The organism is Rhizobium sp. GR12 (assembly GCF_036596185.1).
In the GTDB taxonomy this organism is placed as follows: domain Bacteria; phylum Pseudomonadota; class Alphaproteobacteria; order Rhizobiales; family Rhizobiaceae; genus Agrobacterium; species Agrobacterium nepotum.
Window position 1 is genome coordinate 173,014 of sequence record NZ_JASXTH010000004.1, and the last position, 57,671, is coordinate 230,684.

Below are 57,671 nucleotides of genomic sequence, written 5' to 3' on the forward strand. Positions count from 1 at the left end.
TTGCGCCATAGACAAGCGTCTGGATCGGATCGATGCGCGGCGCAATCATCCGGTCCGCCATGTCGAACACGGCGATGTCGGCCTTTGCGCCGGGAGCAAGACGTCCCAGATCAGGGCGCTTCAAGGCATCGGCACCGGCATGGGTTGCTGCGTCATAGAACTCGGCTGCCGATCCGGCGTCACCGCGCCCTTCCGCAATCCTGTTGGCCATCATGCCAATGGCCATGTTCAACACCATGTCCGGCGGTGCCGTATCGGTGCCCATGCCGATGCGAACGCCCATCGCTTTCAATCGGGAAAAGGATTGGAGCGACGAGCCATGTCGTGCCGAAACAAGCGGACAATGGGCGACGGTGACGCCGTTTGCCGCATAACGCAGCAGATCGTCGTCGGTCGCCACTGTCGCATGAGGTGCTATCAATCGAGGCGAGAGGAGGCCAAGACCATCCAGCCATTGCGGAGCGGTGGTGCCGTGCAGCCGCTGAACGGTCTGCAACTCCATCTCGCCCTGCGCCATGTGTAAACGCACCGGCATATCCAGTTCATCGGCTTGGGCAAATGTCTGGCGCAGTAGCTCCTCCGTGCAGGTCTCGACGCGGTCCGGGGAGAACATGCCGGAGATCAGGCCGTCGCCGGTGCCGTGTACCCTTTTGGCAAAGGCGGCGGCTTCGGAAAGCTCCCGAAGTCCGCGCGCCTCGTCGAAGACCGGTTGCATTGCTCCGGCTTCGTTGAGGATGACGCCACCCGTACGATAGGCGGGACCAAGCCAAATACGGATGCCAAGGTCCCTGGCGGCAACGGAGGCAGCCTCGAATTCACCTATCGTTTCACCCCATTCGCGATAAAACAGGGATGCTATCGGAAGTGCTGAAGTGATGCCGTTAAGGAGCAGCTGAGCAAATGCGTAACGCTTCTGGAAGGCAAGTTCCTCCGGCGTGTACATCTCATAGGCCCGTGCGGCGTAATCGGAAGGCCAAACGCGCCCCTTTTTCCAGCCCGGCTGGTTGTCCATGGCAAGCACGGTCGTGTCGAGATCGGACAGGGCATCGAGATCGACAAAGCCTGGGCCGATAAGGGCTTCACCCATGTCGTAACGTGCGGCCAATTCGCCTTCGAAGCGGGACCCGACCCAGATGATGTGGTCGTTCTCAATCACCACTTCGCCACCGTTGATGAGGCGTCTGCCTTCTGGCAGATCGGCAATCACGTAACGCGCTGCAAGCGCCCAGCGACCGGGCGGACGTTCGCCGAGAGGAAGTGTAGACCAGTCTGCCACCATCATGGTCGTGCTCTCAGGCTTGCGCCGTCGCGCGCAACGATATTACCGGCTGTGACAACCAGCTTGCGTGGCTGGTGCGTCACGATGGCTTCGCCGAGGCTTTCTCCTTCGACAAGCACGATATCGCCGCGACCGCCCACCTTGAGAGCGTGCGCGTGGCGATCCATCGCCAGAGCCCCGCCGGTCGTGCAGACATCGAGAGCCATTGCAAGCTCGTCATCGCGGCGCAGATTGTTTTTCATACCTAGCAGCATGGCCCGCTCGAGCATGTCGCCATTGCCATAGGGTCCCCATGTGTCGCGGAAGCCGTCGACACCGGCACCGAAGCGCACCCCGGCGACATGCAGGCGTTTCAGCGACGGAACTTCGCGCGATGGAGGGGCCGTCGTGAAAATAGGGACGTCCAGCTCTGCGCAGGTGTTGATGAGTGCTTGCGAGACGTTCCAGTCAGGAAGACCCAGGCAGAATGCATGACTGACCGCAACCTTGCCCTGCATGCCTGTGGCGCGAATGCGCTCGAAGATCATCTCCATCGAGAATGCGCCAAGCTCTCCGCCTTCATGGAGATGGATATCGATGCCTTTTCCGTGTTTTTCGGCAATCGCGAAGATCGTATCGAGATGCCCTTTCGGATCGCGATCCATACCACAGGGATCAAGCCCGCCAACCAGATCGGCGCCCATCGCCATGGCCTTGTCCAGCAGTTCGGCGGTGCCGGGTCTGCGCATCAGTCCCGATTGTGGAAAAGCGACAATTTCAATTTCGACGACGCCCACAAGCTGTCGCCGCGTTTCCATAACGCCTTCCAGTGCGACCAAACCCTGGTCGGTATCGATGTCGACATGGGTACGAATCAGCGTCGTGCCATAACCGACAGACTGCAACGACTGGCGCATGGATTGCACATGGGCGTCGAGACCGTATTCACGCTTTACATTGCGCTCATTGTCGATCTTGTCGATCAGGCGCGGGCCAACCGTGTTAACGTACCACGGATATCCCAGCAGCGACTTGTCGAGGTGGGTGTGGGCATCGACCAGACCGGGAATGGCAATGCGGCCAGCGGCATCCTCGACTGGTACGCCGTCGGCGGCCAGTTTCTCGCCGATTGCAGCGATACGGCCATCCTCGATCAGGATATCGGCCTTCATGCCACCCATGGGTCTTGCATTGGTAATCAGAAGATCGGTCATCAAAAAGCCTCAGCGTAATTTGGGGTTAAGGGCGTCGCGCAGCCAGTCGCCGAGCACGTTGATGGACACCACGAGCAGACAGAGCTGGAGGCCCGGGAAAAGCACGATCCACCACAGACCTGAAAACAGATACTGATTGCCGATGCGGATGAGCGTTCCGAGAGATGGCTGCTCTGGTGGCATGCCGACGCCAAGGAAAGACAGTGTCGCCTCGATCAGGATGCCAAGGCCAAAATTCAGTGTAGCGGTGACCAGCAGGGGTGTCGTGGTGTTCGGAAGAATGTGTTTTAGCATGATGCGCCGCGTCGGCACCCGTATCAGCCTGGCCGCCTGCACATATTCTTTGTTGCGTTCGACCATGGTCTGCGCCCGAACGGTCCGCGCATATTGTACCCAAGCAGACAGTGAAATCGCAAAAATGATAACGCCTGATGCGCCTGCCTCGCGCAGATAGGGCGGCAGGAGTTGACGGGCGAGCGCGGAGACGAGAATGGCGATAAGCATTGTCGGCATGGACAGCAGCACATCGCCCGCCCGCATCAGCAGACCGTCAGCCCATTTGCCATGGTAGCCGGCGATCAATCCGAGCGTAGAGCCAACGACCAGCGATACGGCCACGGAGGCGGCACCGATGATGATGGACGCCCGCGATCCGTAAAGGATTGCCGATAACAGATCGCGCCCCTGAACGTCGGTGCCGAGAATATACGGCCACTGGCCATCCGTCATCCAGATTGGCGGGATTTCGGCGTTCAGTAGATCGAGAGAGGCGAGATCATATGGATTCTGCACCGTAAACAACGGGGCCAGAAAAGCCGATGCGATCAGCATCAAAAGCATGATTGCGGCAATGATCGCGGACGGGTGATGGGTGAAGCTCCATCCCAGATCGGATTGCAGCAACCGTGCAAATCGCGATGGTGTCGGTCTGGTCGCGGCTGGTGTGGGCTCGATGGTGGTCATGGTGATGCTCCTGTCACGCGGCGCGCAGACGCGGGTCGATGACCGCATAGGCGATATCGACGAAGGTATTCAGCGTTACGAAGATGAAGGATACGATGCACAGATAGGCCGCCATGACGGGGATATCGACGAAGGTGACGGCCTGCATGAACAGCATTCCCATGCCTGGCCATTGGAAAACTGTTTCAGTGACGAGGGCAAAGGCAATCAGGTTGCCGACCTGCATCGCGGTCAATGTAACGACGGGCATCAGACAGTTCTTGAGTGCATGACGGAACCACAAAGCGCGCCGTCTTACGCCGCGTGCGCGGGCAAATTTGATGAAATCCGTCCGCAGCGTCTCCAGCATTTCTGCCCGTACCAGCCGCATGACAAGTGTGATCTGGAAAAGCGACAGTGACAGAGACGGCAGGATGACGGCGGCGCGGCCCGAAGGTGTCAGCAGCCCCGTGGACCACCAGCCGATGCGCACCACGTCGCCGCGCCCGTAACCCGGCAACCAGCCGAGCGTGACGGAAAATATCAGGATCAGGAGGATACCGACGAGAAAACTCGGCAGGGATACGCCGATGATCGAGCTGAACTGCAAGCTTTCCGCCCACCATTTTTCCCGACCAATGGCAGTGAAGACGCCCAGCGGTATGCCGATGGCGAGCGACAGGATGGTGGCGATGATGACCAGTTCGAAGGTGGCTGGAAATCGTTCGGCGATAAGGCCCAACACCGACTGCTGATTGCGCCACGACAGGCCGAATTCACCCTGCGCCGCATTGGCGACAAAGCGAACATATTGCACGAGGAAACCGTCGTTCAAGCCGAGGCGTCCCCGCAGTTCGTCGCGATCAACCTGGGTCGCGCTTTCGTTCACCATCATCTCGACGGGATCTCCCAGAAAACGGAAGATAAGAAAGGCAAAGAAAGCGACCGTCAGCATCACGAGAACGGCATTGCCGATCCGCTTGATGAGGAAAGCGAGCATGGTGATGTGTCCTTGATCTGGCCAACATGAAGGAACGGTCCCCCGCCAGGATATTGGCGGGGGCTCGGATTACATCTTCACCAGCCATAGACGGGGAAGATTGTCCGAAAACAGCGGGAAATCGGCAATCTTGGCGCTTGTAGCCCAAGCCAGCGGTTGCTGGTGGAGCGGGATCATCAGCGCATGATCCTTTGCGATCTTCAGCGATTGTGCCTCCAGTGCAAGGCGCTTGGTCGTATCGAGTTCAACTGCCGACGCTTCCGTTACCGCGTCGAATTCCTTGTCCGACCAGCCGCCCCAATTGAAAATCCCGAATGAGCCTTCTTTGGTGTGTAGAACCTGTGATGTGAGGCTGTAAGCATCCAGCATGGGCAAAGTGGCCCAGCCGAGAGTATAGACATCAACTTTGCCTGCAGAACGTTTCGGTGTCTGTACCGCGCGCGGGCCCTGGTCCAGTTTGGGCTTGAGGCCAATACGCGACCACATCGAAGCAACGGCCTGGCACACTTGCTCTTCGTTGACCAAAGTGTCTGCGCAGTTGAATTCAAATTCGAAACCTTCAGCACCAGCCTCTTTGAGAAGTGCCTTTGCCTTCTCCGGATCGGCTTTGGCCGGCTGGTCGAGGGCCGCATCGTACCCCGGTATTTCCGGCGCGACGAGGGCGCCGGCATTGCGGGACTTACCGCGCATTACGCGTTTCTGAATGAGATCGAGATCGATGGCGAGCTGCATTGCCTGACGGACGCGCAGATCCTTCATAGGATTTGGCGCTCCCGATAGTAGCTGGTCACGCTGGCTGAAGCCGATCATGACGGTGCGAAGATCGGTTCCCTCGAGAAGCTTGACCTGCGATGAGGCGGCTTCAAGTCGCGGCAGATCCTGCACCGGTGCCTGATCTGTAAAGTCGATATCCCCGGATAGAAGTGCGGCCACGCGGGTGGCGCTGGAGGCAATCGGCGCGAGCTCGATGCGATCGATATTGTGCTGGGGTTTGTCCCACCAGCCATCGTATTTCACGAAGACGGTTTTTGCATCCGGCTGGCGGCTTTCCACTTTGAAGGGGCCGGTGCCGTTTTCATTGTAGGTAGCGTAGCCCTCAACGCCAGAACCAACATCGGTCGGTGCTTCGGCATTGTTGTCCTTGAGCCAGCCCGCGTCGAAAATGTAGATTGTCGTCAGGTCGTTTAGCAATAGCGGGTAGTTGGCCGAGACGTCGATTTCAATGGTGTGGGCGTCGATGACGCGTGAGCCCTTATAGGCAGGAATGTTTCCACGAAGCGGTGATTTGGGGTTGGTCGCACGTAGAAGCGACGCCTGAACATCGTCTGCTGTGAAATCCGCTCCATTGTGGAATTTCACGCCCTCGCGAAGTCTGAAGCGCCATGTGGTGGGCGAGATGATCTCCCACGATGTTGCAAGTGCGGACTCGATCTTCAGGTTTCGGTCATACCGCATCAATCCTTCATACGAGTGATTGAGCACACCAAGAGCAAAGCTGTCGCCGTAGGAGTAGGGGTCGAGCGAACTGATGTCGCGAGAAGCGCCCCATTTTAGTGTTGTAGCGGAGGCTGGGAGGGCTAGCGCTATCAGTGCCGCACTCGCAACGAAAATTCTGGATAATTGCATTTATAGATCCCCTCGGATTGCATTCAATCTTATCGACACACTGTCGCTAACCGGAATGAGTGCTATTGAAACCCGTCGTCGCAAATGGCTTTTTGGCTCTTCCTTGCGAACTATGGCAAAAGCTAGATCAGAGTGAATGCAAACGCAATAGAATATTGCATGCAATTTAAGGGTATGGATTTTGTACGATACTCGTGCGATATAGAGGGAAATTGCATCCATATAACGAGCGCATGTTATGTCTACAAATCTCAGCAGAAGCGATGCGATCTATGCTTCTCTTCGCCGTGCCATCCTTGAACAGGCGTTGAAGCCCGGAACGAAATTGCCGGAAGATTCCATCGGTGACACATTCGGTGTCAGCCGAACGAGCGCCCGCAACGCCCTGTTGCGACTTGCTTCCGATGGCTTGGTGGAGATCAAGCCCAATCGCGGCGCGGCTGTTGCCATGCCGACGCTGGAGGAAGCGGAGGAGGTTTTTGCGCTGAGGCGTTGCCTTGAGCGCGAGGTGATAGGCCGCCTGTGCAGGCGTATGCCCAGAGACGGTATCGATGCCCTCATTAGTCATGTGCGCGAGGAAGAGCGAGCGCTACACGCATCGTCTCCCCGTTCGATTAGGCTTGCAGGCGAATTCCACATTCTTCTCGCGGAACTGACGGGTTCCAAACTGCTGATTGATTTCATCAGCCAGATCGTCTCGCGTTCGTCGCTCATTCTCGCCCGTTTCGGGCGACCTCATTCCGCGGAATGCGGTATCGATGAGCATATCCAGTTGATCGAGGCGTTGAAAAACCTCGATGCCGAAACAGCAAGCCGCATCATGGATCATCACCTGCACGCGGTCGAAGACAGGGCCAAGGTGGACGAGAAGGATGATGGTCCGGATATTACGGAGATTCTCAGCCGATATATTTCGATATCCGATTAGGAACACCCATGCGTCAATCGGAAAACAGTGCGGCACGCTCGAAGCAGGGCATGATCACCACGCCGCACCACACGGCGAGTGAAGCTGGTGCGAAGGTACTACGGCGTGGTGGCACGGCGATCGAGGCTGTCATTGCCGCCGGTGCAGCGCTCACCGTTCTCTATCCTCATTTTTGCGGGCTGGGAGGAGACGCGATATGGATCGTGGCAGACAGCTCCGGCCGTCGGCGAACGATCATGGGGATCGGTCAGGCTGCTGAACATTTACCCGTGCTTGATGCCATCCCGCAACGGGGGCCGCTATCGGCTCTGACAACGGCCGGGCTGGTCGATAGCTGGGGCGAGGCGTTGCGATATTCGTCTGAGAACTGGCGGGGAACAGAGAGCTTGGCAACGCTGCTGGCGGACGCGATTGCGTTGGCTGCAGAGGGTTTTCCGGCCAGCCGGTCGCAAAAGCACTGGCATGCATTTCGCGCGGATGAGATCGCCACCTGGCCGGGTTTTGAAGCCCACTTCGTTACCGAAGGTATTCAGCGTCAACCGCAACTAGCCTCCGTTCTGAAGCGGATCGCCCTATATGGTCACCGCGAATTTTACGAGGGCGAGCTTGCCCGGCGCATTGCAAACGGTCTGGAGGCTGCGGGCAGCCCAATCCGTGTTGCCGACATGCAAAAGACTGCCGCGCAGATCGTCGATCCCATTTCCATGGACTATCGAGGCATAGAACTGCTGGCACCACCGCCGCCATCCCAGGGCGTAACGACGCTTGGGATCATGGGCGTCCTGTCGAATTTCGACATGAAGAAGGTGGATCCTTCATCAGCCGAATTCTACCATCTTTGCGTGGAGGCGGTGAAGCAGGCTTTTCTCGACCGGGGCGCCATCGCCGATCCGGATTTTGTTGCGCAGGCATGTGGTGACTGGCTGAGCGACGTGGTTTTGTCGCGCAAGGCAGCCGCGATTGACCGGCTGGTCGCCCGCCCCTGGCCCGCTATCCATCAAACCGGCGATACGGTTTACCTTGCCGCAGTCGATCACGACGGGCGTTGCGCCAGCGTTCTGCAAAGCACCTACTATGACTGGGGAAGTGGTGTCTTGCTCGGCGATACTGGCATTCTCTGGCAAAATCGCGGAGCTGCTTTCAGCGTCGATCCGCTAAGCCCGAATGTTCTGGCGCCGGGGAAGAGACCATTCTACACGCTCAACCCCGGCATCGGCTTGAGAGACGGTAAACCGCATCTACTTTACGGCACGCAAGGTGCCGATGGGCAGCCGCAGACGCTTGCCCTGCTATTGAGCCGTCTGATCGACCACGGCTTCGATACGCTTTCGGCGCTGTCTGCGCCGAGGTTTCTGCTCGGCCGAACTTTTTCCGACACCCGCGATAATCTGAAGATCGAGGCTCCGGCTGGAGACGGGGTTATCGAGAAATTGCATGCGATGGGCCATGAAACGATTGCCATCCCGGCACTCAGCGCGCTGGCGGGGCAGGCGGGGGTGATCCGATTGAACAGTGACGGCTGGATCGACGGCGCACATGATCCCCGCAGCGATGGTTGCGCCATTGGTATTTGAGGCCTGATATGCTCGTTGATCTCGTTTTTCGAAATGCGCAACTGGCAGATCAGCCGGGGCCGGTGGATATTGCGGTCAAACATGGGCGCATCGTTGCTATTGGCGCGAACATTCGCTGCGATGCCATTACCGAAGAAGATGTGGAGGGCAACTTCACATTTCCCGGCTTCGTCGATAGCCATATTCATCTCGACAAAGCCGGCATTCTGGAGCGCTGCACGATCTGCGCCGGTACGCTGGAAGAAGCCGTGCGCGAAACGGCAAAAGCCAAGGCCGGATTTTCTGAAGAGGATGTTTTTGAGCGGGCTTCTGCCGTCGTCCGGCAAGCCATCTTTCACGGCACCACCCGCATGCGCACGTTTGTGGAGATTGATCCACGCGCAGGCATGCGCTCATTTCAAGCCATCAAGCGCGTTCGTGAGCAATTCGCCTTCGCGATAGACCTCCAGATTTGCGCCTTCGTGCAGGAAGGGCTGACGCAGGAGCCGGAAACGGAAGAGATGTTGGAGGAGGCGCTACGCACCGGTGCCGATCTCATAGGCGGTTGCCCCTATACCGATCCCCGACCGGAGGAGCATATCAGGCGGATTTTTGCGCTGGCCAAAAAACATGACGTCGATGTGGATTTCCATCTGGATTTCAGCCTCGATCCGGCAAAAACCGATTTGCCAGCCGTTATTGAGGCGACGCGTGAAAATGACTATGGCGGTCGGGTGACAATCGGACATGTGACCAACCTGTCTGTGCTCGATCCGACGGAGCGTTCGGCTCTCTCGCGCAAGATTGCTCAAGCCGGAATTGCCGTGACGGTTCTGCCTGCGACAGATCTTTTTTTGATGGGACGCGATCATCGATCAAACATCCCGCGGGGCGTCACACCGGCGCATCTCCTATTGGCCGACGGGGTGCAGGCAGCAATCGCCACGAACAACATTCTCAACCCCTTCACGCCGTTTGGTGATGCTTCACTTTCGCGTATGGCCAATCTATACGCCAACCTCGCTCAGCTTTGTCGAGACCAGGACCTGGATGAGGTCTTTGCCATGGTGAGCGCACGTGCCGCAGCAATCATGCGCGCAGACTACGGTTTAACGGTCGGCGCCCCCGCCGACATTGTCATCCTCGACGCACCCGACCAACAAACCGCCATCCGCTCCATCGCGCGCCCGTTGGCTGGTTGGAAGGCGGGTAAAAAGACCTTCGTCCGTTCACGTCCCCACATGTTCGGAAATCCCAGCGTTTAGTCAGGTGGTCTTTGGATTGTGGAACCATCGAAATGCTTCCTGGAAACGCGCTGCAGGCGGCGTCCGTGGTGGTTATCATCGCTCCTGCTTCAGGCAGAAAAACGAGAGCGCAGCGCCGAGAAACAACAGCACGACTGCGACGATCAGCGAGAGATGCATGCCGTGCATGAACAGGGCGGGGGCCGTGTCCCGCACGAAATAGCCGCACACCGCAACGCCGAGCATGCCACCCACCTGTCGCGCCGTGTTGAGAACACCCGATGCGATGCCCGCCCGTGATGGATCGACTGAGGAAAGGGTCACGTTCGTGATCGTCGGCACAATCAACGCCATACCGCTCGCTGCCATCAGCATAGGCACGGCCAGTTGCCAGTAGGAGCCGCTGAGACTGACCGGGATCAGCAGAAGATATCCGGTCGCTGCCAGAAGGAGGCCAAGCACCATCAGTCTGCGTGCGCCGAGGCGTGAGATCAGCCGGCTTGCGACGATGTTCGTGACCATAAGAATGATGGTCATCGGCAGGAAGGCGATGCCGGTCTCCTGGGGCGAAAGATGCTGCTCCAGTTGAAAGAACAGGCTGAAGACGAAGATCATGCCATAATAGGCGAAGTTGACGATGATGCCGGTAATCGAGGCAATCGAGAAGGCCGGGCTTGAGAAAAATGAAAGCGGCAACATGGGTGCGCGACTTCGTGTCTCGATCAAGATGAAGGTGATCGCGCAGAGTACGGCCAAAAGAACGGCCACGATCGTCCTTGGATGCGTCCATCCCAGATGCGACGCGTCCGTCAACGCCGTCGCAAGCGATGCAAGCGCAATGATGGCGGTGGCCTGCCCAGGCAGATCGAGCGAGCGCCCCTCGTTTCTGGGGCTCGGTTGCGTGTAGCGCAGGATCAGGGAGAGACCGAGCACCCCGATTGGGATATTGATCAGGAAAACGCTGCGCCAGCCGACATGGGTCACAAGGAAGCCGCCGACTATGGGGCCGGCCGCCAGTGCAATACCGCCCGCGGCGCCCCACCAGCCAACCGCGCGGTTGCGCTGTTCCTTGTCCGGGAAGGTCTGTTGGAGTAGCGACAGGGAGTTCGGAACCAGCAGCGCGGCGCCGACGCCTTGCGCGAACCGTGCCGCAACCAGTGTCGCCAGCGTCGGCGCCAACCCGCAGCAAAGCGAAGCGAGCGTGAAGACAACGAAGCCGGTGATGAAGATGGTGCGCGCGCCAAAACGGTCGCCCAGGGCTCCTGCCATGAGCAGTAGGGCGGCGAAGATCAGCGTGTAGGCATTGACCACCCATTGCAGGCCGGCGACGTTGGTTGAGAAACTCGTGCGCAACGCATCGAGCGCAACATTGACGACGCTGACATCGAGAAGAACGACCACGAAGCCAAGTGAAGAGGCGATCAGCGTGATGCGTGGGTATGCGGTACGTGAGGCGGACATCGAAACGATCCCTGAAAAGACATTTTCTTGAGATTACGCCGACGATTTCTCTGCGAAAATTCTATATATATGCCAGTGAACCTGGAGAATTCGCACAGATGGCCGATTGGGAAAATCTTCGTCATTTTCTAGCCGTGGCGCGTTGCGGTACCTTGTCCGGTGCGGCGCGTGCCCTGAAAGTTGACCATGCAACCGTCAGCCGTCGGCTGGCCGTACTCGAAGCCGAACTGGATGTCATGCTGGTCGAGCGCCTGCCGCGATCCTGCCGCTTGACGATGATCGGTCAGCAGGTTTTCGATCAGGCCGTCATGATGGAAGATGCCGCTGATGGCGTTGCCCGGGTCGCCCGGGCTGCGCATACTCCGCTGATCGGCAAGGTCACGCTCAGTGCTCCGCCGGTGCTGGCGGCACATCTGCTGGCGCAGCATCTCGCGCAGTTTCGGACACTCTATCCGGATATCCGTCTTTCTCTTGCGGCGCAGGCGCAGCAGGTTTCGCTCAGCCGACGAGAGGCGGACGTCGCTCTCCGGCTGGTACGGCCCAAGGAGGCTGGCAACGTCGCGCGCAAACTCGGGACGATGGCGTTCGGTCTCTACGCACGCCGGGACTATACGCACCGCGACCGGCCGGATCAGTGGCAATTCATCGCTTTCGACGAAAACTTCGGAGACATGCCGCAGCAAAAATGGCTGCTCGGCATTGCTGGCACGCGGCCGGTTGCATGTGAGTTGAACGATATCGGCGGGCATCTTATCGCGGTGCGGACTGGTGCTGGCGTTGCCGGACTGCCTTGCTTCATGGGAGATGCCGACCCTGACCTCGTGCGGATCGGGGAAGGCCTTCCGTCCTTTTCCCGGGACATCTGGCTTCTCGTTCACCGTGATTTGCGCAGGACACCTTCCGTCCGCGCCGTCATGGACTTCGTCGTCGCGCTCATCAATGAGCGTGGCGACTTCGCTGCTTGACCTTCAGTGCGCTCGCCGAAATGTAGAATTGGCGATTGGCGAGAATTGAAAGCCGGGGTGCTTAAAGTTGTGTGTTCAACCCCATGGTGCAGGCTGATCTGCGACAATTGAATTGAAGTCGCTGATGGAAGCATAGCGCGCGGCTCGCACCTTACTGAACTTGCTGGCGTCCACCACCAGATGCTTTTGCACCGAGCGTTGCATGACCATCTGTTTGATCGGCACTTCATGAAAATGTGAACAGGTGACGCCGTGCTGTTCGTCCACGCCGCCGGCAGACAGAAATGCCTTGTTGATGTTGATGCGCTTCAGCACCTCAATACCCTCATCCCCTGAAAACGAGGCCGCTTCCGGGTGATAAAGCCCGCCAAGCATGATCAGGCGGACATCGCTTCTGCTCGCCAGCTCCTCTGCAACGTTGAGGGAGTAGCAGATGACGGTCACATGTGCGTTGGCCGGAATTTGCCGCGCCAGATGCGGCGTCGTCGTTCCGCAGTCGATGAATACGGTATCATAGGGTTCGATCAGAGCCGCGGCCTGCGCACAGGCGCGCGCTTTGGCCGTCGCATGGCTGTCCCTTTCCTGGTCCAGCACATAGTCGCTGCTCACAGTGCCGTCCTGGATCGGAATAATGTAACCGCCAAGACAGCTCAACTGCTTGCTGTCGGCGGCGATATCGCGGCGAATGGTGATCTCGGATACGCCAAGCCGGGAAGCCGCGTCCCGCAACCGCAATACGCCCGTTTCCTGAACAAGAAGGGCCAGCGCATTCAGCCTGGCGTTGTGTGCACTTATTCTGCTCACCGTATCTCCGCTTTCGGTTCGTACCCTGCGCTTCTTATTTGGATGTTAGTTTCCTAGCAATTGCCCTTGGCTGCGCTTGACAAGGGAATGTCAATCATGAAACGATCGAAACATAATGTTCGGATTGTAACATCATAATTCGCATTATCGGGAGAGGAAGACAACAGGTTTCTGGGGCACCCGGTGATCCATCGGTACGGCGCGCGGGAGGCCTTTTTTCGGGAGAATGAGGAGGCGTCGGGCGCGAGAGAAGCGATTCCCGACGTGAGCGATCGAACATTGTCGGGTGCTGCGGCTGGGATAGGCGTGGCACATGCAGTTTCAAAGGGAGGAGTTATCCGTGAATAAAATCTTCGCAACCATTGCGCTTGCTGCGACGCTTTCGGCGTCGGCTGTCTTTGCGCAGAGCGCCGTCGATACGTCGAAGGTCAATAAGGAATTGATCACTTCGGCGAGTGGCAAGAAATATACGATCGCAACCGTCGTGAAGGTGGATGGTATTGCGTGGTTTGACCGCATGCGCGATGGCGTCGAGCAGTTCAAGGGCGACACTGGAAACGATGTCTGGATGGTTGGCCCGAGCCAGGCCGATGCCGCCGCCCAGGTGCAGATCGTCGAAAACCTCATCGCGCAGGGCGTTGATGCCATCGCCATCGTGCCGTTCTCGGTCGAAGCGGTTGAGCCGGTACTCAAGAAAGCTCGCGATCGTGGCATTGTCGTCATCAGCCATGAGGCCTCCAACATCCAGAACGTCGATTTCGACATCGAAGCCTTCGACAACAAGGCCTATGGCGCGAACCTGATGAAGGAACTCGGCAAATCCATGGGCGGCAAGGGCAAATACGTTGCCACCGTCGGCGGCCTGACGTCCAAGTCGCAGATGGAATGGGTTGATGGTGCTATCGAGTACCAGAAGGCCAACTTCCCGGACATGTCGCTGGCGACCGAGCGGCTTGAAACCTATGACGATGCCAATACCGATTACACCAAACTCAAGGAAGCGATGACCGCCTATCCCGGCATTACCGGTATTCTGGGCGCTCCGATGCCAACGTCCGCCGGCGCTGGCCGCCTGATCGCCGAGGGCGGTCTGTCGGGCAAGGTCTTCTTCGCGGGTACGGGCCTGGTTTCCGTCGCCGGCGAATATATCAAGAACGATAACATCCAGTACATCCAGTTCTGGGATCCGGCCGTTGCCGGTTATGCCATGAACATGCTGGCTGTTGCGGTTCTCGAGAAGAAGAACGATCAGATCAAGGCCGGTCTGAACATGGGCCTGCCAGGCTACGAAAGCCTGCTGGTTCCTGACGCCTCCAAGCCACATCTGCTCTATGGCGCAGGTTGGGTCGGCGTGACCAAAGAAAACATGGATCAATACGACTTCTGATCCGAACCACGGAGGGAGGGGCAGCCCTCTCTCCTTTTACATCTGCATTTTCCAGCCTTGCACGAGGCCATTATGACTGAAAATCTGATCGAGCTGCGCCATATCGGCAAGCGGTTTGGCGGCGTGAAGGCGCTCGACGACGTGTCGCTGAGCATTCGCCCGGGAGAAATCCATTGCCTTGCCGGTGAAAACGGTTCCGGTAAATCCACCGTCATCAAAATCATGTCCGGGGTTTACACACCCGAGGACGGCGAGATTTTGATCGACGGGAAACCCGTTGGCAAACTTGATCCGGTAAAATCCGTGCACCATGGTATCCAGGTGATCTACCAGGATTTTTCGCTGTTCGGAAACCTGACGGTGGCCGAGAACCTGGCGATCAATACCTTTCTGATCGAGGGCCGCAAGACGGTCGATTGGCGACGTGTCCGTGATATGGCCAGGAAAGCGCTGGACCGCCTCGGCGTGACCATCGACCTCGATGCCGATGTCGAAAGCCTGCCGACTTCGGGCAAGCAGATCGTGGCGATCGCTCGCGCCCTCATGGCGGATGCACGTCTGATCATCATGGATGAGCCGACCACGGCGTTGACGCGCCATGAGGTTGACGCCCTGTTCAAGATCGTGCGCGATATTCAGGCACAGGGCATCGCCGTGCTCTTCGTCAGCCACAAGATGCGCGAAATGCTTGAAATCAGCGAGCGCCTGACCGTTTTCCGCAACGGCAAGAAGGTTGCCGAAGGACCGATTGCCGAATTCGACGAACCGGCGATCACCCGCGCGATGACGGGGCAGGAACTGACCGCCCACAGCTACCAATGGGTAGCGCAGGAGGGCGCCGATACACCGGTGCTGGAAGTGCGCAATCTCTCGGTTCCGGGTTCCGTGGAAAACGCCGATCTGACGCTCAAGCCGGGCGAAATCGTCGGCATTTCGGGCCTGATAGGTTCGGGCCGCACCGAACTTGCGCTGGCGCTGTTTGGCATGCGCCCGGGCTTCACCGGTTCCATGCGTGTGGGAGGCCGCGAGGTTCACCCACGGACCGTTCAGGATGGTATTGCCTGCGGTATCGCCTATGTGCCGGAAGATCGCCTGACCGAGGGCCTGTTCCTGACACAATCGATCGAGCGCAACATCATCGTGACGTCGATAGATAAATTTGTCCGTGGTCTTTTCATCAATCGGAAAAAGGCGGACGAGACGACCCGCGATATGTTCTCGGCCATGCAGATCGTGGCGCCGGGACCGCATACGCCGGTCAATCATCTCTCCGGCGGCAATGCACAACGCGTGGTTCTGGCCCGCTGGCTGCTGACGGGCGCCAAAGTGCTGATCCTGAATGGCCCGACCGTGGGCGTGGATGTAGGCTCCAAGGCACAGATCCATAACATCATCCGCGGGCTTGCTGAAAAAGAAGGCCTGGCCGCGCTGATGATTTCCGACGATGTGCCGGAACTGGTGCAGAACTGCAACCGCGTGCTGGTTATGCACCGCGGCCGTTTCGTTGACGAATTGTCGGGAGAAAGCATGACCGAGGACGCCGTCAATGACCGGCTCAAGACGCTGAATTGAGGGGTCGCAAAACATGAAATTCTTCAGAAGCACAGAATTTATTATCGCCTGCGTCCTGCTTGCGGCCATGGTCATCATTGGCTTTATCAACCCGGCATTCTGGTCACTCGACAACATCTTCGGCCTGTTACGGTCCAATGTCGTGATCGGCATCATGGCGCTCGGCGTCCTGCTGGTGATGATTTCAGGCGGTATCGACGTATCTTTCACCGCCTTTGCCATTGCAGCGATGTATCTGACCGTGCGGACCATGGTCTATCTCGACTATGACGGCGTGCTCATTCCCTTCGTTGCGGCAACGCTGATCGGTCTGGCTCTCGGTGCGTTCAATGGTTTCATTATCCATCGTTTTAAGATGATACCGCTGATTGTGACGCTCGGAACGGGTTCGATGGTGCGCGGTCTGGTTCTCGGCCTCGTCGGCACCAGCATCGTCAACATCAACAAGATGCCAAAGGAACTGATCGGGTTCGGCAAGACCGATGTGATCTCGTTGACCTCGGCTACGGGTTCGACGTTCGGCCTGACCGCGATGTTTCTGGTCTACCTGGGTCTGGCATTGGTCATTCATCTCATCCTCACCTACACGATGATCGGGCGCAGCGTTTATGCCTATGGCGGCTCGCCGGAAGCAGCCAAGCGTGTTGGCTTCAATACGGGTGCGACGATCTTCTTCGTCTATTGCGTTGCCGGTGCGCTGGCAGGCTTCTCGGGCCTGCTGCATTCGTCGATGATCTGGCTCGCCAACCCGCGTGATTTCGTCGGCCTTGAACTTGATGTCATCGCGGCCGTGGTTCTTGGCGGCGCATCAATCTTTGGCGGGCGCGGCACGGTTCTCGGCACATTGATGGGCGTGTTCATGCTGGTGATGGTCAAAAATTCACTGATCATCATGAAGGTGGACACCACCTGGCAGCGGGTCGTTGTCGGCCTGATCATCATCATCGCCACTGCCGTCACCGCATGGCGCGATCGTAAAAGCGTAGCGTAACTGGAGAGCGCATCATGAAAAATTCGTTCGACATGCGCCGGCTTCTCGGCAACGACAACAACATCCTTCAGCTTCTTGTGATCACCATCATCGTCTTCGCGCTGATGACCTGGATGAACCCCGCCAAGTTCCTGAATTATTACAACTTCGAATCCATCAGCTACATCATGCCCGAACTGGGGATTCTCTCCATCGCCATGATGATCGCCATGCTGACCGGCGGTATCGATCTTTCCGTGGTGGGCATTGCCAATCTGGCAGGCATCATCGCCGGCGTCTATTTCCATTCAACCATGGTTCAGGCAGGACAATCCTCCACGTCGGGCATGGTGTTATACACCGGGCTTGGCATCCTGCTGGCCATGGCAGTTGGCCTGCTGGCCGGCTTGGTCAACGGCCTGCTGGTGGCGAAGCTGCGCATCACGCCGATCCTGGCGACACTCGGCACAGGCCAGATCCTGATGGGGCTGGCGCTGGTGATGACCGGCGGTCCGGCAATCGTCGGTTTTCCCGATGCGTGGAACTGGATCGGTAACGGTAAAATCTTCGGTATCGCGACGCCGTTCCTGCTGTTCATCGCAGTCTGCGTCATCGTGGCGATCCTGCTGACGCGCTCGACGCTCGGCATCAACCTGATGCTGATCGGGACCAATCCGCGGGCCGCAGTCTTTGCAGGCATCCGCAAGGATCGCATGATGCTGTATTCCTACATGTTGACCGGCGTTCTGGCGTCGCTGGCAGGTATCATTCTGTCGGGGCGCACCAATGCGGCGAAATCCGACTACGGTGCGTCCTATCTGCTGCAGGCGGTGCTGATTGCGGTTCTAGGCGGCACCAATCCGGCGGGCGGGAAAGGGCGGGTTCTCGGCATCGCCATTGCGCTGATCGCCCTCATGCTGCTCTCCTCCGGCTTCCAGATGATGCGGTTCTCCAACCACCTGATCGACTTCATCTGGGGTGCATTCCTCATTCTCGTCATCGCCATCAATGCGTGGCGCAACCCCGGCAGGTGATCCCATGCAGGCGACGGAATTCCATCTCCGCAGGCAGGACTTTACGGACGTCCGGCATTTTCTGGCGGCAAACTGCGGAGGGCTATTTCGACCGCGCTGCCGCCGATCAGTTCGGCGCCAGGATCAGCGCCCTTTGAAACAGGATATCCAGGGAATTTCAGCATGAGCAAGAAAATCGGGGTCGTAGGCTCCAACATGGTCGACCTCATCACTTATGTGGACCGTATGCCCGGACCGGGCGAGACGCTCGAGGCTCCCGCCTTCGAAATGGGTTGCGGCGGCAAGGGCGCCAATCAGGCGGTGGCTGCGGCGCGCCTCGGCGCTGAGGTCATGATGGTCACCCGGGTCGGTGACGATGTCTTCGCCGACAATACCATTCGCAATCTCGAGAGCTTCGGCGTGGATACGCGTCACGTGGTGAAGGTTGCGGGCAAATCGAGTGGCGTCGCACCGATTTTCGTTGAGCAGTCCGGCGAGAATTCGATCCTCATCGTCAAGGGCGCCAATGCCGATCTTTTACCGGCGGAAGTCGATAAGGCGGTCGCCGACCTGAAGCAGTGCGGTCTGATCCTCATGCAGATGGAAGTGCCGGTTGAGACCGTCTATCACACCATTGAATTTGCCGCCCAAAACGGTATCGAGACGATCCTCAATCCTGCGCCCGCCGCTGCCAATCTCGATCCGGAGCGTATCCGGCAGGTAACGTTCCTCGTTCCGAACGAGAGCGAGCTGGCGTTGCTGTCCGGATTGCCGACCGATACCTGCGAAGCCATCGTCGCCGCCGCCCGTTCGCTGATCGCACGCGGCATTCGTACCGTCATCGTGACGCTGGGCGGACGTGGCGCGCGGATGATTACAGCCAATGAAATCGTCAACATCGAGCCCGTCAAAGTAACGCCAAAAGACACTACCGGCGCTGGCGACGCCTTTATCGGCTCTTTCGCCCGCTTTTATGCCGAAACGGGCGACGTCGTATCCTCACTGAAGAAGGCATCGCTTTACGCGGCGCATTCCATCACCCGTCCCGGAACACAGAAGGCCTATGCCAGCATCGAAGAGTTCGAGGCTTTTTGCCGCGAACATGCCAATGCCCCAGCCTGACCCAAGAATGGACAGAAAATGAGCGAAGCATTCCCCAGAAATAACGGCACCGCTCTCAAGCCGGAATGGTTTGAAGATGTATCGGTCAATCGCAGCGCCTCCGAACGGCGTGCAGCAACCATCATCGCCCGGCGCTCGGTCAAAAAGGAATATCAGGTTGCCTGGCAGATCAAGGCTATTACCTGCATCGATTTGACAACGCTGTCCGGCGACGACACGCCCGGTCGTGTGCGCCGCCTGTGTGCGAAAGCGCGACGCCCGGTTCGGGACGACATTCTTGAGGCACTCGGCCTTGCTGATGCCGGCATCACAACCGGTGCGATCTGCGTCTATCCGACGATGGTGTCCCATGCCGTCAAGGCGCTGGAAGGCACGACCATTCCGGTCGCATCCGTGGCGACGGGCTTTCCTTCCGGCCTGACGCCGCTGCCGCAGCGACTGGCCGAAATCCGCTATGCCGTCGAGCAGGGCGCCAAAGAGATCGATATCGTCATAACCCGTGAGTTCGTTCTGACGCAGAACTGGACGGCACTTTATGATGAGATTGCCGCGATGCGTGAAGCCTGCGGCGACGCCCATATGAAGGCGATTTTGGCGACGGGTGATCTCAACACGCTTACCAATGTCTATCGCGCCTCAATGGTGGCGATGCAGGCGGGCTCGGACTTCATCAAGACCTCGACCGGCAAAGAGGAGGTCAACGCCACCCTGCCGGTCAGCCTGACCATGGTGCGTGCGCTGCGCGATTACGGCGAACTGACCGGCCACATGGTCGGTTTCAAGCCCGCAGGCGGGTTGAAGACCGCGAAAGACGCGCTGTCCTGGCTGACGCTGATGAAGGAAGAGCTGGGCAATCGCTGGCTGGAGCCGGACCTGTTCCGCATCGGCGCCAGCTCGATGCTTGGTGATATCGAGCGGCAGCTCGAACATTTCGTAACCGGCCGCTATTCCAGCGCTCATCATCACGCTGCCGCATAAGGACCGAAAAAATGCGACCCATTAAGGACATTTTGGAAACCATGGAATATGGACCTTCTCCCGAGGCCAATGGTGATGTGAAGCAGTGGCTCGACGCTCACGGACGCTCGTTTGGTCATTATATCAACGGCCGGTTCATTTCTCCGGAAGGCCGCAAGACGATTGCCGTATCAAACCCCGCCAACGGGGATAAGCTGGCGGAGATCATTTGCGGCAATGAGGAAGACGTCGATCTGGCGGTCAAGGCCGCCCGCGCGGCCTTCGGAAAATGGTCGAAGCTGTCGGGTCACGAGCGCGCCCGCTACCTCTATGCCATTGCCCGCCATATACAGAAGCGCGAGCGCTTCCTTTCCGTTCTGGAAACGATGGACAACGGCAAGCCGGTTCGGGAAACCCGTGATATCGACATTCCACTCGTCGCCCGCCACTTTTACCATCATGCCGGATGGGCCGAGATGGTGGAAGACGAGTTCCGTGGTTTCTCGCCCGTCGGTGTTTGCGGTCAGGTGATCCCGTGGAATTTCCCTCTGCTGATGCTGGCCTGGAAGATCGCGCCAGCACTTGCTGCCGGCAATACCGTGGTGCTGAAGCCCGCCGACCTGACGCCGCTCACGGCCGTTGCCTTTGCGGAAATCTGCCACGAGGTCGGGCTTCCGGCCGGTGTCGTCAACATTGTGCAGGGCGATGGCTCGACAGGCGCTGCGATCTGCGGCCATGACGGCGTCGACAAGGTCGCCTTCACCGGCTCGACCAAGGTCGGCCGCGTTATTCGCGAGCAGATTGCCGGTTCGGGCAAGAAGCTGTCGCTGGAACTGGGCGGCAAGTCACCATTCATCGTTTTTGAGGACGCCGATCTTGATGCGGCGGTCGAAGGCGTTGTTGACGCGATCTGGTTCAACCAGGGCGAAGTCTGCTGCGCGGGTTCCCGCCTGCTGGTTCAGGAAGGCATTTCCGAGAAGTTCTATGCACGCCTGAAAAAGCGGCTGGAAACCCTGCGGGTCGGCGATCCGCTCGACAAATCCACCGATGTCGGCGCGATTGTTTCCGCCACCCAGGTGAAACGCATCACCGATCTGGTCCGCAAGGGCGTGGAAGAGGGCGGGGAGCTATGGCAGAGTTCCAGCCCGTTGCCGGCCACCGGCAACTATGTCGCTCCAGGTTTCTTCACTGATGTCGATCAGGCGTCGACGGTTTGCCAGGTGGAAATTTTTGGCCCGATCGCTGCGGCGACCACTTTCCGCACTCCGGATGAAGCCGTGTCGCTGGCCAACAACACCCGCTACGGCCTTGCCGCCTCGATCTGGTCGGAAAACATCAATGTCGCGCTTGATCTGGCTGCCCGCGTCAAGGCAGGCGTGGTGTGGGTCAACTGCACCAACATGCTCGATGCCGGTGCAGGTTTCGGTGGTTACCGCGAAAGCGGTTTCGGCCGTGAAGGTGCGCGCGAAGGGCTCTACGAATATCTGGCGGCAGACTGGGAAAAGGGCCTGCCGGTCTCCAAGCCCGTTGAAGCCTTTACTCCCTCTGCGCTGCCGAACGCTGACGGCAAGATGGCGATCGACGGCCTTGATCGCACCATGAAGAACTATATCGGCGGCAAGCAAGCCCGCCCCGACGGTGGCTACAGTTATTCTGTGACTGGCAAGGGCAACGCCGTGATTGGCATGGCCGGAATAGGTAGCCGCAAGGACATCCGTAATGCGGTTGAAGCGGCGACCAAGGCAGGCAGCTGGAGTTCCGCAACCGCCCATAACCGTGCGCAGGTGCTCTATTATCTCGCAGAGAACCTCGATGCCCGGCGGGACGAATTCGTCGCCCGCATCATCGACAGCACCGGGGTTAGCGAAAAGAAGGCGAAGGACGAATTCGACGCATCCCTGCGCCGTATTTCCTATTACGCCGCACAGGCCGATAAGTTCGACGGCGCCGTACATTCTACCAAGTCGCGTCACGTCACGCTTGCCATGAACGAGCCGTGGGGCATCGTCGGGATCGTTTGCCCGGACGAGGCGCCGTTCCTGTCGCTGGTGTCGCTGGTTCTGCCGGCAATCGCCATGGGCAATCGCGTTGTGGTGGTCCCATCGTCGCGCTATCCATTGATTGCCGGTGATTTCTACCAGGTACTCGACACGTCGGATGTGCCCGGCGGCGTTATCAATATTGTGACCGGCGAAAGCGATCTGCTTGCAAAGACGCTGGCCGAGCATGATGACGTTGCAGCTGTCTGGTATTTCGGCTCGACCAAGGGAAGCGCAATGGTCGAGAAGGCTTCTGCGGGCAACCTGAAGGCCACCTGGGTCAATAATGGCCGTCAGCCAGATTGGTTTAACCGTACTGAAGCGCAGGGCCGTGACTATCTGCGCAGGGCCATCCAGGTGAAGAACATCTGGGTGCCATACGGAGCCTGACCCGCATCGTGCCGGGCTGACAACTGAAAAGATTGCTTAAGGGGTTCCAGTGGACCCCTTAAGGCCTTCGAGTGTTATCAGCTGCTGCGACCGCACCTACGCGCTGTTGCCGCGTGGTCGTGCGGGATTGAACGGGTTGGTCTCGCAACTGGTCCGGAGCGATCAGAGGTTTTCACTGATATAGAGGAAGCGGTCCACTAGGATGTCGCTGTTTCCGAGGCGCTTTTGATAGACCTCTTTTCTGTCGTGAACCCTTTGTGCAACCTTCTGGGAAGGTATGTTTTCGGGGCTGATTATGCTGACGACCCGGCGCATATCTAACGTCGTGAAGGCATAGTTGCGGCAGGCTTTCGCAGCTTCAGTCGCTAATCCTTTCCCCCAGAAGTCGCGCCACAGATGGTAGCCGATTTCGGGTTCTGTACCGGCCGCGGTGGGTTGCTGCGTAATTCCGCAATCACCGATAACATGCCCTGAGAGATTGTCGACTACCGCCCAGAGGCCATAGCCATGAAGGTGGTAACTTTCAAAAGCCAGTTTCTGAAACCAGGCCATTGTTTCAGTCATGGATTTGGTGCCGGGATAAAACTGCATGCACTGCTCGTCGGCGTAGATTCTGCTCAGCGAAACCAGGTCATCATCCTGGATTTCTCGCAGATGTATGCGATCAGTTCTCAGAATTATCGACATGGATACATGGACCTCCCGTGTCAAACGGTTTCAGAGCCGCGACGGTTCTGGATCATAGCGCTGTGGGCAAAGACAGCAAGGCGATGATGGCTGCAGCGTGGAGTGGCAACGGCTTCTCCTGACCCACATCGTCCTTCGACAACTCCGTGACGGGTATCCCGATGCTGAAGAGATCCATCCATAAAACGGCATAATGTAATCCGGTTGTGGCGGATAGTGTCTCCGGACGTGATCAGTTACCTCTTCTGGCATCGACGGGACAGGACGGGGAGCGACCCGGTCGTGTCCGGATGACGTTCGCCGCAGGGCCAAAGACCAGGATCGGAGACAGCTGTGACGCAGTATGACAGACCAATGATCGTAATCGTCGGAGCGACCAGCAAACAGGGCCGGAGCGTTGCGACAACCCTGCTTCAAAGCCAGCGTTTCCGGGTTCGTGCATTGACCCGGAATGGCCAGTCCCCTGCGGCCCGTGCGCTCCGGGATCTGGGGGCGGAGATCGTCACGGTTCCTCTCGAGCCCGGTCGGACGAAGGAGCTAGTCGCTGCCTTCGAAGGTGCGGCCGGTGCTTTCCTGATGACGCCGCCTATTGCGCCGCCGGATACAAGCGAGGCGCCGCTTGGCCGGCAGCTCGCAGACGCTGCGGTTGCGGCCGGCGTGCAGCATATCGTGTTCAGCACACTTGAGCATGTCGAAAGGATCTCAGCCGGTGCGAAATTTGCGCCGCACTTCACGGACAAGGCGGAGGTTGCCGACTACATCCGCGGGCTGCCGGTTTCTCATTCCTTCATCATGCTTGCCTTCTTCTATACGAACCTGCTGGAGTATTACGTTCCCCGCTATGATGGCGATACGCTCCTCTTGCCCATCTACCTTCCGGAAGATTTCCGCGCGCCCTTCGTAGATCCGCTGACGGCGACGGGCCCGGTCGTACTGGAGATATTCTCCAACCCTGCGCTCTATGATGGCAAGACGCTTCCGATTGTCGGCGACCTGATCTCCCCGAGGGAGATGGTGGAAACGTTTCAGCGAGTGACGGGTATCCGGGCCGAGTACCGCAATGCCTTCACGCGCGATGGCCTGTTGCAGAGTTTTCCCAATTTCGCCAGCAACGAGCTCCTGGTCAGGGAACTGCTTGGCATGGTCGAATATGCCGTTGAATACGGTTATTATACAAATGAACGCGATCTCGACTGGAGCCGCCGCCTCGACCCTCAAACGTTGAACTGGGAGCAGTTCCTGCGAAAGACGGGATGGCAAGGGGATCGGCGATCTTTCGGCATTCAGGCTTGATCGCCCGGCGTTCGGTCCGGCGTGATCCCCGGGAGTTTCCGGATCTCGTCAACCAGAAAATCGGCCAGCAACCGCACGCGGGCAACGCCGGCTCTTTCGGGAACAACGAGAAGGCTGACGGGAACAGGATCGAGATCGTATGCGTCGAGCACGATCTCGAGTTCGCCGGCATCCAGCAGATCCTGCACGAGCCAGAGGTGTGTCGGGCCGATGCCGCGACCGGCGGCAAGGGCGGTTCGCGCGGCGAGCCCGTGGTCGACAAGCAGGGACCCGCTCATAGGCACCATCAGCCGTACCCCATCCGAAGCAGTTAGAAAAAGCTGGTTGCTTCCGGCGACGTTGGACATCACAACGCAGTTGTGTTGCGCGAACTCCGCGGGGCGTGCCGGCCGCCCGTGGCGAGAAAAATAGTCAGGGGACCCCACGACGTTTCGATGGCTTTCTCCGATCGGGAATAGCTTCATGGCCCCATCGACGATCGGCCCCAGCCGCAGCGCGATGTCGACGCCTTCACGGGCAAGATCAATTCGTTCGTCCGTCAGATTGAGATCTATGCGGATGTCCGGGTGTCTGTCCTGAAAATCGAAGATCATCCGCGTTACGTGCATGACTCCGAGTGCTGCCGTGCAGGAGAGGCGAACGGCACCGGCAGGCACCTGCCGGGCATCTCTTGCCTCTTCGGCTGCCTGTTCCACCAGCCGCAGAATCTGGAGGCAGTTCGTATAATAACGGCTGCCCTCCTCGGTGAGTGTGACACGACGTGTCGTTCGTCCAAGAAGAGGAACACCGACGGCCTCTTCTAGCTCGTTGATATGACGCGTTACCGTCGACTGCCCTATACCTAGATCTCTGGCTGTTGCTGACAGACTGCCACGCTCAGCTACACGGACGAAGGTCCGCATTCGATCCAGGGAGAAGCCTCTGTCATCCATTTTTTAGCAAGATCCGTTTTTGGTCTTTGTAATCCGCGCGCCGAAGCTTTGCCAAGTCGTACACCGTCATCACCAGATGAACGGAATTAAACGCTGGCGCACACGGCGCGCATAGTCATCATAGCCATCGAGACCCTCGCGCAGCGCCTGCTCTTCGATGCCGATCCGGATGCCAAGCAGGACGGCGAGGATGGGGACCGCCGCAAGTCCCCACCACGAACCGAGCACGAGCGATGTCCCGGCGATGTAGAAGAGCGCGCCGAAATACATGGGATGGCGGACGATGGCATAAGGGCCTGTGGTGATGACCGCCTGCCCGCGGTCCTTTTGGATTTTCACAACGGGCGCTGCAAAGCTGTTCGTCCGCATGACCCAGTAGATAAACAAAAGCGCTGCCAGGAGGAGCCCGCAGCCCGCCAACTGCACGGAAAATGACATTGCTGACCAGCGCCAGCGTGCCGCATCTGCCGCCATGAAGCCCATTCCTCCCAATATTACGAGCAGGATTGCGACGAGAAGCAGCTTGTCCGTCAGCGGCTGATCTTTCTGCACGGGCGGTTTAAGGCGCTCTCTGAGCAGACCAGGATCAACGCGCGCCATGAATGTCCCCAATACGACCGAGAGCGTAACCATCACAGCAAGATAGAGCCATCCACCGGGGTAGTCCGTCGTGCCTGCGGCAACAAAGATGATCGCGCCCATGAAGCCGAACCAGACGATCGTCTGAACGATGAGATTTAGAACCAGACCCATTATTCTGCCTTTCCATCGAAGCTTCGGTTTCTTCCGTATGATCACCGCCGCTAAGGGGACATTTCTGTCGTCGGTCACGTTCCAGCGGCTGATGGCGCCACATTATATGATAGAAATTGGCAGATCGTGGTCCGAACTCTACCCTGCATAATCTATGGTTCGTCGTCTCTGCGTGTGCTTCTTTCGTATGTGGGTCATGAGGGGAATTGTTTGTCGTCGTCGCAAAGCTTCCCAAATCTCGACTTCATAATTGCGATTCGAAAGCCAATTCGGCGCATCAAGTAGTTTAATTTTCTATTAACAGCTTATTGACTCCTGCATTAATTCATATTCTTATATGAGCATATTCAGTTCGGCCTTCATGAAGAAAGTCGATAAAAATGGTTTTTTCATCAAGTTTATTCATATTTATGTTTCTACCGATTGCGCTCGGTGTCTATTTTTCCGTTCCTTTTCGGTACAAATCACTCGTTATACTTCTGTTTTCCTACCTGTTCTACGGATGGTGGAGGATAGATTACCTTGCCCTGCTTTTCCTTGTGACGCTCTGGAGCTATATCTTCGGAAAGCTGATCTATGTGGAACGCACGGCGCAAGCGCGCAAAAGATTGCTGATTGTTGCGATTTCCGGGCCTCTGCTTGTGCTCGGTTATTTCAAATACTGCAATTTCTTCATGGACAGCCTCGCCGATCTCTTCAATGGCGGTGACCCGTTCACATCGTGGCATGCGCGAATCCTGCTGCCGATCGGCATCTCGTTTTATATATTTCAGGCGATCTCATACCTTATCGATATTTATAGGGAAGACGCTCCGCCGGCGCAGAACTTCTTCGATTTTGCAGCATTCAAGGCTCTGTTTCCGCAATTGGTTGCCGGTCCGGTCCTGCGTTACAAGGACCTTGCCCATCAGTTCACGTATCGCCAGCATTCGCTTGAGCTTTTTGCCGAAGGCGGCATCCGGTTTTTTGCCGGACTGGCCAAGAAAGTGCTGATTGCGGATTCCGTGGCGCCTATAGCGGATGCGATATTCGCCAAAGCCGACCCGACATTCGCCGAGGCCTGGCTTGGAACCATCGCTTATTCGATACAGCTGTATTTTGATTTTTCGGGCTATTCCAGCATGGCTATCGGATTGGGAATGATGATGGGATTCCGCTTTATCGAAAATTTCGACTGTCCCTATGTTTCCCGTTCCATCACGGAATTCTGGCGTCGCTGGCATCTCAGCCTGTCGGCCTGGCTGCGGGATTATCTCTATATTCCGCTCGGCGGAAACCGGCTGGGAACCGCAAGGACGTATTTCAACCTGTTCATTACCATGGTGCTGGGCGGACTTTGGCATGGCGCGAACTGGACCTTCATACTATGGGGTGTCTGGCACGGCGGGCTCCTGGCACTGGAGCGCCTGCTCGGGGTCAAGCCGTCCGATAAACGCTCTGTCGTGGCGTTGGGTGGCACCCTGTTGCTGGTCATGCTCGGTTGGGTCATGTTCCGATCGCTCGACGTGCATAGCGCGGTCGACATGTATCGCGGAATGTCAGGTCTCAACGGATTTGAAATCCAGCCGGATATTGCGTGGCAGATCAAGAACTTCGCTCTCGCTTCACTGGCCGTTGGCGTGGCGGTGGTGTTTATTGAGCCGTGGTTCAACCGGACTTTTCCCGCCGAGCGATTGATCCATATGCCGCTTCACCCATCGACTGCGGGCGTGGCTTTGGCGGCAACGGGCATCGTCTGCTTTTTTGGCATGATTTCGATATTGAAGCTGACGGCCGACAATGATTCACCCTTCCTCTATTTTCAGTTTTAGGGAGTACGGCGCATGATCTCACCACGTTTGCTTTCAACCGCGTCGGTTCTCTTTCTTTTGCTGGCTGGCGCCGGAATTACCGCCAATTATGTGGTCGATATACCGGATGAGGACCTGAAAGTTGACGATCTTGCCGATATCTGGACCGGGAAGGTCGCCAGTCGGCTTGAAGAGGGGTACGAGCGGGAATTGCCGTTCAGCAATTTCGCCGTCGAGTTTTTTAATGCAGTTTCTCTCGGTGTTTTCGGGGAAGCCAGGAAAGGTGCGATCATTGGCCGGAGCGGCTGGCTTTTCACGGCGGAGGAGTTTGCGTGGAGCCGGACATCGGAAGCCAATCTTGCAACGTCTTTCCAGACGATTGCGGATGTTCGCTCCAGATTGGCAGAAAAAGGCACTACTCTGGTAATCGTACCGATCCCGCCCAAGGCGCAGGTCGTGGCCGGGCAGTTAGGCGGTAACGTTTTGCCGGACACCAATGCCGATCTCTATGAGAGATTTTTGACCTTCCTGAACAAGAAGGGGATCGCGGCTGCAGACGTGGCCGCGACGTTCGGTTCAGCAAAGCCTGAAGAACTTTTTCTGCGATCGGATACGCATTGGACGGTCAAAGGCAGCGGTCTGGCGGCCAAGGCGGCGTGTGCCGCCATTCCCCGTCGCGACCAGTTGATGAAAACCGTTTTTGACAGTGTATCCCAACACGACGTCAACCATGTCGGCGACCTCGCGAAATTTGTCGATGCCGGCTGGATGTTGTCCGGAGCCGGCACGGGCTTAGATATTATTCAGCCGATATCGGCTGCGGCCAGGGCGGATCATGCCGATGCGCTATTTGCTGATGGCGAGTCTGGAGCTGGACCGGCGGATCAGGTCGTGCTGGTCGGGACGAGCTATAGCGCGAACCCGCTTTGGTCGTTTGAAGATCAGTTGAAAACGGCATGCGAGGTGGATGTTCTCAACTACGCCAGGGAAGGAAAGGGGCCTTTTGTGCCCATGCAGGATTTTCTGGAGAAACTTCGCTCACAAACGGCACCAAAAGTCGTGTTGTGGGAGATACCGGTGCGTTATCTGGATGATACCGTATAAATATATGAATTTTACGCTGTATATTATAATTTATAGTTTGATTAATTTCATTGATAGCATATAGTTTACAAATATATAGCGCACTTCATATAATTTACTTCGAATTTTGATCATAAGTTTTGTAAATTTATTTGATTGATGGATTATGCTATGGGACACTATCTCGAAAAGAGGGTGCTCGGTCTTCCTGATGAAGTATTGCCTGTTGATAGATTGTCGACAGTGTCGGTTTCTCAGGCGGGGGAGCAATCCGCTATCGTCAATTGGAGCGAAAGCCTTTCAGCACATTTGCTGTTTGTGCTCGGCCTCGCCAGCTTGATCGCGATTGTCCCTGAAGGCGTGCTTTTTGGCGCAAACGCGGGTCTTTTGTTCGGTCTGGGCGCGCTGGCCGTGTGGCGATATTTCTGGGGTATCCTGCATTTCGTGCGTTCCAACATCTACCGTAGCGTTGTCTTCCCGAAAATGCGCATTCGAGCGGATCGCCATCTCCAGCTGAGTGCGGAAAACGGGCGAGCGCCCCATGCCTATCTCATCGTAACCAGTTTTCGCATCGATGGCGATACGACAGCCGAGGTCTATCGAGCCGCATTCCGGGCAGCGCTTGCGTCTCGCGGCGGGGCGACGGTCATCGCATCCATCGTTGAAATGTCCGACCAGCGCCTGATCCGTTCGATGCATCGCCTTATCTGTGGCGAGAACGCGGATATTCGCCTGGTGATCGTGCGCATCAATGGCAGCGGCAAGCGGGATGCGCTGGCCTATGCATTTCGGGCTGTTTCCAAGCTGGAGCCGCGAAGCGATGACGTCGTGGCAGTTATCGATGGCGATTCCATTGTGCCCGAAAACCTCGTCGATCGGTGTGCCGGTTTCTTCGCGGATGGTCGCGTTGGTGCGTTGACAACGGATGAAACCTCGCGGGTGCGTGGGAAATCGTCGTTTCACGTCTGGTATTCCCTGCGGTTTGCGCAACGCCATATTCTCATGTCTTCGAATGGACTTTCCAGGCGCGTTTTGACGCTGACCGGCAGAATGTCGATGTTCCGCGCCTCTGTCGTCACCAATTCCGATTTCATTCGGCAGGTGGAACGGGATTATATTGAGCACTGGCGTCTTGGCAGGCTGAAGTTCCTCACCGGCGACGACAAGTCGAGCTGGTATTGGCTGCTGCGCAACAATTATCACATGCTGTATGTGCCCGACGTCACCGTAGCGACAGTCGAAGACCCACCGACATCAGGCTTTTTCCAGGCAGCGGCGCAATTGATGACGCGCTGGTTCGGCAACATGCTGCGGACGAACAGCCGCGCACTTGCACTCGGTCCCTGGCAAATCGGTTATTTTACCTGGTGGACGATTTTCGATCAGCGCATCTCGATGTGGACGTCGCTCGCCGGCCTCGTCATGGTCATCCTGATCGGGCTCTTCGACAACCCCTTCATTTTCCCGGCCTATTTCGCCTGGGTTCTCCTGACCCGCTACATCATGACGCTGATGCTGTTCAATTCGCGGCGGCGGGTTTCGATTTTCTATCCCTTTTTCATCTATTTCAATCAGGTTTTTGGCTCGATCATAAAAACATACATTTTCTTCCACCTCGATCGCCAGAAGTGGACGCGGCAGAAAACAACACTGTCCGCCAATGGCACGGGTCGAGCCGCCGCGCTGAAAAACGCCTCTTCCACCTACATGCATGTTTTATCGATTACTTTGTTTGTAACCCTCATATCGTTGCTCGTCGGTCAATTGTCGGTCCCAGGTATTGGGGCGACGACTGCGATTTTCGGTATGCGCTGACCCGCGAAGGAGCCCAAAATGAATATGAGCATCGTGAGTTTCGAAGCGGATGAGCAACGCCAGCATGCGCGCTACAAGTTGCCCCTGAAATGCGTCATCGATCAGCACAGATATTCCTCGATCGACTGGTGTTTGGGCGGGGTGGGTGTCGCAACAGGCAATGTCACCTTCGGAGAAGGACAAGTGCTGCCCTTGCAGTTGCAGATCCCTCTCGATGGTTTCGACATGCTATTGCCTGTGAAAGCGGAAGTACGTCATTCCAGCGCGGAAACCGGCCGTACGGGTTTCAAGTTTATCGATACGTCTCCGGCCGCGCAGCGCATGCTGCGTTACATTCACGATTCATATCTCAGTGGCGAGATCATCGAGGGTAACGATATTCTCGATTTCGCCAAGCGCGCTTCCGGCGAGGTGAAAATGCGGCCACGAAAGTCGGACGAGGCGGTTCCGGGCGCTGGCAAACTCCGAAAAGCCGGGGGTATTGTCGCCACGCTGGCCCTCTCGCTCGCACTTGCAGCGTTTCTGACAAGCAGCCTCTATCAACGCCTCTGGGTCTTCGAGGCCGACAGTGCGGTGGTCACGGTCGATACGGTTCCGGTTCTTGCTCCTGCCAACGGCATCATCACCAATCTGGTGACCGGACCGGTAAAAAGTGGTGAGCGGATTTTGACCGTTCTGACCGAAAGCGGACAAAGCACGTCGGTCGTCGCATCATGCGATTGCTCCGCCGAGCCCACCGGTCCGGCTGTTGATACGCAGATCAAGGTCGGAGCCCAAGTGTTGGGGCTGCGTCATGCGGATGCCAAACCGCACGTGGTCGCCATGGTGGATCGCTCACATCTGATGGCGCTCTACAAGGCGCCGCATGTCAGCGTGGACCTGCCGCAGGGCACGGTTCTGCATGATGTGGTGGTGTCTCAACTGCCAAAGGTCAGCGAACAGTCCGCTGCGACCAGCGACCGGGTAGCAGTCAGGATAGACCTTGGCGGACATGAACTGTCGGCCGAAATCGGTACACCCGCTGCCGTTCGCTTCGACAACGGACCATGGTTCGGTCTGAACCAATGGTTTACGGATATGACGAGCAGACTCCTGCCGAAATGAGTGGTTGCGGGAGGTTTGGCCTCCCTTCGCCAAAGGCGCCCGTCGGCAGCCATATTGCATGCCAGTTGCAGGAAATTCATGTGCAGGGGACGTCTTGGTCTCTGATGGGACATCCGTTGTCTGCATTCCGGTTCCCTGCACGCAATGATCGAGCAGCTTTTACGACACAGACCTGACGAAGGAAGCATGATGACACGCGACATCATCCACCTATCAAGTTCCAACTGCCGGTGGCTGCCGAAAACGGCGAGCGCCCTGGTATCACTGCGCATGGCGGCGTTGTCGATCTGCCTCGTGTTTCCCGCCGGACACTGGCCGGTTGCGTCCTCGGTTGCTTTCGCCCAGCAGGCTTCGGCAACGCAGGCACCCGCGTCGGGCAAAGTCGACGCCGCCATGTCGGACATTTCCGCAAATGTTCTGAAGGCCGATGGTGCGACAGATGCCCGGCAGCGCCTCACATTTCTCGATGCGGCCCGTGCTGGCATGACGCAACTGAAATCGTGGATGGCAGCGGATTCCGTCGAAGCAAAGACTGCATTGAGCAGCCTCGCCTCCGGTGGCATCGATGCCGACAGTCTGGTGTCCGCCAGTATCTCCGCACTGCAGGAACAGATGAAGGGCCGTGTCGCGGACCCGGAGCAAAGAACCGAGATGCGTGTGCGGATAATGGAGCTGACCGAAGCTCTTTCTCTTCCGGAATTGCAGGTCGCCGCCCTGGGAGGTTATGCCGCTCTCGTCGCCAAGGGTGACAAGCCGAATGCCATAAGCTTGATGGAGAAGGCAGCCGGCCGTGCCGATCTCATCAAGGACGAGACGGCGAAGAACGCGGCGCTGAACACCCTGGCGCAGACGGCCACGGTCATCGATCCGCAAATATCCTCCGTCCTTGCCGACAAGGCGATTTCGCGCATGTGGCCGACACGTATGCGTGGTTATGCCCGCTACGATCTGGCCTTGCGAATTCTTGCGGGCAAGCAGATCGACGGTAAACAAATCAGCGCCGCTCCCACGGACAGCATTGTGGCGCAAAGCGTCGGTGCCCTCGAGAAAGACGATCTGGAGTCGGCATTGTTGTGGGCGCTGGCGATCAATCCGGAAGATTCCGAGGCGCGTAAGAAGGCAGTCGGCAATGTAGCGGATCTGGCCCTCAGCGAAGGCAAGCTGGAATGGATGCCCGTGCTGGCCACCAGCCTTGCGGACAACAGCGATCAGGAAGATCTGATCGAAAAGGTCGTCAAGCAGCGTATAGAGGCCGGGCGTGGGCTGGATGCAGCAAAGCTGGCAGAATACCTGCCGGAAAGCGCGTTGCGTGCCGAGCTTGATTTCAGGCTGGCAACGGTGTTCGCCAAAAACGATCTGACGAAGATGGCGGATGCTTCCTATGCCAACGGAAACGCCGTTCTTGCCGGCCTGTCCGGTCCTGAGCGGGGAGTGGCGGTGGTGGCCGCGGCTGAGAGCGCCATCAGTCTGGAGCGACTGGATGATGCGTTGGCGCTGGTGCAGGAATTGCGCACGGTAAAGGATGGCGGCAACACGATCGCCAATCTCACCAAAAGCCTGGCGGATTCCGACAGGCTGAAGGATGCGGAAAAGCTGCTGCCCTTTCTCCAGGGCGGCAATGACCATGACAAGGCTGTTGCCGGTATCGCCCGCGTGAAGGTGCGGGAAGGTGATATCGCCGCAGGCAAGAGCGCGCTCGAAATCATCGCCAATAGCCGTGACAAGGGACGCGTACAGTCCGAGCTGGCGCGCATGCTCGCCAAAAAGGGCGAGACGGATGATGCAAAGTCGGTTGCCCTTTCCATTCAGGACACGGAGTTCCGGATAGAGGCGCTGCTGCGGCTAGCCTCGGTTGCCAATGACAGCAAGGGCAATGGCGATTTCGATGCGCTGGTCGGCGAAGCGGTGAAAGTTGCAGCCGGTGAGGACAAAAAAGATAACCGCGACAAGGGGTATCTGAAGATCGTCGAAGTGCTGACCGATGCGCGCAAAACCGACGCAGCCAAGCAACTGATCGATCGTATTACCGACGAAAAGATCAAGGCGCGGGCCGCCAGCATGATTGGCAAACGTGCTGCGCTGGATGGCTTCGGCGGTGAGGCATTGACCTATCTCGAGTCATTCGCGGGCGCTAGGGAGGATGAGGCGCTCAAGGCCGATGTTCTGGTTGCGGCTGCGGCTAATCCGGCGATGCTCAAATTCGCATCGGTTCAGGCGACCACACTGAAGGATCACATGTTGCGTGTCCGCACGGCGCGTTCCATCGCGGAAGCAAACTTGCGGTCGCTCGATGTGCGCAATCTCGGTTGGGGCAAAGGGAGCCCGGTCGATTACCGGGCCATGCAACAGGCACCGAAGCTGGAGGCTCCGGCAGAGGTAACGCCCGCTGCCGCCTTCAGTGATGGCAGGCTGACACTTGCCCGGCAGGAAGGCAGGATAAGCCTTCCCGAGACCTACACCTATCCCGATATTTCCGTTCGTGCCGGCACGGTGCGTGAGGATGTGCCCTTGCCGCAGGCCGGTCATGCTGCTGTTACGCTCGCCAATCTCAGTCCCTATAGCGACAAGTTCATGGAAGATCTGGCTGCGGGCAATACGGGGCTGTCTTTCGCGGCCGAAGCGCAGGGTATTCCCTACCCGCGCATCATCGTTATTCAGAGCGGCGTCTACACACTTGGCAGTCTGGTAAGCGAACTGGGTGCTGGCGGCGGTTTTCCGTTGGTAACGCGCGAAAACGATGTCGTGACACTGCGCGCCCCTGTTCTGGTGGCGGAGGGGGCGACGCTTATCCTGTCTGGACAGGAAGCGGCCACCTATCGTCTTTCCGCGACGGCCGGCAGTTTCATTTCCGTGGCTGGAACGCTTTATGTTCAGGACACGACCGTTACATCCTGGGATGAGGCGACCGGAACGCCGCGTTATTCGGACAAGGAGAAGCGTCATGTTTTCCGGCCTTATATCATCGGCTGGAGCAATTCACGGCTGATGATCGGTGGCTCCGTGCTGGATTCGCTGGGTTATGCGGCGCCCAAGTCCTTCGGCCTGGCCTTTTCTGCGGGTCCCAAGACCGTGGCGCAGCGGATAACTGACGCGCGTGCGCCGACGGGGATCGTTGTCGACAATTTCTTCCACAATTTCGAATATGGATTCTATTCCTACGAGGCAGACGAAGTTAGCCTCGTTGGCAATGAATATCGCGATAATGTGCTCTATGCGATCGACCCGCATGACCGCTCTCATCGGCTTCTGATTGCCCTCAATACCACCTATGACACCAAGGCCAAACACGGCATCATCGTCTCGCGTGAGGTGAATTTCTCCTGGGTCGTTGGTAATGTGTCGCACACCAATACCGGGTCGGGCTTCATGATCGACCGCAACAGCATCGACAATTTCATTTATGCCAATGTCGCCTTCGACAACAAACAGGATGGCCTGACACTCTTCGAAAGCAGCTGTAATCTGGCCGTGGGCAACCGGTTCTTCGACAACAAGCGTGCTGGCATCAAGATCCGTAACAGTTGGGATGTCGGCGTTCACGAAAATGTTCTGGAGAACAATGCTCAGGATGCGATCCACGGTTATATCAGTAACTTGCGGGCATCTCCTGCAAACGCATTGCGTGATTTCGAGTTCGATCCCTATCTGCCGCTGACGACCTTTGCGGCCAGCGGTAACCGCATCCGTGGAAATGGCGGCGGCATCAAAGTTGACGGTACGTCGGGTTTCAGCCTTTCCGGCAACGATTATCTCAATCAGGTCGGCCGGCTGATCGATGGCGATGGTCGGGCGATGGAAGGCCATATGCTGCGATTCAACGAGCGCGAAAGCGTGTTGATAACCTCGACGGTGTGCCGCCCGAAACGCCCGGAAGCCTATAGCTGCCGTTTCCGCGATGCAGGGTTTTTCAGTGGCGACGGTCAATCCGCAATCTTCGCGGAAGATGCGCTGACCGACACCTGCACCAATGTTTCAAACTCCGTTCAATACGAGAACTTCAATGGGACGGGAGGCCGAAGCTGATGGCAAAGTTTTCCGGGATTCCTGGCGCAAAAATCTCCCTGAGACGCGGTACTATTGTTGCCCTCGGTATCTGGTTCTGCGTCACCTCGGCCGCAACTGCTGTGCCTGCCTATGACGGTCTTTTCGATGTCGCAGCCCGCAAGGCGGCAATCGCGGCCGATACCTCGGGACGCCTTCGCAAGCAATGCCTTGCGATCAAGGCCGACAGCAAATGGCTCGATCTCGAGGTTGTCGATGGATTTCGCCCGACCGCCGGTTACGGCAGCGATCGTGCCGGTTCCCAGTTCGCCTGGGCCGTGATGGTGCTTTCCGGGCGCTCGCTTGGCGGTGACGCTGCGTCGACCAAGATGCTGCGTACGCTTCTGAATACCTGGGCGGATCGCGGCGCCTTCGAAAAAACGGAGGTTGGGCACGACGCCTATTATGCGCTGAAGCGTGCACTCTTGCCCGCCATCACGGCTTTTTCGATCATTCGCGACGGCCTGCCGGACGCCGAACGGTCGAAAATCCAGACGTGGCTCGATCCACTGGTTCGCCGTGTCGACCAGACATTCAACGGTGACGTCGACGTCAACAATCACCGGTATCTGGCGGATAGCGTGCTGATGACATGGGGCGGGATCGTCGGGGATGACGGCCTTTATGAAAAAGGCAGATCGCGCTTTCTCTCCATTCTCGATGAGGCGCGCGCCAATGGCGGGCTGCCGCTTGAAACGCGTCGGGGTGCGCGGGCGCTCTGGTATATGCGGCAGTCGCTGACCAGCATGGTGGTGATGGCAGAGGTTGCCCGCGGACGCGGCGAAAACCTCTATGTGAAGACATCCGGCGATGCCAACCCCGTCAAACGTTCGATCTGGACGATCTTCGGTTATTGGCTGAACGGCATCAACGACCCGGTTCTCGTCAACGCCTACGCGGCTGAGAATTATATTCCCGGTCCGAGCCGTGATTATCTTCACCAGGATACGGGCTTTCTCGAGAACCGTGGCAATGGTCGCCACTATCTCGCATTCCTCGAAGCTTTTGCTGCTGTTCCCGCCGAGAATATCTCCATGCAGCGCGCGGTTGCGCTGCTGCAAAAGGATGCCGCGACCGAACGGCCGTTGATCGATGAATTTGTCGGTGGCAATGCCACCTGTTTCTGGGGGAAGTGATGATGAAGCGTCACCTTTTCACCCTCGCTCTTACGGTTGGAACGGCCTTTTTAAACGGCTTTCCGGCGTCTGCCGCTGATGCGCAAATGCCGGGCAGGCTTATCGAGGCCGCTACCGTGCTTTCGCAACGGAGCGACGGTCAGGGCATGCTGGATTATGCAAGGCTGCTGCGGGCAGGCGTGCCGGTCGATGCGCAAAACCCGTTGCTCGTGTCCGACTTCGGCAAGGCACGGACCGTCCTCGAAGCCGCGCTGACCATCCCCGGCCCACACCAGTCCGATGCCAGATTGACGCTGGCGAAGATGCTGCTTGTGGGCGAGGGCGGTGCGTTTGATATCAATAGGGCCTTGTCGCTTCTGGAAGAGGCTGGCCGTGCGGGGGTCGCCGAGGCAGCCTATATAGCCGGGCGGACGATGGTGGAGCGGCAGCTGGACGCTACCAATGCGAAGACCCGGCTGCAACTGGCGCTGAGGCTTGGTTATGGCGCGGCCGCTTTCGAGTTGGCGGGTCTGGCTGGAACGCCTGAGACCGAAGCACAGTCGATGACCCGCTTTGGCATCGGGCTGCTTGAGCGGCGTGCGGCGTCCGGCGATGAGCGCGCGGCTTATGATCTTGCGACCTACTATCGGGAAAATGCGAATTCCGATGAGGCGTTACAAGCGGCACTTGGCTGGTATCGGAAAGCGGGCGAGCTTGGGCATAAGCGATCGATCTTCTGGATCGCGCGCCTGCAAATGGATTCCGCGACCAGCCTGTTCAATCCCGCTGAGGCGGCGGATTATCTCGACCGGGCGGCCGAGACCGGCGATATCGAAGCGGCGCAGGAACTGGTCAAAGACTTTACCGAGAGCGGCGACATCAATGTCGATCAAGCGATCTTCGATAAATGGATGCGGCGTCTTGCTGGCATCAAGGATGCCAAGGCCGTCCTTTATTTCTCGGTTCAGCTTCAGAACACGTTGGAAAACCGCAAGAAGCTCTCCGACGATCTGTTCGCCCAGGTCATGAATGGAGAGACGCGCGATGTGGATGCGCTTCTGCGCATCGGCACGATGTTCCGTGATGGGGACGGCGTTATCGCTGATGCGCGAAAAGCTTTGGATATCTATGGGTTGACGTTGGCGCGCCAGTCCAAGGACGGCACTGTCCTTTTAGCGCAGTTGCTTCTCGAAAAGCCTGAATTGCGGACGAAAGAAAGTCTGGCAGCGGCACGCAACGGGCTTATCGCCACCGCCGCCGCCGGCAGCATCAACGCAATCGTGCTGAGGGGCGATTTCAGCCTTCAAGGGATAGGTCAGACGGTCGATGTCGACGATGCCATGGCGTGGTATTCGAAAGCGCTCGCGGCGCGGCCTTCGGTTCGTGTGCTGAACAGGCTGGCGGAGGCCGCTCTTCTTTCTCCAGACCCGGAGCGAAAAATTCTCGCTATGGGCTGGCTGGAGAAGGCCGATGCCCTTGGCAGCGACGCGGCGATGCTGAAGCTCGGCAAGCTCTACGCAGATGGGCAGATCGTTCCGCTCGATGTCGGCAAGGCGACGGAATATCTGGAAAGAGCAGCCGCAAGGGGCAGGACGGATGGTCTCATAGAGCTTGCAAATCTGCACATGCGCATCGGCGGTCCTGATGCGTTTGAAAAGGCGCATGCGATTTTCCAGAGGGCGGTCGACAGGAGCGATGTCGAGGCATCGGTCGAGATGGCGCGTTTTCTGAGAGCAAATGGCCGTTTGGAAGAAGCCGTTCCGCTTCTGGAAACAGCGGCGCGAGCCGGGAGTTTCTCTGCGGCGATCGATCTCTTCGATATTCTTTCGCTGGCAGGTGGAGAGAGCGGCAAGGCAAGAGAGTTTCTGGAACTTGCTGCAAACATTCCCGATCTCTTGTCTGCCGATCGTTTCCTGCTCGCTGGTGCTCTGCTGAAATCAACAGACTCACTGTTGAGTCTGAGGGGCGCCAACCTCGCCAGAGAGATGGCAGGTGCGGGGTATCCGGGTGCAGCCGCCATGCTGGCTTCAACCTATCTGGACGGAGAGAAAAGCGAACAGAATTTTGGAGAGGCGCAGCGTGTTCTCGAAGAAGGGATCGCCAATGGCGACGTCGAAGCCACGATCATGATGGCCGATCTTCTGCTTGACGGCATTCATACACCTGCCGACCCGTCCAAGGCCTTGTCCTATTATGATCGGGCACTTGCCGTGCAGCCGAACAACCCATCGCTCAACCTGAAGCTTGCCCGCATGTATGCCGACGGCGTTGGCGTCGACATCGACAGGACGCGCGCCGCCGACTATCTGCGAACCGCAAGCGACGCCGGAAGCCGTTCGGCGCGCCGCGAACTCGGTCTCGCATATCTCTGGGGTGCAGGAGTGCCGCAGAACAGGAAGCTTGCAAAACAGAATTTGCAGGCGGCGGCAGATGCCGGTTTTGATCGTGCCTGGCACGATCTCGCGGCGCTGGAAAGTTCCGGTTTCGCCGCACCTATCGATCCCGAAGCGGCGTTTGCCTTTAATTACAAGGGTGCAAAGCGCGGCGACACGGCGGCGATGATCAATGTCGGGCTGTCTCTGCTCGCCGGCTTCGGCGTTCCGCACGATGGCGAGGCTGGCATTGGCTGGCTTGAGAAAGCCGCAGCGACACGCACGGAGGAAAGTCCGCTCGCCATGTATCGGCTCTATGAGGCTTACAGGTCGGGTCAGGGCGTCGAACGGGATGCCGACAAGGCGAATGAATGGCTGGCCCGAGCGGCGGCCGCCAACAATCCGTCCGCCATGTTTCAGACGGCGCTCATCCTTCGCGCTGACAGTTCGGAAGCCCTTCAGGCGGAGGGCCTCCTCTGGTTGAGGCGCGCGCAGGCGCTCAAGCACAACCAGGCCAACAAAATTCTGATGAAGATGGCGGCGGCTGATCCCCGTTTCGAGATACCCAAGATGGAGGTGGTCGATGAAAACGAAGAGCCTTGATTACTATCTTAGCGGTGCAGGTGAGGCGAGCCGGTTTGCCCTCCGCCTCATGAGCGCGTTGTTCGTTTTCGCCGCAACGTCTGCCGTTGCGGGCACGGTTTGTCCCGACATTGGCAACAAAAAAACGGGATTCAATCTGGCCGAAGGGCTCGACGGCGTCTTTTTTCGCACCAATACGGATTTTGAAGAGTTCTTCGTCAGAACGTCGGAAACGATGGCCTCCCTGCGCGCCATTTCCGACGCGTTGCGCATTAAGGGAACGGAACTTGTTTTCCTGCCGCTGCCGTCCCGCGGTATCGTGCAGCAAGCGAAACTTGATGACAGCGACGTGATCCAGGCACGCTACAACGCCCCCGTCGCAGAACAGGAGTTCCGTCACTACGTGGCGCAGTTGCAAAAGAATGGCATTACGACGGTAGATGTTCTCAAGGCGATTGACGATCATCAGGCGCGGGACAAATTCTTCTTTGCGCGGGATCATCACTGGACGTCATCCGGCGCCCGTCTGGTTGCTTCCGCTGCCGCTGAAACGATAAAAAATCTCGCCGGATACCCGTCCCTGTCTACTTACAGTTTCGAGACAAAGGCAGCCGGCAGTCTCGATTACATCGCGACGATGGGCCACGAAATTCAGGCATTATGCGGCAGCGCGGTGGAACCTGAGAAAGAAACGGTCTGGCAGACGACGCGGTCGGCAGATGACGCCAGCGATCTTCTCGGGAATGCTGCCGAAACCTCCCCACCGGTTGCTCTCGTCGGCTCTTCTTTCAGCGCAACGCCTGAATTCAACTTTGCGGGCTTTCTGGCGCAGGAAACCGGGCTGGATATCACGAACTATGCCGAAAACGGAGCGCAGTTCATCTCGTCTCTTGCGACTCTCGTGTTTTCCAAAGGCTTTCATGAAAAGCCGGCTCCGCTGATCGTCTGGGAGGCGCCGTCATATTATGCCGTGGACCAGACGATGTTCCAGGCATCGCGTCAGTTGCTGGCGGCAGTCTACGGCTCGTGCGAGGGCGCAAAGAGCATCGCGACCTCCCAGCCGAAGAAAATCAACGGCGAGACGGTGTTGCTTGCCGCCGCAGACCTTAAGGTGCAGCAATATGGAGACGCGTATCTCGAGTTCGTTGCCTCGCAAGCTGGCCTGAACCAGATGACTGTCACCGTGCGCTATCGCGATGGGGACGAGGATACGTTGACGCTCGGCGGCTTCCCTCGTTTTGTTGATGACGGCACGTTTTACCTGATGCTGAACGACGAGTTTCCGACGCCTATTACGCGTGTGTCCGTCAACGGCAATTTCGGCGACATCACGGTGACCGCTCGTCTTTGCCACGTTCCCGACCAATTCATCAAGAAGCAGGGCTGAAGCAGATGTTTTCGGATGAGATTGCTTTCAAAATAAATCGACGCCGGTTCGTTCGCCTTGCTACTGCTTTTGCGGGCCTGATGGCGGCAAACCAGTCCGTTTTGGCGGCTGGCGACGATGCCGGCATCTATGATGCGGATGTTCCGAAGGACTGGAGCTTCATCCGTATTGCCGCGACCGATCCGTCGGCTGTTGCAACGGCGACCATTGGCGAGAAACCATTCAAGGTATCTGCAAGCGGGATTTCCGATTATGTCGCAAGAGCTCCCGGAGACTACACCCTGCTGGTAAAAGGGCAGTCCACGCCGCTTTCGGTGGGGCAGGGACAATATCTGACGGTTCTCGCGGGCGCGGACACAAAAGAGCCGGTCGTCGTTGCGGATGTATTTACGTCCGACCCGGCGAAATCTGCGCTTGCGCTCTACAACCTCACGACAACGCCGGTTTCACTGACGGCGCTCGCCAAGCGTTCGCCCGTCATCAAGGCCGTCGCGCCAATGAGCGGCGTCTCCCTCGAGGTCAATGCCGTTGCGATCGATCTGAACGTCGAGATTTCAGGGGCGATTGCCAGGACTTTCGAAAAAACGACGCTGAAACGCCGTTCGGTGACGTCCATCTTCGTTTTGGGCAACGGGCCGGACGATATCATTCTCACATCCGTTTCGGCCAAAGCCTGAGCGGGAGCAGGAAGATGAGAGGGATCAGGTACATGACAACATTCAAAAGCGCGGCATCCTTCCTCTCCGATCGGCGAGAAAAGACGAGGTCTGGTGCTGTCCTGTTGTTTACTGCACTGATGTTGACGGTGCAGCCGGCACAGGCGCAGACGACCCTGCCGTTGCAGGACGGTCTTATGCCAAGTCCCGACTTCGATTACGCGCCGATCTGCAGGGTCAGGGAACAACAGCGCAATCTTTCCTTCGACTGGAGCAAGTGGGACGGCGGGCCGGTTCAAGGCAGTCTGGATGATATGCTGCTGGATGCGCAGGCCTATATCGGCGGAACCGGCAATGCCCCGCGTGACAGGGTGCTTGCGCGCCGCATGCTCGAATATCTGAAAAACACCAATTATGAACTGGCTGGTCGTGCCTCTCACACATTGGGTCGTTTGATGTTCGACCCGACGTCAGGATCGCCGGATCTCGGCCGAGGTCTCGCACTCCAGGACGAGGCGATAGCGCGTGGCTTCATGGAAGGGGCGACCTTTCTGGGTCGTCTTTATGCCACGGGCGAGGTGGTGCCACAGGACAAGCTGAAGGGCGAAAAATACCTCAAGATGGGTGCGCAAAACGGCGATCCGGTTGCGGCTCTGTTGCTTGCGCGGCTTTATCGCAACAATCCGGATCTGGCACCGTCGGAGAATGCACCTCAGCTTTTTTTCAATCAGGCGATCGACAAACTCAGCCAGTCGCTTGGCGCTGGAGAATGCGACGTCCTCAACTTATTTTCCGGCATTTACGCCACTGAGGAGTTTGGCCTTTCTAATCCGGAGCTTTCGGCCAGGTGGTTGATGGCTGCTGCGCGGGCGGGAAATTTCGTCGCGGTCGAACGCCTGTCACAGCGTTACGTGATTGGCGACGGGGTGCCGGTGGATCGCAACAAGGCGGTTGAGCTTCTCGAAACCGCTGCTGCGGGAGGTCACAGCGGTAGCCGCATTTCGCTTGCTCGCCTGCTGCTGGAAAATCTTGATCTCAAGGACGCGCTTCCAAAGGCGACACAGGCGCTTAAACGGGAAGCCGAGCGCGGAAATGTGCGGGCCTTCGAGCTGCTGGCGCAGATTGCTCATGGAGATTTCGGCGGAAAGCCCAATTACTCCGCCATGGTTGGCTACCTCGAACAGGCCGCCCGCAATCCAGTCGTTGATACGGATGTTCTGAAGCAGTTGGGCAGCGCTTACGCAAGCGGAACGGGAACGGCGCGCAACACGGAAAAGGCCGTGGAATATCTGACGCGTGCGGTTGCTCTGGGATCTGATACCGCTGCCCTTGAGCTTTACCAGCTGATGGTTGACAGCACGCATAATATTTCAAAAAGCGTCAATCCGGTCGCGATATTGCGGCGCGCCGCCAATAACGGCTTGAGCGAAGCGATGGCCACACTGGCAGACGCCTATAGCTGCGGCATCGGTGTCGAACGTAACGCAGGGATCGGGCGACGCTGGCAGGAGCGAGCCGCTGCCGCGGGTAACCGTCCCAGCCTGATCGCCGTCGCCAGGCAGGCGCTGGCCGAGCAATCCGCCGATGACGGAAAACTGATGTATTTCCGCAATATTCGCCGGGCGGCGGCTCTTGGGGACCGGCGGGCGATGGTTCTCCTGTCGCTGGCCTATCGTGACGGGATCGGCACGGGTGTCGATACCCGTGAGGCCGGTCAATGGTACGAAAAGGCATTGGCGGTGGGCCAGGAACGCGGTCAGGCGCTGGTTCTGCTGGCGCGACTGCAGCTTTCATCTCAAAACGCCGACAGGGCGAACGTGAAGGCTGCGGTCGAGCTTCTCACAGATGGTCTGTCAACCGGCGATACCTCGGTGCGTTATGATCTTGCCAAGCTCTATCTGAAGGGTGCGGCAGGTTTCACTCCCCAACCTGAGGAAGGTATCAGACTTCTTGTCGAAGCTGCACGTCTGGGTCACACGGCTTCGATGATCCAGCTTTCCGATCTCGGTGTGGACACAAAGACCGGTGGTGGCAGGGCAGCCGATCTCTGGTTGAGGCAGGCTGTGGATGACGGTGATATCCGCGCCATACTGAAAACAGCCGACCGAGCGAGCGACCGGACATCGCGCCGCGCCATGTTCGATATGGCCCTGAAACAACCGCTATGCAGCGCCAAGGACGAGGTTGCGCTGGCCGATGCCATATCGCGGGATGCCGATTACGCCATACAGACGCGCAATCTGGTCGAGCGGGCGATTGCTTCCGAAACGGATGACGCCAGCACGCTCTATCAACTCGCAAATTTGCTGAACGATGACAAACGCGGAGTTGCCAATCCCGAACTGGCGCTTGCGACAATGGTCAAGGCTGCGGAGGCGGGCAAGGTGGAAGCGATGCGCGAAGCTGGCCGCATGTACCTCCTGTTGCCTCACGCCGATCAGCGGCAAGCGACGCGGTGGTTGCTTGCCGGGGTTCGCGCAGGAGACGACGGAGCTTTGAAGACGCTCGTCGAGCAGTTCGTGGGCGACGAGGCGCCGATGGCATCGACAGATCCTTCAGTCGTCGCCGAAGCCTTGCCGGCACTCGAAGATGCCGCGAAATCAGGTTCCGGTAATGCCATTCAGGCTTTGGCGCGCATTCTGTCGACATTGGCGAAAGAGGACGGGGCCTATTCGGAGAAGGCCAGGGTCTGGATGATGAAAGCCGCAGAAACCGGCGACGGCGCTGCCATGGTGATGGTTGCTGACGCTTTTGCGACCGGCGCCAGTGGTTTTCCTCTTTCGGCCGCAGACAGTACGGGTTGGCTCGCGCGGGCGGCGATTTCCGGTTATCGCCAGGCTTTCGAACCTTACGCCATCGCACTGCAGATTGGTTACGGCGTCCCCACCGATCCGAAGGAAGCGGAACGGTGGCTGGGTAAGGTTGCAACCATCACTCAATAGCAAAACCTCCGTCACGATATCCGGATGGTGGAGAAAGGACCGCTCGATGAAACTTTCTGTCATTTTCACCCTGATTACGGTTTTGCCGATTGCGACGACCGTGGCTCTGGCTGCGGGAAAGAGCAGTGCGCCTGTTGCAAAGGCGCGCACGACGATCACCGTCAGCCCGCAAGCCTTATCGGCAACGCGTCTGCCTTCGCTTGAAGCGGCAAAGAAGCTTCCTGTCGCCAGGCAGATGGAAATCGCAGCGGCAGCCCTGAATGAATCTCGCCGCGATCTTCGGGATCCTGATCTGGGTTTTTCCCTTCTGATATCGGCGGCCCCCAGGAACCGCGAGGCGGTGCGTCTGCTGGCCAAGGGGATCGTCAATAACGACTATTCGTTTGGTACCAATACCGGCAAGGTGATGAACCTGTTGGCGAAGGAGGCCATGCGAGGGTCTTCCAGCTGCGTCATTGCGTGGGCGCGTATGCAACAGCTCGGCATTGATGTTCCCAGAAACGATGCGCTTGCCTACAAATGGTACCGGTGGGCAGCGCTGGTGGGCAATCTCCGTGGCATCGAGGAAACCTCGCTTGCCTTGCTGGAAGGGCGCGGCGTCACCCGGAATGTGAATGAAGCGATTGCCCTGCTGGACAAGTTGCGGCCGGAGCGGCGCGCGGCCCGTTATGTCGAAACCGCGTCCCTGCTCATGCAAAGTGCCGACGCCGACTCAACGGCACGCGCCGAGAGGCTTCTGCTCTCGGCGATCGATCTGGCGCCGCAGCGAAGTCTTTCCGCTGCCACGAAACTTTCCGACAGTCGTTTCAGTGTGGCGGCACGGGAAAAGGCGCAGGCAATCATCGCCGCAGCGCCGCAGGGCGGTCCTATTTCAGAGGACGGCAAGATTGCCCGCGCTTTATGGAACAGCAACGACCCGGCCGAAATCCGAAAGGGTGTGGACATGTTCGCCGAAGCCGCCAAGGCGGGCGATGGAAAAGCCGTGCCTTTCCTGGCCAAGGCGTTGAACCGTTCTGGCGTGCCGGCGACCACGCATGACGCAATTTTGCAGATTCTCGAACCCTATGCCGACCGGGGAAATATGGACGCCATCCGTGCTGTCTCCGAGGCCTATTTCGTAGGTCGCGGTACGAGCCGGTCGTTTGAAAAGGCGGCCGCCTATCGAAAACTGGCTGCAACGCAGGGAGACAGCGAGGCGCAATATCTGCTCGGTCTGATGTACGCGCAGGCGACCGGCGTGGTCAAAGATATCGGGCAGGCTAAATATTGGCTGACTCAATCGGCCGATGGCGGCTACCTTTTGGCGCGATCCGCGCTTATCTCGCTAGACGGCATGACGAGGTAGGCGATGATGGTGTTGCCAGTGTCATCCCTGTTGGAGTTCGCGTTTAAGCGTATCCAGTCTCAGATGGGCAGGGTAACTGTCTTCACGCGGCGGCTTGGTTTGCTGTTTCGTGGTCGCTGCTTCGAACAGCCTGGCGTCATCGACACCGTCCAACGTGGCTTTGGCCAGTCGATCGAGAGAGCCGGAGCAAACGTCATCGAGGGGTTGACCGATCTTTCGGAACGTGACGAATGTGCCGGCAAGCGGACGAAAAGCATAGAGATGGTAGTTGCGTGCAAGGGCACCCCTTTGCATTTCAAGCGGCAAAGTGCCGTCTTCGGTAACCTGGCACACGCCGATCCGATAGGACTGGCGGGCCCATTCGATCTTGTTCTGGTCTCCCGTCAGGCTGCCGACTGTGGCAAGGGCAAGTGCTGCCCAATAACGATGGTTGTTGCGGGCGCTCCTGGGGCCGGCCTCGGTATCGAAAAAAACCATGGTGTCGTCTGCCAAGATGTTCAGCCATTCCGTAACGAGTTTTTGTCTGTCGGGATCGCCTGCAACATCCCAGGTGGCGACGAGCCCGGATATTTCTGCAAGCACGCGAGCGCGGGTGAGTTTGGCGTCGGATGTCGTGGCGTCGATCAGGGCGTGGGATGTGGCCCATTGGTGAAGGACACGCATCGCGCATTCTGCTCCGAAGCGCGTCTCAATGTTTTCCAGCTCGAGAATAGAACGCCAGATTGGTTTGAAAACGGCTATATGGGAGTCGTCCTGCCGTTCGCTCTCTATCGCGCCCCGGGAAAGATATTTCGAGCTTGTGGCAATTTTTTTCGGCGGGGTTTCGATTTGGGAAACCGCCATGCCGCAACTCATCCCCGTTTCCTTCATGCCGTTCGAGATCGTTGCGGTGCCGGATCTTTCCAGTTTTACCCGAACCGTCGGCGGGTGTGCAGGCGACGTGTTGGGCTTGAGGATTTTATGTGCGGCTTCATTTGAATCTGAATCGTTGCCAACGCCCAGCATAGGCAAGCTGAACAGAAAGGACGCAGAAAAGGCGATCAACGCAAAACGCAACATGGCTCACTTCCCAAAAAGGCAAGCGGCCATTGAAGCAGATTCGAGGAAACGTCTGGTTAATGCTGCACATCAAGTGACGCGCGCAAGCAACGGGTGACAAAATATTTGTGATTATTGTTCGAGTTTTGGAATTATTTTGTATTTTCCGTTAAATATTTGTTGACTATATTGCATATTCATATTTAATGTTTTTATAATTAATAACGCAGCGAGCAAGGTCGTATCACTCGTTGTTCGCCTTCGGTTTTTTGCCTTCGCATATGATTGTTTGAATTTAGACAATTTGTCTATTTTCGTGATGTACGCATTTTCGTGCAGTGATATTAGTATGTTGTCGCATTTCATAAGACTTGTTGCCGTTTGCTTTTTTGCGTTCGGCGAGGCAATTTTGCAGTAAAATATAGGTTTTATTTTGCCGACAGGTTCTGTCGAACCTGATCTTGCGTTGCTTTTCGGACCTTTTCTCCTGCTTGGTCCGGTGGGGCGTATATTCTGAATTTGCAGAATTTTCCCATGGTTCTTTAAGTATTTCCTTAGTCGATTTCAGGGGTTCATATGACAAAAATTGATATTAACGTCAGTGCAATGGGTCTCAGGGTCGGTGTTTTCGGGGCCGGTTATGTGGGCTGCGTGTCGGCCGCCTGTCTGAGCAACGACGGTTTCCGCGTCGTGGCGGTCGATCCGGACAGCTTCAAGGTTTCTTGCCTTGCCCGTGGCGAAGCGCCGATCATTGAACCCGACCTTGCCGAGTTTCTGGAGAAAGCCAACCTCAACGGCATGCTGACCGCGACAACCTCGGCGGAAGAAGCGGTCGACATGACGAATGTGTCGCTCTGCTGCGTGGGTACGCCCAGCCTTCTCGACGGTACGCTCAATACGGACTATGTGCGTCAGGTCTCTTTTGAGATCGGCAGGGCCTTGCGCCGTAAAAGCGAATTCCACGTTGTCGTCATGCGATCCACCATCCTTCCTGGCACGATGGAAGAGGTTGTCATCCCGGCACTCGAGGAGGCGTCCGGGAAAATCGCCGGAGTGGATTTCGGCGTAGCCTATTATCCCGAATTCCTGCGCGAAAGCTCAGCGATTGCGGATTACTACAGGCCCGGCGCCATCGTTTTCGGTCAGTATGGTGACGATACGCGTTCGATCGACGTTCTTAAGGCAATGGTCGCCCATATCAGCGTCGTTCCGCATGTCATTCCGTTGCGAAGCGCCGAGATTGTCAAATATGTCAACAACTGCTGGCATGCGGTAAAGATCAGCTTTGCCAACGAGATTGGCAATCTCTGCAAGGCCAAGGACATTGACAGCCATGTGGTCATGGATGTCGTGTGCGCGGACACACGCCTGAATATTTCCAAGGCCTACATGAAGCCGGGTTTTGCCTATGGTGGCTCGTGCCTTCCCAAGGATCTGCGGGCTCTGTCCGGCTTTGGACGCCGAATGAACGTTGCAACACCGATGCTCGACGCTGCGAAGGCGGCAAACCTGGTGCAGATCGATCGCGCGAAACAGCTCATCACCGATGCGCGCAAGGATCGGATCGGCTTCATCGGTATCACGTTTAAGACCGACACCGATGACATGCGCGAAAGCCCGATGCTGAGCCTTGTCGAGAACTTTATCGGCAACGGCAAAGAAGTGTCGATCTTTGATCCGAACGTTGTGAGGGATGAAAGCGAAGGCCGCAACTATCTGCGTCACATTGCGCCACGTATCCGTTCGTCGATCAACGATGTCATCGACAACGCCGATATTCTGGTGGTCGGCCACAAATATGCGGGCCTGACCGGGGCGATCGAAGCGGCTGGCAGACCGCTCGTGGTGGTGGATCTTGCGCGTGTCGAGGTGCCAAACCGCAGCGGGAACATTGTCTATCACGGACTTTGCTGGTGAGGCGGCGAAAGCACGGGCCGATTTTCCTGAAAATATATTTTATGTTTTTGTGAGGAATTTATATGCGTCAGGTTTTGACCGCTGCTCCAGGGGAGATTGCCAGGATCGTTCCCGCCATCATGATCGGTGGATCCGGAACCCGGCTTTGGCCTCTGTCCCGCTCGAACAAACCGAAGCAGTTTCTCACGCTGGGTGGGGACGGGCATGACAGCTTTTTCCAGCAGGCACTGCGCCGTTTCGCAGTGCCCGGTTATGGTTTGCCGTGGCTGATGTGCGCGCGCGACACATTGGTTCATGCGGAAGAGCAGGTCGCCAGCGGCGGATTTTCCGTCGACGGACTTATCGTCGAACCATCGATGCAGGGAACGGCGGCGGCGATAGCCGCGCTGACTGTCACCATTTCGCGGATGGACGCGGCGGGAAGCAACGCCGTTCTTCTAGTGGCCCCTTCGGACCATATCATCGCGGAACCCGAAATCTTCAACAGGATCGTCGCGGGCGCTCTGCCGATCGCACGTTTTGCCGACCGTATCGTCACCTTCGGCATCAAGCCGGAACATCCTGAAACCGGCTTCGGTTATATCCGCCCGGGTGAGGCAATCGAAATAGACGGTGAAGTCAGAGGATACGCCATCAGTGCCGGCGACTTCCTGGAAAAACCGTCGCTTGAAAATGCCAGGCGTTATGTGGAGGAGGGGTTCTGCTGGAACGCCGGCATCTTCATGTTCCGGGCCGGAGTCATGCTGGAGGAACTGGCGCGCCATTCGCCGGAAACCTTGCGGGCAGCCGAAGAGGCGTTTGAAAGAGCCACCATCGACATGTTCGATGATATACACGCGATCATGCTGGAGGCTTCGGCATTCGGGGCTGCGCCAGCAGATATTCCGATCGACACGGCGATCATGGAGCGGACGGCACGCGGTGCGGTGGTGCGCTGCGAGGGCATCGGCTGGTCCGACATCGGTTCTCTGTCAGCCCTGCATGAAATCGACCGCGACAAGGATGCCAACGGTAATGCCCTTTCCGGGCCGGTGCTGTCGATTGGCTCCACTAACACCCTCGCTTATGCACGTGGCGGCAGAAAGGTCGTCCTGATTGGGCTGGAAGATATGATCGTGATCGATGATGACGATGCCGTCCTCGTTACAAAGATGTCGATGGCGCAGAAGGTCAAGGATGCTGTCAATCTTCTCAAGCAGAACAAGATGCCGGAATCGCGCGCCACGCGAGAGCAACTATATGGCTGGGGAAAGGTGCGGCTGCTGAGCGATCAGGGCGACCTGTCGGTGTTCACGGTGACGTTGCGCAGCAACGCGACGATCGCGCTGCGCATTCCTGAGGGCTATTGGGAGAACTGGTCGGTATCCTCCGGCAAGATCGACATAATCCTCAATGGCTTTGTCCGCCATCTGGTGCCGATGGCCAGCCTTTCGCCGACAGAAGGTGAGATTCTGTCGCTTTATAACGGCACGGCCAGGGAAACCACTGTCGTCGTCACCCGGCAGCGCAGTTCCGGGCGGAATTTGGCCATCGCGCCGCAGAGTTTTACCGCAGACACGGTCCTCGACCTCATTCCCGTCGAGGCAGATGTGTCAGCCTTCGATCTCAACATGGTGCCGGAAAGCACCCTCGATGACGAACCCCATCCCGCCAATTGACGATGCTTTGCGGCGCGCGGGACAACGCAGAATTTTGTGCAATAAAAGCAGCAGGCGAATGAGTATGCCGAACAACGGCGCCTTTAATCGTAAAACGGGCGGGCGACACGCTCGCGCCACGCTCCTGCGTCAGGCTTTTGCCCGATGCAGGAGCGGGTTTGCGGTCGTCGCCGTTGTCAGCGGTTTCATCAATCTTCTGTATCTGACGAGCCCATTTTTCATGTTGCAGGTCTATGACCGCATCATCCCAAGCGGCAGCATCGGGTCGCTCATTGCACTGTGCCTGCTGGCAGGCATGCTGTTCGTCTGTCAGGGCGCGTTTGAAATTGTCAGAAGTCGCATGCTGTCGCGTCTCGGCGCCTTGTTCGAAGTCGCTCTTGATCGCGTGCTGTATCGGCGGTCGCTGCTGTTGTGCGGCACACCCACGATCGTTTCGACAAGCGACGATCTCGATACCGTGCGTGGTTTTCTCTCCGGGCCAGGACCATCGGCACTTTTCGATCTTCCCTGGCTGCCCGTCTATCTGGCAATCTGTTTTCTGCTTCATCCCGTCGTCGGTTTCGTGGCGCTGGCGGGCGTGCTGGTATTGATGGTTTTGACTGCACTTGCGCATTTCAGCCTGCAGCAATCTCAACGCGATCTCGCTGTGCTCACCACGAACCGCAGGGGCTTTTCCGATTCCGTCAGATTGAATTTCGGGGCGCTGAGGGCCATGGGCATGACTGCCGATGTGGCGGACAGGTGGGCCACCCACAATGCGGCATTCCGCCTGTTCGCCACACGTCATGCGGATGTGGCCAACACCTACGCGACATTGACGAAGGTTCTCCGGGTTGCCCTGCAGTCGGCCGTTTTGGCGGTCGGGGCTGTTCTCGTCATGAGGGGTGATGCGTCTGGCGGTATCATTCTGGCATCTTCGATCTTGACGTCGCGGGCGCTTGCACCTGTTGAAGCGGCTATTGTGCATTGGCGGGGTTTTGCTGCGGCGAGGCACAGCTGGCTCCGCCTGGAGGCTGTCGTCACGGCAGAGACGGACCGGGAAAGCCTGTCGGAGTTACCGCTGCCATTCCGTAACATTACGGTCGAGGCCATGGCAGGTGGTCCGCCGGAAACAGAAAAACCCATCATCTCGGAGATCGGGTTTTCGCTGGAGGCGGGAACGGTTCTTGGGGTGATCGGACATAGCGGATCCGGTAAGACGGTGCTTGCCCGTTTGCTTCTGGGCATCTGGCCCGTCAGTGCCGGTACGTTGCGTTACGATGGTGCGACGATGGACCAGTGGGACGTTGATCGGCTCGGCAGCCATATGGGTTACCTGCCGCAGGAGGTGGGGCTGTTTGGAGGAACCGTCGCTCAGAATATCGCCCGGTTTCGTAAGAACATTCCCTCCGCAGAGGTCATTGCCGCAGCACGAACGGCAGGCGTGCACGATCTGATTTTGCAACTGCCGAGTGGCTACGACACCATGATCGATCCCCAGTTTCCGATACTCTCGGCCGGTCAGCGACAGCGTATCGCTCTGGCGCGCGCGCTTTACGGCCAGCCATTCCTTGTCGTTCTCGATGAGCCGAACGCCAATCTCGACGGTGAGGGGGAAGAGGCTTTGTCTCACGCCATCGACGGCATCAAGATGCGCGGAGGCATTGCTGTCGTCATCACCCACAGACCCGGTATTCTTGTACAGGCGGACAGGATTCTGATCTTGAAAGAGGGCAAAATGGCAGCCTTCGGCCCGCGTGAGGCGATCATGGGACAGGTCCTTCGCCGGGAACCGGCTGCCCGCTCTGGAAAGATTTTGAAGGTTGTCGGGGCAACCGGAAAGCTGGAGGTGCCGCGATGAGCGATGAGCTTTCCATCGCCTTCTGGCGCCGCTCACTCCGGCTTCATATTGCCGTTGCTATCGGACTGGGGCTTGCCCTGTTCGGCGGTGTTGGTGGCTGGGCGGCAACGACGAAGCTGGCAGGGGCCATCAGCGGTCAGGGCTTCATCGTCATCGAGAACAATGTCAAGAAAATACAGCATCTCAGCGGCGGCACGGTGTCGGAACTGCTGGTGCATGAGGGCAGCGACGTTGCAGCCGGGGATGTTTTGCTGCGTCTCAGCCGAACGACTGTCGAGGCCAATCTGGCGATCATCGAAAATGCGCTGGTGCAGTCTCTGGTACGCGCTGCACGCCTTAGAGCGGAGCTTGCCGGCACGCGAACTTTCGAGGCCGATTTTCTGGAGCGGAAGCGGCTCACCAGGCCTGCCTATGGCCAACTGGTTGCATTGGAGCAGAACCTTCTCGAAACGCGGCGAGACGGACTTGAAGGCATGAAGCGCCAGCTCGCTGAGCGCAAAGGCCAACTTGCAGACGAGATCGAGGGCGAAAACGTTCAGATCGAGGCCGTGAGAGCGTCGATTGCGGCAGTCGACGAGGAATTTTCCTCTGTCGACGGATTGTACCGGCAACAGCTTGTCACGCTGCAACGCCTGACGTCGCTCAAACAGCGTCGCGCCGAGCTGCAGGGCAATCTTGGTGAAAGACTGGCATCGAGAGCGCAGGCCGAGGGGCGCATCAGCGAAGTGGAACTGCAAATTCTTCAGCTTGATGAAAACCGCCGGGGGGAGAATGCCAAGGAGTTGGCGGAAACCGAAGCGAAGATCACCGAAATGGAAGCGCGACGTGTCGATGTGACGGAACAGTTCGGCCGGCTGGACATCCGCTCTCCTGCCAGCGGTCGCATTTTCGAGCTGGAGCTTCACACCGTCGGCGGCATCGTTCAGCCAGGGGAAACGTTGATGCTGGTCGCACCGCGTGGCGATGGTCTGATAGTCGAGGCGAAAATTTCGCCGCGCAATATCGATCAGGTGACGCCCGGTCAAAAAGCACAGCTGCATTTTGCCGCTTTCGATCGCACGACCACACCGATGGTGAAGGGTGAGGTCGTGTCCGTTTCGCCGGATGTGCTGACCGATCAGAGAACGGGACAGCCGTTTTATGCGGTGCGGATCAGGCCCGAGGCAGAAAGCCTGGAAGGGTTGGGAAACCTGAAACTCTATCCGGGAATGCCAACGGACGTGTTGATGCCAGCGGCGGAGCGGCGCGTGATTTCCTATCTCGTCAAGCCGCTGACGGATCAGCTCAATCATGTTTTCAGGGAGGACTGAGCCGGGACAAGAGAAATCATTTCCGCCCGGTATCAGACAAGGCAATCAGTTAACGAAGAGGCGTTTGCCCGGAGGGTACCATGGCAGCTATCCAGTTTATTGCGTTTATGGGGCAATCCAACGCCGACAACATGTTCAACCTCTATGGGGACAACGATTCCGGCGCTTCGGTTCTTGCGTCCGAGCTTTCGTCCCATCTCGGCATTTCCGGCGGTATTTCGGCGTCCACGCTGAAAACAACTATCCAGGGCACGGGAACGTCGTCAAAATTTGCGACCGCCGACAATGTGGTGGTTCAGGATTTTGCCAAGGGCGCGAGTGGCGTCGATGGCAATGCTTCCGATGCGCCCGGCTCGGATTTTCTCTGGTGGTATCCTGACACGAACACGCCCGGAGCACTGGCGCTGGCGGCGATACAGGGCATCAACGCCTCGGTTGCCGCCCTGGAGGCCCAAGGCTACGAGGTCGAGCTGAAAATCGTCTGGGCGCAGGGTGAGGCGGATGCCAAGCGCATCATGGACGGCACGAGCGACGTCGAGACCTACAAGGAAGCAACGGTCGAGGTGCTGGATTATATCCGAGCCCAGACTGATCCTGCCGCGCCAGTTTTCATACAGGAGGTTGCCGATACGGCCTATACCGGCTCGGATGCCCGTTGGAACGGGGGGCAGGATATCGTTCGCGAGGCGCAGCGGGAAATTGCGGCCAGTCGCGACGACATCTATATCGGTTCGATCACCGAAGATCTGCCGTTGAAGGATCAGGTCCATACGGACAACGAATCCTACGAAGTAGTTGGAGGCCGGCTCGCCAATTACATCGCTTATACGGAAGGGCTGACCGGCACCATTTCAGGGCCGCGTCCTTCGCCGGACCCGGATGAGGTGATGGAACCCGGCGACACTGCGCCTGTTGCCGTTGCCGACAGCCACATTACCGTGGCCGAGAACCGGACGACGGTCAGCAATACGTTCAATCTGCTTGCTAATGACAGCGATGTGGATGGCGATATTCTGCGGGTGACTCAGGCAACCCATGGTTCCAAGGCCACCGCCATTCAGGCAGCGGAGACCGCCATTGCCGGTAAATACGGCACGTTTTATGTCAGTCCGAATGGCAGTTATTATTACAGGGTGGACCCAGGCCTCCCTGCCACCAACGCCATTGCGGCAGGGCAGACCGCCGAGGACAATCTCACCTATCGTATCTCTGACGGACGCGGTGGGACAGCCAGTGCCGTCGTCACGGTGAAGATCACCGGTCTGAACGATGCGCCGACGGCGGTTGCAGATACCGCCTCGGTCGTCAAAACCGTTTCGGGCAACGGCAATCTGCTGACCAACGATCTCGATCCGGATACCGGCGACGTTCTTTCCGTGCTTTCCGCCAGCGCCAGCGGGGGGACGACGCAGAGTGTGACCACCGTCGGAACCACTATTGTCGGCAGCTATGGATCGTTGATCCTGAAAAGCGATGGGAGCTGGGTCTATCAACCGAACCAGAGCAATGCTGCGGTTGCAGCACTTTCCGGCTCCGCGTCGTTATCGGAAGTCTTCAACTATACGGTCCGCGATGGCGCAGGTCTTCAGTCCTCGGCATTGCTGACGGTTTCCATTCGTGCCTCCTTCACAGGTGGCGAACCCGAACCGACAATCAGCGGAACGGCGGCGGCCGATACGCTGCGTGGTACGGCAGGCACAGACGTGATTGCCGGCTTGGGTGGCAACGATACGATCAAGGGGCTTATCGGAGACGATATCCTCATCGGCGGCGACGGCAATGACTATCTGGAGGGCAATGAGGGCAACGACCGGCTTAGCGGTGGTGCAGGTGTCGATACGCTGAAAGGTGGCGCGGGTGCGGATACCTTCGTCATCAACAGCATGAGCGAGATAGGCGATATCGTTTCCGATTTTCGTTCGGATGACTTCTTCGATCTTTCCGGCATTCTGGCAATGCCGTCCGGTGCGACGGGCGCGAGCGCATTTGCGGCGGGCTATATCCGTGTTTCACAGTCGGGCGCGGATACTCTCGTTGAGGTGGACGTGGACGGAGTCTCCGGACCCAGCGCCTTCGCAACGATTGCGACGCTCAGCGGAATTACGGCGTCGAGTGTGAAGGCGGCGCAGTTCATCGTCACACCATCGGTTCCGTCCGGGCCTGCCAACACCGCGCCGTCTGCGACAGGCGAGGTCAGATCCGTTTCGGAGGACGGCCCGGACAATACGGCTTCAGGCAACCTGCTTGCCAATGATCAGGATAGCGACGGCGATGTCCTGTCGGTTGCCTCGATCGTGATCAAGGGCGTGACCTATTCGCTTGGCGCGTCGCAAACCATTCAGACCAGTTACGGCGCGCTGACGATTGCGGCTAATGGTGACTACAGCTTCACGCCATCCGCAACCAATCCGGTCGTCAACGCGCTCTATTTCGATAATCTGGTCGAGAGTTTCGAATACACCGTTTCGGACGGTCGCGGCGGAACGGCCAGGGCGACCCTGTCGATCACGATTGCAGGCAGCAACGACGCGCCGGTGGCGGTCGGCGACACCGGCATCGTGTCGGTCAATGCCAGCACGACCGGCAACGTCGTCGCCAACGACACCGATCCCGACGCCGGTGATTTCATGGCCGTGACGCGCGTGGTGCATGGCTCGTCGAGTGTTGCCATCACCGAAAACGATACGCAATTGGCGGGTACATACGGCCTGTTGGTCATCGATTCTGACGGCACGTACAGTTACGTTCCGAATATTTCCAATCCGGCGGTTTCCGGCCTTTCGGGCAGTTCGACGCTGACCGAGACCTTCAGCTACACTATTCGCGATGAGACGGGTCTGCAGTCGACGGCCAGTCTGGTGTTCACCATCAAGGGAGCGAACCACGCGCCGGTTGCCGCCGATGATGCGGCGACAGCGACGGCGGGCGCGGCCAATGTGACAGGAACCGTTCTCGGCAACGATAGCGACGTCGATACCGGAGACGCATTGACGGTCCTGTCTGCCAGCGGCAGTGGCGCGGCCATCAATGTCACGGGCGCGGGAAGCACAATTGCCGGCAGCTTCGGAACGCTTGTTCTCAAAGCGGACGGGAGCTGGAGTTACGATGTAGAAGAAACGAACCCCTCAGTTGCAGGCCTGTCGGAAACCTCCAGTCTCACGGATAGCTTTCACTACACGATCCGGGACAGCCAGGGTGCAACCGCGACGGCGACATTGTCGATGACGGTCAAGGGTGCGCCGGCGGGTGGCGGTCCGGGATATGGAGCCCCGACCATCATCGGGACCGAAGCGGGCGAAACGATATCCGGCCTGGCCGGCAACGATATCATCGAAGGCAGGGGCGGCAACGATGTTATCAAGGGCAGGCTCGGCGACGACGTACTCGTTGGCGGTCCCGGCAACGACACGATGGAAGGCAATGAAGGCAACGATGTGCTCTATGGTGGATCCGGCAATGACCAGATGAAGGGTGGTGCCGGCGCGGATGCGTTCTGGTTCGGCAGCGGTCACGGTATCGATATCGTGCATCAGTTGCGGGCCGACGACACTCTGGTGTTCACCAGC

General features: G+C 57.9%; 40 protein-coding genes (2 of these 40 only partly in view). 29 read left to right on the forward strand and 11 right to left on the reverse strand.

The features are described 5' to 3' along the window. From QSK43_RS08625 to QSK43_RS08645, 5 genes are all read right to left on the reverse strand, one after another. Positions 1 to 1,282, reverse strand: partial view of an amidohydrolase family protein gene (locus QSK43_RS08625; RefSeq protein ID WP_442967805.1) — the 5' portion only. It extends 215 nt beyond the left edge of the window; only the first 1,282 of its 1,497 coding nucleotides appear in the window; the start codon lies at positions 1,280 to 1,282; its stop codon lies beyond the left edge, outside the window. Next, entirely contained in the window at positions 1,279 to 2,472 is a 1,194-nt protein-coding gene (locus QSK43_RS08630) for an amidohydrolase family protein (RefSeq protein WP_332303107.1), read from the reverse strand. Before QSK43_RS08630 ends, QSK43_RS08625 begins: the two co-directional genes overlap by 4 nt. Positions 2,473 to 2,481: 9 nt before the next feature. Continuing rightward, complete coding sequence (locus QSK43_RS08635; RefSeq protein WP_332303108.1) at positions 2,482 to 3,435, reverse strand: ABC transporter permease; 954 nt, start codon at positions 3,433 to 3,435, stop codon at positions 2,482 to 2,484. A 13-nt stretch (positions 3,436 to 3,448) separates the two neighbouring features. Then, on the reverse strand, positions 3,449 to 4,414 hold the full coding sequence (locus tag QSK43_RS08640) for an ABC transporter permease (RefSeq protein ID WP_332303109.1): 966 nt from the start codon (positions 4,412 to 4,414) through the stop codon (positions 3,449 to 3,451). A 69-nt stretch (positions 4,415 to 4,483) separates the two neighbouring features. Next, positions 4,484 to 6,040: an ABC transporter substrate-binding protein gene (locus tag QSK43_RS08645; RefSeq protein ID WP_332303110.1), complete on the reverse strand. Its 1,557-nt coding sequence runs from the start codon at positions 6,038 to 6,040 to the stop codon at positions 4,484 to 4,486. A gap of 238 nt (positions 6,041 to 6,278) precedes the next feature. Here QSK43_RS08645 and QSK43_RS08650 point away from each other — a divergent pair, with 238 nt between their 5' ends. From QSK43_RS08650 to QSK43_RS08660, 3 genes are read left to right on the forward strand one after another with little or no spacing between them, the layout of a single operon-like run. Next, positions 6,279 to 6,968 carry a GntR family transcriptional regulator gene (locus QSK43_RS08650; protein ID WP_332303111.1) on the forward strand — a complete coding sequence of 230 codons (690 nt, stop codon included), beginning with the start codon at positions 6,279 to 6,281 and terminating at the stop codon, positions 6,966 to 6,968. Between the two features lie 8 nt (positions 6,969 to 6,976). Next, positions 6,977 to 8,542, forward strand: a complete 1,566-nt coding sequence (locus QSK43_RS08655) for a gamma-glutamyltransferase family protein (RefSeq protein WP_332303112.1) — start codon at positions 6,977 to 6,979, stop codon at positions 8,540 to 8,542. Positions 8,543 to 8,550: 8 nt separating this feature from the next. Then, positions 8,551 to 9,786, forward strand: a complete 1,236-nt coding sequence (locus QSK43_RS08660) for an amidohydrolase family protein (protein WP_332303113.1) — start codon at positions 8,551 to 8,553, stop codon at positions 9,784 to 9,786. A 75-nt stretch (positions 9,787 to 9,861) separates the two neighbouring features. Here the strand turns inward: QSK43_RS08660 and QSK43_RS08665 are convergent, their stop codons facing one another. Further along, entirely contained in the window at positions 9,862 to 11,226 is a 1,365-nt protein-coding gene (locus tag QSK43_RS08665; RefSeq protein WP_332303114.1) for an MFS transporter, read from the reverse strand. A gap of 98 nt (positions 11,227 to 11,324) precedes the next feature. On the opposite strand from QSK43_RS08665, the gene QSK43_RS08670 reads away from it, so the two are divergent. Then, positions 11,325 to 12,191, forward strand: a complete 867-nt coding sequence (locus QSK43_RS08670; protein ID WP_332303115.1) for a LysR family transcriptional regulator — start codon at positions 11,325 to 11,327, stop codon at positions 12,189 to 12,191. 75 nt (positions 12,192 to 12,266) lie between these two features. Here the strand turns inward: QSK43_RS08670 and QSK43_RS08675 are convergent, their stop codons facing one another. Beyond that, complete coding sequence (locus QSK43_RS08675; RefSeq protein WP_332303116.1) at positions 12,267 to 12,995, reverse strand: DeoR/GlpR family DNA-binding transcription regulator; 729 nt, start codon at positions 12,993 to 12,995, stop codon at positions 12,267 to 12,269. Positions 12,996 to 13,335: 340 nt separating this feature from the next. On the opposite strand from QSK43_RS08675, the gene QSK43_RS08680 reads away from it, so the two are divergent. The 7 genes from QSK43_RS08680 to QSK43_RS08710 all read left to right on the forward strand — a co-directional run bounded on the left by QSK43_RS08680 (position 13,336) and on the right by QSK43_RS08710 (position 22,445). Next, a complete protein-coding gene (locus QSK43_RS08680) occupies positions 13,336 to 14,382 on the forward strand; it encodes an autoinducer 2 ABC transporter substrate-binding protein (protein WP_332303117.1) in 1,047 nt (348 codons plus the stop codon). A 72-nt stretch (positions 14,383 to 14,454) separates the two neighbouring features. Continuing rightward, on the forward strand, positions 14,455 to 15,954 hold the full coding sequence (locus tag QSK43_RS08685) for a sugar ABC transporter ATP-binding protein (RefSeq protein ID WP_332303118.1): 1,500 nt from the start codon (positions 14,455 to 14,457) through the stop codon (positions 15,952 to 15,954). A gap of 13 nt (positions 15,955 to 15,967) precedes the next feature. Beyond that, on the forward strand, positions 15,968 to 16,945 hold the full coding sequence (locus tag QSK43_RS08690) for an ABC transporter permease (RefSeq protein ID WP_332303119.1): 978 nt from the start codon (positions 15,968 to 15,970) through the stop codon (positions 16,943 to 16,945). A gap of 14 nt (positions 16,946 to 16,959) precedes the next feature. After that, entirely contained in the window at positions 16,960 to 17,958 is a 999-nt protein-coding gene (locus tag QSK43_RS08695; protein WP_332303120.1) for an ABC transporter permease, read from the forward strand. 162 nt (positions 17,959 to 18,120) lie between these two features. After that, positions 18,121 to 19,059, forward strand: a complete 939-nt coding sequence (gene rbsK / locus QSK43_RS08700) for a ribokinase (RefSeq protein WP_332303121.1) — start codon at positions 18,121 to 18,123, stop codon at positions 19,057 to 19,059. A gap of 18 nt (positions 19,060 to 19,077) precedes the next feature. After that, positions 19,078 to 20,037, forward strand: coding sequence for a deoxyribose-phosphate aldolase (gene deoC, locus QSK43_RS08705; RefSeq protein ID WP_332303122.1), 960 nt, complete (start codon positions 19,078 to 19,080; stop codon positions 20,035 to 20,037). 11 nt (positions 20,038 to 20,048) lie between these two features. Further along, on the forward strand, positions 20,049 to 22,445 hold the full coding sequence (locus QSK43_RS08710) for an aldehyde dehydrogenase family protein (protein ID WP_332303123.1): 2,397 nt from the start codon (positions 20,049 to 20,051) through the stop codon (positions 22,443 to 22,445). Between the two features lie 162 nt (positions 22,446 to 22,607). Here QSK43_RS08710 and QSK43_RS08715 read toward each other — a convergent pair whose 3' ends face one another. Next, positions 22,608 to 23,132 carry a GNAT family N-acetyltransferase gene (locus QSK43_RS08715; protein WP_332303124.1) on the reverse strand — a complete coding sequence of 175 codons (525 nt, stop codon included), beginning with the start codon at positions 23,130 to 23,132 and terminating at the stop codon, positions 22,608 to 22,610. Between the two features lie 354 nt (positions 23,133 to 23,486). Here QSK43_RS08715 and QSK43_RS08720 point away from each other — a divergent pair, with 354 nt between their 5' ends. After that, complete coding sequence (locus tag QSK43_RS08720; protein ID WP_442967818.1) at positions 23,487 to 24,425, forward strand: NmrA/HSCARG family protein; 939 nt, start codon at positions 23,487 to 23,489, stop codon at positions 24,423 to 24,425. On the opposite strand, the gene QSK43_RS08725 is transcribed toward QSK43_RS08720, so the two are convergent. Continuing rightward, positions 24,416 to 25,357, reverse strand: coding sequence for a LysR family transcriptional regulator (locus QSK43_RS08725; protein WP_332303126.1), 942 nt, complete (start codon positions 25,355 to 25,357; stop codon positions 24,416 to 24,418). The two genes, QSK43_RS08720 and QSK43_RS08725, sit on opposite strands and share 10 nt — an antisense overlap. Before the next feature lie 69 nt (positions 25,358 to 25,426). Then, on the reverse strand, positions 25,427 to 26,104 hold the full coding sequence (locus QSK43_RS08730) for a methyltransferase family protein (RefSeq protein ID WP_332303313.1): 678 nt from the start codon (positions 26,102 to 26,104) through the stop codon (positions 25,427 to 25,429). A 416-nt stretch (positions 26,105 to 26,520) separates the two neighbouring features. Here QSK43_RS08730 and QSK43_RS08735 point away from each other — a divergent pair, with 416 nt between their 5' ends. The 11 genes from QSK43_RS08735 (at position 26,521) to QSK43_RS08785 (ending at position 46,342) form a co-directional block, all read left to right on the forward strand. Further along, positions 26,521 to 27,921 carry an MBOAT family O-acyltransferase gene (locus QSK43_RS08735; RefSeq protein WP_332303127.1) on the forward strand — a complete coding sequence of 467 codons (1,401 nt, stop codon included), beginning with the start codon at positions 26,521 to 26,523 and terminating at the stop codon, positions 27,919 to 27,921. A gap of 12 nt (positions 27,922 to 27,933) precedes the next feature. Further along, complete coding sequence (locus tag QSK43_RS08740) at positions 27,934 to 29,004, forward strand: alginate O-acetyltransferase AlgX-related protein (protein WP_332303128.1); 1,071 nt, start codon at positions 27,934 to 27,936, stop codon at positions 29,002 to 29,004. A 150-nt stretch (positions 29,005 to 29,154) separates the two neighbouring features. Continuing rightward, complete coding sequence (locus QSK43_RS08745) at positions 29,155 to 30,798, forward strand: glycosyltransferase (protein ID WP_332303129.1); 1,644 nt, start codon at positions 29,155 to 29,157, stop codon at positions 30,796 to 30,798. Between the two features lie 18 nt (positions 30,799 to 30,816). Beyond that, positions 30,817 to 31,902, forward strand: coding sequence for a PilZ domain-containing protein (locus QSK43_RS08750; RefSeq protein ID WP_332303130.1), 1,086 nt, complete (start codon positions 30,817 to 30,819; stop codon positions 31,900 to 31,902). Positions 31,903 to 32,088: 186 nt separating this feature from the next. Beyond that, entirely contained in the window at positions 32,089 to 35,925 is a 3,837-nt protein-coding gene (locus tag QSK43_RS08755; protein ID WP_332303131.1) for a right-handed parallel beta-helix repeat-containing protein, read from the forward strand. After that, positions 35,925 to 37,079 carry an alginate lyase family protein gene (locus tag QSK43_RS08760; RefSeq protein ID WP_332303132.1) on the forward strand — a complete coding sequence of 385 codons (1,155 nt, stop codon included), beginning with the start codon at positions 35,925 to 35,927 and terminating at the stop codon, positions 37,077 to 37,079. The genes QSK43_RS08755 and QSK43_RS08760 overlap by 1 nt, the downstream gene beginning before the upstream one ends. A 2-nt stretch (positions 37,080 to 37,081) precedes the next feature. Next, the gene (locus QSK43_RS08765) at positions 37,082 to 40,033 is read left to right on the forward strand and encodes a tetratricopeptide repeat protein (RefSeq protein WP_332303133.1); all 2,952 of its coding nucleotides are present in this window, start codon (positions 37,082 to 37,084) and stop codon (positions 40,031 to 40,033) included. Next, on the forward strand, positions 40,014 to 41,399 hold the full coding sequence (locus tag QSK43_RS08770; protein WP_332303134.1) for an alginate O-acetyltransferase: 1,386 nt from the start codon (positions 40,014 to 40,016) through the stop codon (positions 41,397 to 41,399). The genes QSK43_RS08765 and QSK43_RS08770 overlap by 20 nt, the downstream gene beginning before the upstream one ends. A gap of 80 nt (positions 41,400 to 41,479) precedes the next feature. Continuing rightward, complete coding sequence (locus tag QSK43_RS08775; protein ID WP_332303135.1) at positions 41,480 to 42,076, forward strand: alginate O-acetyltransferase AlgF; 597 nt, start codon at positions 41,480 to 41,482, stop codon at positions 42,074 to 42,076. Positions 42,077 to 42,108: 32 nt separating this feature from the next. Next, positions 42,109 to 44,997, forward strand: coding sequence for a tetratricopeptide repeat protein (locus QSK43_RS08780; protein WP_332303136.1), 2,889 nt, complete (start codon positions 42,109 to 42,111; stop codon positions 44,995 to 44,997). A gap of 46 nt (positions 44,998 to 45,043) precedes the next feature. After that, positions 45,044 to 46,342, forward strand: a complete 1,299-nt coding sequence (locus QSK43_RS08785; protein WP_332303137.1) for a tetratricopeptide repeat protein — start codon at positions 45,044 to 45,046, stop codon at positions 46,340 to 46,342. Positions 46,343 to 46,363: 21 nt separating this feature from the next. Here QSK43_RS08785 and QSK43_RS08790 read toward each other — a convergent pair whose 3' ends face one another. Beyond that, positions 46,364 to 47,185, reverse strand: a complete 822-nt coding sequence (locus QSK43_RS08790) for an alginate lyase family protein (RefSeq protein ID WP_332303138.1) — start codon at positions 47,183 to 47,185, stop codon at positions 46,364 to 46,366. Here QSK43_RS08790 and QSK43_RS08795 point away from each other — a divergent pair. The 6 genes from QSK43_RS08795 to QSK43_RS08820 form a co-directional block, all read left to right on the forward strand. After that, on the forward strand, positions 47,184 to 47,498 hold the full coding sequence (locus QSK43_RS08795; RefSeq protein WP_332303139.1) for a hypothetical protein: 315 nt from the start codon (positions 47,184 to 47,186) through the stop codon (positions 47,496 to 47,498). The genes QSK43_RS08790 and QSK43_RS08795 overlap by 2 nt on opposite strands. 458 nt (positions 47,499 to 47,956) lie before the next feature. After that, positions 47,957 to 49,297, forward strand: coding sequence for a nucleotide sugar dehydrogenase (locus QSK43_RS08800; protein ID WP_332303140.1), 1,341 nt, complete (start codon positions 47,957 to 47,959; stop codon positions 49,295 to 49,297). Between the two features lie 62 nt (positions 49,298 to 49,359). Further along, on the forward strand, positions 49,360 to 50,955 hold the full coding sequence (locus QSK43_RS08805; protein WP_332303141.1) for a mannose-1-phosphate guanylyltransferase: 1,596 nt from the start codon (positions 49,360 to 49,362) through the stop codon (positions 50,953 to 50,955). A gap of 64 nt (positions 50,956 to 51,019) precedes the next feature. Beyond that, positions 51,020 to 52,795 (forward strand): type I secretion system permease/ATPase, encoded by a 1,776-nt coding sequence (locus QSK43_RS08810; protein WP_442967819.1) that lies wholly within the window; start codon positions 51,020 to 51,022, stop codon positions 52,793 to 52,795. Then, the gene (locus tag QSK43_RS08815; RefSeq protein WP_332303143.1) at positions 52,792 to 54,105 is read left to right on the forward strand and encodes an HlyD family type I secretion periplasmic adaptor subunit; all 1,314 of its coding nucleotides are present in this window, start codon (positions 52,792 to 52,794) and stop codon (positions 54,103 to 54,105) included. The genes QSK43_RS08810 and QSK43_RS08815 overlap by 4 nt, the downstream gene beginning before the upstream one ends. 80 nt (positions 54,106 to 54,185) lie before the next feature. Beyond that, a protein-coding gene (locus QSK43_RS08820) for an Ig-like domain-containing protein (RefSeq protein WP_332303144.1) crosses the window boundary here: on the forward strand, positions 54,186 to 57,671 show its 5' portion. 165 nt of this gene lie beyond the right edge of the window; 3,486 of the gene's 3,651 nt are visible here — the first part of the coding sequence; it begins with the start codon at positions 54,186 to 54,188; its stop codon lies beyond the right edge, outside the window.

What these genes read in the sequence shown, in the direction of transcription:
- QSK43_RS08800 (WP_332303140.1), top strand. Translation starts at nt 47,957, where the DNA reads ATGACAAAAATTGATATTAACGTCAGTGCAATGGGTCTCAGGGTCGGT.
- QSK43_RS08735 (WP_332303127.1), top strand. Translation starts at nt 26,521, where the DNA reads ATGTTTCTACCGATTGCGCTCGGTGTCTATTTTTCCGTTCCTTTTCGG.
- QSK43_RS08805 (WP_332303141.1), top strand. Translation starts at nt 49,360, where the DNA reads ATGCGTCAGGTTTTGACCGCTGCTCCAGGGGAGATTGCCAGGATCGTT.
- QSK43_RS08810 (WP_442967819.1), top strand. Translation starts at nt 51,020, where the DNA reads ATGCCGAACAACGGCGCCTTTAATCGTAAAACGGGCGGGCGACACGCT.
- deoC (WP_332303122.1), top strand. Translation starts at nt 19,078, where the DNA reads ATGAGCGAAGCATTCCCCAGAAATAACGGCACCGCTCTCAAGCCGGAA.
- QSK43_RS08685 (WP_332303118.1), top strand. Translation starts at nt 14,455, where the DNA reads ATGACTGAAAATCTGATCGAGCTGCGCCATATCGGCAAGCGGTTTGGC.
- QSK43_RS08815 (WP_332303143.1), top strand. Translation starts at nt 52,792, where the DNA reads ATGAGCGATGAGCTTTCCATCGCCTTCTGGCGCCGCTCACTCCGGCTT.
- QSK43_RS08745 (WP_332303129.1), top strand. Translation starts at nt 29,155, where the DNA reads ATGGGACACTATCTCGAAAAGAGGGTGCTCGGTCTTCCTGATGAAGTA.
- QSK43_RS08645 (WP_332303110.1), bottom strand. Translation starts at nt 6,040, where the DNA reads ATGCAATTATCCAGAATTTTCGTTGCGAGTGCGGCACTGATAGCGCTA.
- QSK43_RS08655 (WP_332303112.1), top strand. Translation starts at nt 6,977, where the DNA reads ATGCGTCAATCGGAAAACAGTGCGGCACGCTCGAAGCAGGGCATGATC.
- QSK43_RS08765 (WP_332303133.1), top strand. Translation starts at nt 37,082, where the DNA reads ATGAAGCGTCACCTTTTCACCCTCGCTCTTACGGTTGGAACGGCCTTT.
- QSK43_RS08770 (WP_332303134.1), top strand. Translation starts at nt 40,014, where the DNA reads ATGAAAACGAAGAGCCTTGATTACTATCTTAGCGGTGCAGGTGAGGCG.
- QSK43_RS08795 (WP_332303139.1), top strand. Translation starts at nt 47,184, where the DNA reads ATGCCGCAACTCATCCCCGTTTCCTTCATGCCGTTCGAGATCGTTGCG.
- QSK43_RS08710 (WP_332303123.1), top strand. Translation starts at nt 20,049, where the DNA reads ATGCGACCCATTAAGGACATTTTGGAAACCATGGAATATGGACCTTCT.
- QSK43_RS08775 (WP_332303135.1), top strand. Translation starts at nt 41,480, where the DNA reads ATGGCGGCAAACCAGTCCGTTTTGGCGGCTGGCGACGATGCCGGCATC.
- QSK43_RS08690 (WP_332303119.1), top strand. Translation starts at nt 15,968, where the DNA reads ATGAAATTCTTCAGAAGCACAGAATTTATTATCGCCTGCGTCCTGCTT.
- QSK43_RS08790 (WP_332303138.1), bottom strand. Translation starts at nt 47,185, where the DNA reads ATGGCGGTTTCCCAAATCGAAACCCCGCCGAAAAAAATTGCCACAAGC.
- QSK43_RS08665 (WP_332303114.1), bottom strand. Translation starts at nt 11,226, where the DNA reads ATGTCCGCCTCACGTACCGCATACCCACGCATCACGCTGATCGCCTCT.
- QSK43_RS08780 (WP_332303136.1), top strand. Translation starts at nt 42,109, where the DNA reads ATGACAACATTCAAAAGCGCGGCATCCTTCCTCTCCGATCGGCGAGAA.
- QSK43_RS08695 (WP_332303120.1), top strand. Translation starts at nt 16,960, where the DNA reads ATGAAAAATTCGTTCGACATGCGCCGGCTTCTCGGCAACGACAACAAC.
- QSK43_RS08640 (WP_332303109.1), bottom strand. Translation starts at nt 4,414, where the DNA reads ATGCTCGCTTTCCTCATCAAGCGGATCGGCAATGCCGTTCTCGTGATG.
- QSK43_RS08660 (WP_332303113.1), top strand. Translation starts at nt 8,551, where the DNA reads ATGCTCGTTGATCTCGTTTTTCGAAATGCGCAACTGGCAGATCAGCCG.
- QSK43_RS08720 (WP_442967818.1), top strand. Translation starts at nt 23,487, where the DNA reads ATGATCGTAATCGTCGGAGCGACCAGCAAACAGGGCCGGAGCGTTGCG.
- QSK43_RS08740 (WP_332303128.1), top strand. Translation starts at nt 27,934, where the DNA reads ATGATCTCACCACGTTTGCTTTCAACCGCGTCGGTTCTCTTTCTTTTG.
- QSK43_RS08750 (WP_332303130.1), top strand. Translation starts at nt 30,817, where the DNA reads ATGAATATGAGCATCGTGAGTTTCGAAGCGGATGAGCAACGCCAGCAT.
- QSK43_RS08715 (WP_332303124.1), bottom strand. Translation starts at nt 23,132, where the DNA reads ATGTCGATAATTCTGAGAACTGATCGCATACATCTGCGAGAAATCCAG.
- rbsK (WP_332303121.1), top strand. Translation starts at nt 18,121, where the DNA reads ATGAGCAAGAAAATCGGGGTCGTAGGCTCCAACATGGTCGACCTCATC.
- QSK43_RS08785 (WP_332303137.1), top strand. Translation starts at nt 45,044, where the DNA reads ATGAAACTTTCTGTCATTTTCACCCTGATTACGGTTTTGCCGATTGCG.
- QSK43_RS08650 (WP_332303111.1), top strand. Translation starts at nt 6,279, where the DNA reads ATGTCTACAAATCTCAGCAGAAGCGATGCGATCTATGCTTCTCTTCGC.
- QSK43_RS08755 (WP_332303131.1), top strand. Translation starts at nt 32,089, where the DNA reads ATGATGACACGCGACATCATCCACCTATCAAGTTCCAACTGCCGGTGG.
- QSK43_RS08635 (WP_332303108.1), bottom strand. Translation starts at nt 3,435, where the DNA reads ATGACCACCATCGAGCCCACACCAGCCGCGACCAGACCGACACCATCG.
- QSK43_RS08725 (WP_332303126.1), bottom strand. Translation starts at nt 25,357, where the DNA reads ATGGATGACAGAGGCTTCTCCCTGGATCGAATGCGGACCTTCGTCCGT.
- QSK43_RS08670 (WP_332303115.1), top strand. Translation starts at nt 11,325, where the DNA reads ATGGCCGATTGGGAAAATCTTCGTCATTTTCTAGCCGTGGCGCGTTGC.
- QSK43_RS08630 (WP_332303107.1), bottom strand. Translation starts at nt 2,472, where the DNA reads ATGACCGATCTTCTGATTACCAATGCAAGACCCATGGGTGGCATGAAG.
- QSK43_RS08760 (WP_332303132.1), top strand. Translation starts at nt 35,925, where the DNA reads ATGGCAAAGTTTTCCGGGATTCCTGGCGCAAAAATCTCCCTGAGACGC.